Source organism: Psychrobacter sp. TB55-MNA-CIBAN-0194 (genome assembly GCF_040309505.1).
Taxonomy (GTDB): Bacteria; Pseudomonadota; Gammaproteobacteria; order Pseudomonadales; family Moraxellaceae; genus Psychrobacter; species Psychrobacter fozii.
The window spans coordinates 346,029-403,699 of record NZ_JBEOOW010000001.1; the positions used below are offsets into that span (position 1 = coordinate 346,029).

Below are 57,671 nucleotides of genomic sequence, written 5' to 3' on the forward strand. Positions count from 1 at the left end.
GCAATTCAGCCACATTTTCACCATGGTTTGGTAAGCGCTCGCTCAGCATGTCATAGTAAGCAGCGTTTGGTGCGGTCATGAGTGGAATGCCAGCCGCTTTTAGTTTATCAATACTGGCAAACAAGTCATCGCTGGCCAGAGCAATATGCTGAATACCTTCGCCATTGAAATGCATCAAGTATTCTTCGATTTGGCCACCGCCCTGCTTGGCTTCTTCATTGAGCGGAATACGGATTTTGCCATCAGGTGCCGTCATGGCTTTACTGGTCAATCCTGTGTACTCGCCTTTGATATCAAAATAGCGAATCTCACGGAAATTAAAGATGCGCTCATAGAAGTTGGCCCAATAGGCCATACGACCACGGTAAACGTTGTGGGTTAAATGATCGATGACTTTGAAACCATGTCCGACAGGACGCCTGTCAACCTCTGCAAAAAACTCAAAGTCGACGTCATAGATAGACTCACCATCTTTGTAACGGTCAATCAAATAGATCAGTGAGCCGCCGATGCCCTTAATTGCGGGCAGTCTCAGCTCCATCACGCCAGTTGGCACCTCTACTGGTTGCGCGCCCATCTCGATAGCACGCTCGTAGGCTTTTTTGGAATCTTGTACCCGAAAGCCCATGCTACAAGCACCAGCGCCATGTTCTTCAACGAAGTAACTGGCTTGGCTTTTTGGTTCACGGTTTAGGATAAGATTGATGTCACCTTGACGATATAGAGCAACATCTTTTGAACGGTGATTGGCCACATGTGTAAAGCCAAGCTGTTTAAATAATGCATCGACAGCGTCTGGTTTAGGCGAGGCGAATTCAACAAAATCAAACCCATTTAGTCCCATCGGGTTTTCAAATAAATCTGCCATTGTAATCATCCTTAATTTCAATTGGTGGTAAAAATACGATAAAACGATTGGTAATCAATCTTTATTGTTGACGTTGTATTTATATTAGATTAGGTTTATTTATAAGACTAATTGTTTTTTATGATTTATTTATCAGGTTTACTTATGAATATCAGCATTCGCCAACTCACCGCATTTATCCAAGTCGCTGACAACGGCAGTTTCACTCGGGCCAGCGATCAGATGCATTTGACCCAATCTGCCGTTAGTGGTTTGATCAAAGAATTAGAATCTAGCCTCGGTATCGTGTTATTCGACCGTACGACCCGCCAACTATCTCTGTCCGCAGTCGGACGGCATTTATTACCGCAAGCACGGCGTATCTTGAATGAGATGCAACTGTTTGAAAATGAAGCGAGTAGCTTGACCAGCCTAGCGCAAGGTCAAGTGCGACTGGCCGTTTCCCAGTTCGCAGCTTCCTCTATGCCCGCAGTTATCGCTCAGTTTGCCAAAAAACATCCAGAGATTAGTGTGTCGTTGGTAGATTGCTCTGCAGAGAACTTACTCAGACATATCCAAGATATCGAAGTAGATTTAGGAGTCGGTACTGAGCTTGATTTTGTGGAGACGGAGGATGACATCAGGGCTGATTTGTTATATCAGTTGCCATTTTGCGTGGTGATGCCAGATAGCCATGCATTGGCACAAAAGAGTGAAATTACATGGCAGGATTTATTAGATATTCCACTCATCACGCTGCAAGGGCCATTTATAGAGCAAGTGACTGCAGAACTGGATGAACGTATCACTACTCATATCCAGCAAGCGCGCTATAAAGTCAATTTTATGTCCACGGCGCTTGAGATGACCCGTCAAGGATTTGGCATTACGCTGTGCCTGCCCTACATGCCCGAAGTTATCGACTGGGTAAGTGCCAACGGGTTACAGATGCGGCCACTGGCACAGCCTGTTAGAATGCGTCAGTTCTTTATTTATCAACGGGCATCTCGTGCTTTGTCACCAGCGACCATCGCGTTTAAGATATTTTTGCAAACATATTTTTCGAGCCACTTTAACGATTTACAGCGTATTTGAGTATTATTGTTGGGCGACTCAGAAAATGAGCAAGGTAACGCAGATGATCAGACAGCGCAGATAATATCGAAACGCTGACTGGCTATTTGATGATGTTTGGCAAGATTTGGCCATGTTTAACCCATTTAGCTGGCCATCGATTGAACTAAGGGCTCTTCCTAGTTAATTATTTTATAAATTCATCAGAATAACTGAATCTGATATTGAGTTAACGGCCAATTTGCTCTATTCTTTTTAACGCCTCAATTTATATCTCTTGTAAGGAAAAAAAATGTTTGAACGTATCGATTATTATGCGGGTGATCCAATCCTAGGATTGATGGACAAGTTTGCAGCAGACAACAACCCAGATAAAGTAAATTTAGGCGTGGGCGTCTATTATGATGAGGATGGCAAATTGCCAGTACTCGAGTGTGTAAAAATCGCTGAGCAGCGTATTGCAGACCCAGTATCTCCTCGTCCCTACTTACCAATGGCTGGCTTACCAGGACACCGTAAAGGCTGTCAGGAATTGCTGTTTGGTAAAGACGCTCAAATCTTAAAAGACGATTTGGTTGCGACCATCGCGACTATCGGCGGTTCTGGTGCGTTGAAAGTAGGTGCAGAGTTTATGCATCAATGGTTCCCACAAGCCAAGTGCTACGTGAGTGATCCAACGTGGGGCAACCACATTGCCATCTTTGAAGGCTCTGATGTTGAAGTCGGTAAATATCCGTACTACGACAAAACAACCAGCAGCATCAAATTTGACGAGATGATTGCGTTTTTTGAAACGTTGAACAAGAACGACGTCATCTTGTTACACCCTTGCTGCCACAACCCAACCGGTATGGACTTGACCCGTGAGCAGTGGGATACCGTGCTAAACGTCATCCAAGCTCGTGAATTGATTCCATTCATGGACATTGCTTACCAAGGTTTTGGCGAAGACATGGACAGCGATGCTTACGCTATCCGTAAAGCCGTAGATATGGGGCTGCCACTGTTTGTGAGCAACTCATTCTCTAAAAACTTATCGCTATACGGTGAGCGTGTCGGCGGTCTATCTGTCGTCTGCCCAACAGCAGATGAAGCCAAACGCGTCTTCGGTCAGCTAAATGCGACTGTACGCCGCATCTACTCAAGCCCACCATCACATGGTGGCCGTGTCGTCGATATCGTGATGAACGACGAAGTGTTACATGAGCAATGGGTTGGTGAAGTTTACGCGATGCGTGACCGTATCAAATCTATGCGTACCAAGCTAAAATCAGTATTAGAAGCTAAAATCCCTGGTCGTAGCTTTGATTACTTGACCGATCAAAACGGTATGTTCAGCTTTACTGGCCTCACTCCTGAGCAAGTCGAACAGCTACAAACCAAGTTTGGTATCTACATGGTATCTAACTCGCGTATGTGTGTTGCGGGCTTGAACAGCAGCAATATCGATTATGTTGCCAATGCAATGGTTGAAGTCTTAAAAGACTGATTTAATCACGCATTAAAAACGTAACCTATTAAAGAACAGATATCAATAAAAAGGCTGAGCGATTGCTCAGCCTTTTTTTGTGTGCAGTATTTAGGGCATACCCTAGGGCATGTCTTCATTTCAAAAATGGTGATAAAAATGAGATAAATTGCCGTCAGACAAGAAAAATAGCGCAGATAATATCGGGATATTAGCCAGCTATTTGACGATGTTTGGCAAGATTTAGCCATTTTTAGCCCATTTAGATGACTATCGAGTGATATTGAAGATATGCCCTAGTCAAAACAACGGTAATAACTTTTCAAAGACGCTTTTTACGGAAGGCATTGCACAAAAAACTTGCAATCGATATATCAATAAATTACATTATACGTAAGTAGTTAATTATAACGTAATTCATTATGTACTTTAGCAAGGAGCAAATCATGTCAACGATTGACAGTACCCTCACCTCATTTATCAATATCGCCGCTGATTCTGACTTTTCAATCCACAACCTCCCTTACGGTATTTTTAGCGATACCAAAGACGCTGCTGATAATAACAAGCGCCGTGCAGGCGTTGCCATCGGTGAGCACGTATTGGATCTATCTGTGCTAGAGACAGAAGGCTTATTAAGCTTATTAGATGGTGGACCATACTTTGATCAATCCACTCTAAATGCTTTTATTGATTCAGGCCGAGATAACTGGACGAAGGCACGTCAAACCATTCAAACGCTACTCTCCAGCGACAATGATACCTTACGTGATAATGCCGACTTACAGCAAAAGGCGTTGTTTAAACAAGCAGATGTTACGATGCACCTGCCTGTTCGAGTGCCCGGCTTTACAGACTTTTACTCTTCTAAAGAGCATGCCACTAACGTCGGTACTATGTTCCGCGATCCAAATAACGCCCTACTACCTAACTGGACCGAAATGCCCGTCGGTTATAACGGACGCGCCAGCACTGTCATCGTCAGTGGAACTGATATCGTACGTCCATCCGGTCAGCTAAAACCCAATGCTGACGACCGCCCTATTTTTTCTGCCTGTAAGCGCTTGGATTTTGAGTTAGAGACCGCATTTGTCGTTGGTAAAGGCAATCATATCGGTCAACCAATCGCCGTAGATGAGGCCTCTGATCATATCTTCGGCATGGTGCTGCTCAACGACTGGTCGGCACGAGATATCCAAAAGTGGGAATACGTGCCTTTAGGTCCATTCAATGCCAAAACCTTTGCTTCTGAGGTTTCCCCTTGGATTATCACCATGGATGCACTGGCCCCATTTAAAACAGTTTGCCCAACACAAGAACCCAAGCCGCTTGCTTATCTGAACGAAAAAGCGAGCGATAACAGCTTTAATATCAATCTATCCGTTGAGCTACTGCCTGAAAATTCGGAGACTACTACTGTCATTTGCGAGACCAATTTTAAATATATGTATTGGTCCATGGCACAGCAGCTCACCCACCACACCATCACTGGCTGCAAGGTTGAAGTCGGTGACATGATGGGCTCAGGGACGATTTCAGGGCCAACGCCTGACTCTTATGGCTCGATGCTAGAGATTGCTTGGAACGCTACCAAACCAGTCACGCTAAAAGGCGGCGAGACGCGCAGCTTTATCGAAGATGGTGACACAGTCATTATGAAAGGCTATAGCGAAAAAGATGGTATTCGTGTTGGATTTGGTGAAGTGCGTGGCAAAGTATTACCAGCGCTTAGCTTTGATTTTGACAAATAGCAACCGTATATAAAAAAGGCGTAAAAGTAGATTCAAACTGTCAGAAAATAATGACATGCCGTCTATAAACACTGGCAGTTTGTCTACTGATATTAACGATACGCCCTATCAAAAGGAGTTTGATATGAGCTTTACCATTGAAAAAATTCATCATGTGGCTTATCGCTGCAAAGATGCCAAAGAAACCGTTGAATGGTATCAACAGCATTTGAATATGGATTTCATCTTAGCATTCGCAGAAGACCATGTGCCTTCAACCAAAGCCTTTGACCCTTATATGCATGTCTTCTTGAATGCTGGTAGTGGCAATGTATTGGCTTTCTTTGAAGTACCCAATCAACCTGAGATGGGCTTTGATCCAAACACCCCAAATTGGGTGCAGCATTTGGCGCTAAAGGTCAAAGACCGTAATGAGCTACTGATTGCCAAAGAGCACTTAGAACAAGGTGGCATTGACGTCATTGGCGTGACCAATCACGGTATTTTTCACTCTATTTACTTCTTTGATCCCAATGGGCATCGTCTTGAGTTGACCTATGATGACCCAACCTCAGAAGACAAAGTCTCGATGATTACAGACGCCATCAAGCAAGACATGCTAGATGAGTGGTCTCGTACCAAACGCGCGCCAGCACATACGCAGTTTTTGCACAGTGAAGAGTTGGCTGAAGCAAGAGAAATCGCGCCTGTCGGTGAGTAATTGCCCTATCATTCTGTTTGCTAGCTTTTTTCATATGACTGATTAATCATCGCTTTAAGCTTAAAAGTGATGATTAGTGACACACCCTACGTAGCAAAAGATAGCACACGATATCTAACCATCATGAAAGGATTCTATGATGAAAGTAAAAGCACCCTTAGGAATACTCTTAGCTGCCTCGATTGCGATGGCTGGCTGCTCCAATAACGACCAATCGGTCAGCACATCTACGGATACAGGTGAAGTGACGACATTGCGCTTCTCGCATTTTATGACTGCCACTGACAATATAAACACCGAAGCGTTAGAACCATGGGCAAAGAAAATTGAAGCGGATTCAAAAGGCCGATTAAAGGTTGAGATATACCCTTCTGCGACGCTCAGCAAACCAGGGTCTACTTATGATGCTACAGCGAAAGGTAGTGTGGATATTGGTATGCAAGCGCAAGGATATACAGCAGGACGATTCCCTTTGACTCAAATCGTAGAGTTGCCAGGCATCACAAATACTGCACAGCAGCAGAGCTGTATACTTCATAAGCTATATGATGAAGGTGTCATTAAAGATGAATACGAAGACACTCATTTGCTCGCTTTGATAGGGACTGGTCAAGGTGCGCTTCATACAGTTGATAAGCCGATTCGCACGCCAGCCGATATGAAAGGTCTACGTATTCGCCAGCCTTCTGCGGTTGCTAGCCACATCATCGAAGCGACTGGCGCCGCACCTGTCGGCATGCCTGCCAGTGATACTTACACCTCTCTTCAGCGCGGTGTCATTGATGGGCTCAGCTTTACTTGGCAACCTATTCAAGCATTTCGCCTTGACGAGTTAATCAATACGCACACCAACATCCCTTTTTATAATTCCACCTTTGTGATCAGTATGAATAAAGATAAATATAACAGCTTGCCTGATGACCTCAAACAAGTAATTGATGACAATTCTGGCGCAGAGCTGGCAGCGCATATCTCTAAGGTATTTGACGTCAGCAATGCCAAAGCGATGGCCGCCGCCAAAGCAAAAGGCGATATTATGATTGATATTCCTGATCCACTCAATGACCCAGATTGGAGAGGCCCATTAATGGAAGGCTCTCAACATTACCTTGATGAAGTCAATGCGACTGGCCTAGACGCTGACAATGTATACGAGAAGGCAAAAGCGGCCAGTAGCGTCTGTATGGTTTAGAGGACAAACATTATTAGATGATGTTCGAAAATAAATTTCTCGATGCGATAGCCGTTTAGCTTATAGCACAAAATACTGGCTACGCTAGTTGATAACGCTGTGCTATCGCTAATATTTTTTCGACCACATGATGTTGCTCGCTCATCGGTAACTGCTCTGTGGTTCCGATGACCGTAATGGCATACTCTAATGGCAAGCTCTGAGTAACTGACTCAGCAGTAACCGTAGACTGACTGGCGATATTACCTGTCAGCTGAGGTACGATAATAGGAATGGTAATGGCATTAATACCCATCACCATATCACCCGTGACAGTTGCATAGCCATGGGTACGAATTTTTGCTTGTAGTTGGGTAAAATTCCGCCACTGCTCTACTTTAATGGCTTCATCGCTTGCATGCCATTCAGCCATAACCAATGGTTGGATAATCTCTTCAGATTGATAACTGGCAAACAGCTGACCTGTCGCCGACGTCGTCAGTGGCATACGTGAACCAATGCGAGTAATGATACTGATTGGACTGTCTGGCTCAACAGACTGAATAATAATAGGCCCTTCGCTGAACCATTTGGCAATTTGCACCCCGCAGTTGAGGATATCTTTTATCTCATTGGCTGCATGAGTCAGTCGCTCCAAGATGTTATTTGAACTGACCCCGTTATGACTAAGTGCATTGACTCGAATACCTAGTCCATAGCGCCCATCGTTTAGCTGCCGAGCGTAATTTTTGCGGATGAGGCTAACCATATACCGGTGACACTTTGCTGGATGCATTTGCATGGCTTCAGCGATGTCTTTTAGCATCATAGGTTCATTGCGGTCGATAAGCACATCTAGTATCGACAGCCCAATCTCAAGTGACTGTACCCCACCTTGATTTTTATTGGTGGTAGCAGATTTGTCTATAAGGGTTTCAGCTGCTGGCATGGCTTGCTCGATTAATGATTTGTTGGGTTAGTTCAAATAAACATCATTGAAATAAAAAATTAATATCAAGATACTTATATTAATTGCATTAAATAAGAATGCTATAACGAATTATAACCGCTTATTTCACTCACAACATACCATAATAAAAGGGAATTCATAATGATGGCACTCTATGGCTACTTTCGTAGTAGCACCTCTTACCGTACTCGTATTGCGATGAACCTAAAGGGCTTGGATTATGACTACATCGCGGTCAACTTGGCTCAAGACGAACAATTAGAAAGCGCATTTAAATTACTCAATCCACAAGGGTTGGTACCTGTCTTACAAGCCGACGATTTATTGCTCTATCAAAGCCCCGCTATCTTGGAATGGTTAGAGGATATTTATCCTGAAAGCCCCCTATTGCCTAAAGATGCATCTGGACGCATGCAAGTACGTGCCATTAGCGCCATGGTTGGCTGTGATATTCATCCTCTCAATAACCGCCGTATCTTACAATATTTACGTAATGAGCTTTCGGTAGACGAGGAAGATGTCATTGCATGGTGCAATCGCTGGATAACTGAAGGTTTTACCGCTTTGGAAAAAATACTAGCAAAAGATAAAACTCGTGGAAAATTTTGCTACGGTGACAGCCCTACGTTTGCAGACTGTTATCTCATTCCGCAAGTTTCTTCTGCTCGCCGCTTCAAAGTAGACCTCAGCACTTATCCTAATATTATGGAAATTGATGCGCATTGCCGCACGCTAAAAGCCTTTGCAGAGGCGGATCCTATGGTGCAGTCTGATGCCCCAAAGTCCTAATAAGTCGCCAAAGAAGACTAACCAATATCGTTACATCCCTTCTAATCATTCATCTTTCAATACAATATGGCATATATGCAAATTATTGATTATATAGTGAGCAACTGTTGGATATTTTTGATAAAATACCTTATATATCAAATATAGAATTAATTAAAATTCATTGATTATAAATAATTACACTGTTTTATCAATTATAAAAGGTTGGGGATAATGGACGATAACACTTCGCTAAACAAGACAGACCTTCTACCTTCTGATGCAGCTACTGAGGTTTTCCCATTAGCTGTATCCGCTAGAGAGGACACAGAAGCCGCTAGAAAAATTGCACCGACCGTGGTCAAACAGCTTTCAGAATCTGCCTTGTTTAGAATGGGATTGCCAAAATCACTGGGAGGATGGGAAGGCAATCCTGTAGAAACCTTAAAAGTATATGAGACCTTAGCCAGTGCTGAAGCTTCAGTGGCTTGGATCGTTTGGAATAACCATTTAGCGTGTACGTTTGGCAGGTTTTTAGACGAGTCTAGTATGAAAGAGATATACAACGACCCCTCCCACGTTTATGCCAACTCAGCCCGCCCCGAGGGCGTTGCCACAGTGGTCGATAATGGCTATATGGTATCTGGTCGATGGACACTAGTATCTGGATGTGAATTGGCGGATTGGTTTGTGCTGCGCTGTTTGGTGGTCTCAGAAGGATCTCCAACCACTCTGGGGCCAGGAGCAAACCTAAAGCTGTTTTTTATTCCAAAAACAGAAGTAGAAGTCATTGATACGTGGAATGTTGGCGGATTGAATGGCACAGGCAGTCACGACATAGTCATTAAAGATGCTTTTGTAAAAGAAGCTTATGCTGTTGGGTTTGATAGCCCTGTCGCCATCGATAATGCTTATAGTCGCTTGCCTATTGGTTGTATCAATGCAGCAGGTTGCGCTGCCATGTCTCTAGGTGTATTAAAGGCCACAATGGACGACTTAATTGACATGTGTCTTGAGAGAGTCACGCCTGGTAAGAACCCAGATCTACGCGACCGCGCCACCGTACAAGCTACCATCGCGAAGAGTACAACCCTATTAGCATCTAGGCGCTTACAGTTAGATAATAGCGTCGAGGCATTGTGGAATGAAGCGCAGCAACAGAACACCTTTACCGATGTGCAACTTGCGGATGTCTGGGCAGCATCATGTGAGGCTGCCAGAGAAGCTCGAGCGATGGTATCTGAAATCTATGCGGTTGCTGGCACTGCTTCATTGTATAAACAACATAAAATAGAAAGAGCGCATAGAGACATTCATGCGATTTTACAACACGGTATCGTGCAGCCTCATTGGATGAATCAAGCTGGCATGGCTTATGTTGGATTAACACCGAACGCTGCGATGTTTAGAGTATAGTCAAACCCATACAAATCCGCTACATTGCTACCTTGCCAACCATACTCATGTATAGCTTGCACTCGGCTCCCTTGTATCAAAAGTATCGAAATTGTTTGAACTCAACTATATGAATGTGACTTCTATAATAAGTACTAGCGCTTGTACAACATAAGGTACAAGCGCTTTTTACTGCTTAGAATTTACTGCTTAATAATTGTATAAAACATCTATTATTTACCCGTAAAAAAGCAAGACATTCGTTGTCTTGCTTTTTTGTATTTGATTGACAATCATAATTGAGAGACCTCTTTAATCAAAATGGAAGCCTGCGCCAATCGCGCCGCCTGCGTTGCCCTGAGTATCTGCGGTACCATTTATCTTCATGACCCAACGGCCATCATTTGATAATTTGGAAAAACCAACAGCAACCGCGCTTTCTCCATTATACGTACCGACACCACCGCTAATCATTGACTTGCCTGCGATATAAGCTTGCGGTAATGAAGACATCGCCATTGCTGCTGAAATACCAGCATTCGCATTCTCTTCGACTTCACCAATTTTATAGCCTAGATCGCTCATATTGTTATTGAGTCTACTATCTAGCGCGCTCAATTGACTGTAGTTGACAGCATCTGTCGCTTCGACGCCATCAGCGACACCTGTTATGCGCTGATTACCAGCATATAGACCTTGAGCGGTCATGCTTGGGCCATCTTGCATGCTGATGCCACTACTATTGATAATAGTCGTACCCACTGTGACACTATCAACACTGATGTTACCGTTCAAGTCAAACTTGATACTACTGCCCTCTGCGGTAGTGGTTATGTTATTGCCACCTGTAAAACTCAGGACACTGCCATCTCCGACTGGCTTATTGATATTAGCGCCACTATCTGCACTAAAATTGAGCCCAGCATCAAGCTTGTCCGTGTTGGTTTTAATGTTCGTGGTATTGTTCATAATATTGCTAGTGTTGGTAGCGATATTAGTTGTATTGGTAGAAATATTGGTCGTGTTAGTGGCAATTTTTGTAGTGTTGAATTGCACATTTTCATTGATTTCAATGGTGCCTTGTCTGATAGAAGCAATCGCACCATCTATGTTGCCCTCACCTGTTCCACCGATGTTGCTATTGGTGAACGTACCACTCTCAGAATTATAGACAGTGTCACCACCGATAATGCTGCTGATACCACTCCCTTGTGCATAAAGCTGACTGCCATTGATAGCATCTTGGCTGCCGGCTGTTACCTCACCATTTTGGACGTTGGTGACTTTGTTATTAGCGGCATCAATGCCACTTTTCGTGACGCTTGGACCACCTGTAATGGTCAACCCATTGTCATTCATGATGGCATCACCAGTGGTTACACTATCTAAGATGATATCTGGATTTAGATCAAAGCTAATATCATTAGCATTGGTAGGTATTGCTGCATCTTGTAGTCCCGTACCAGCAGCAAAGGCAGTGGCATCATTCACTGATGTTCTAGATACTTTGATATTACCATCTCTACTGTTCAGATCGAGAGCATCTCCTTGTTTGACCATGGTAGCAATATCACCTTGAGCCGTGATTCCCCACCCTTGATCTAAGGCAATAGTCACTTCTTTTAATTGCCCAACATTTACAGCATCTGTATCTAGCACACCTTCCCCAACGTTGCGGATAGTGTTGCCTCCATTGTCTAAGCCACGGCTACTCAATGAGACCTGTGAGACCATTCTACCTAAGCCATTATTAACGAAGGTAAAGCCTGCATCACTCATGATGCTATTACCTACTTGCATACTGCCAGTATCCCCTAGGTCTAGCTGGTTATTTAGCTTGACCTGAACACCGGTCTCAGAAGCAATAGTAGTCAGGTTGCTATCACCTGTGACATTGATAGTATCACCCAATGCAAATTGCTGATCATTGTCGCTATTACCGTCACCTATTTTGATACCTTTGGCAATTTCATCATTGGTCGTTGTGAGCTGTGCAAAGTTGACGGCATCACTTGGTGCAATTCCTTCAGCGACTTTGATAATTCTATTATTACCATTATCAAGCCCTTCATTGCTAAGCGTAATGGTCTGATTAGGGCCATCAGTTATGGTGATACCTGCATTATTCAGTACCGTGTTTTCCATTCTCACGCTACCATTTTTACCAAGTACCACATCTTCAGCCAATCTAACATTTAGATTACCTTCATCATCAGCGATGACACCGATATTGTTCTCAGTTAATTCTGTTGCGCCGCCTTGAATCGTCAATGTCTGACCTAGTTTGCGATTGACGACAACTGCGGTATCGTCTCCGGTAAAGCTCAAACCCAAGTCAACGGTGCTATTGGTTGCATTTAACTGGCCAACATTGACAGCATCCGTATCTTCCTCACCATCATCTACGTTAGTGATTTTATTCCCGCCGTTATTGAGACCACTATTGCTTAGGCTAACTGTACTGCCACCAAGGAAGCTGACACCATCCGTGTTTAGCAACGTATCGCCTGTAGTGACGCTAGTGAAAACAACTTCATCTGCTGTCGCCACTTTAATACCACCGTTCTCAGCGGTTAAGACAATATTATCACCTGTTAGGAAATTGGCCGTGTTATCAGTTTGATTAAGTGTTTTCACTTCAGCGCCATCTATTTGAGTAATGACCGTTTGTATGGCACTGTCAGCTTTCACTAAACTGGCTTTGCTAGCTTCACTCAAGTCGACTGCATAGTCGGTCGTATTAGTCGCCATGTCTTTGTCACCTGCGGTCACTGTGACGGCTGAAGATCCTGCTGAAGTAGTCACGCCATTTGCATTGACTGTGTAGACGTCTTGACCGTTCTGACCCGTAGATTTCACAACATCAGCCACGTTAGTACCTGCGGCAACCTCTGTTTTAGCAGCGGCAGATGCACGGTTCACATCACCGATGTTTGCGGCATTGAAGTCACTACCCACACCACTTGCGACGTTTGTAATTTGATTGCCGCCATTATTAAGACCACTGCTGCTTAATCTAACAGTACTGCCACCCAAGAAGCTGACACCATCTGTGTTTAGCAATGTATTACCTGTAGTAACACTATCTAAACCTGTGACGTCTTTTGCCAGTTTAAGAGTCAAAGTATCAGATCCATCAGCAATCACACCAATATTATTGCTATTAGACAGCTTTGCACTATCCGTCTCCCCACCTTTTACAATGAGCTGTTCACCGAGTTTACGGTTGATAGGAGTACCAGTATCACCGCCGAAATCCATACCTTTATCAAGTGTGCTATTGATACCGTTTTGCAGCCCCTTTAGCTGCGCGACATTCACTGCATCACTATTACTAGTGCCCGCTGCAACGTTGACAATCTGACGGTTACCGCCTTCTGACCCAGTACCAACTGATACAGCGCCGAGTGTCACACTTTTTGTCGCAATAATGGCATTTTCATCGATGAACAAAGTCCCTATTGGCACAAATCCAGTGGCTCCGCCTGCGACATTAGCAATAGATTTTGATCCCAGTGCCACGCCATTTTGGGTAGCAGATTGAGCACCTGCACCAAGTGCTAACGCGCCTTTTTCGGTAGCAGAAGACGCCACACCGAATGCGGATGAGGCGGTTTCAGAAGCGCTAGCATGTGTACCTATCGCTGTCGCAAGATGACCTTCTGTACGGGCTTTAACACCGATTGCTATGGAAGCCGCACCACCCGATTCGGTATTTCCAGCATAGGGATCGCTTAGATCCAATAAATCTCGACCAGCATATTCGTTAAATGCGGTATTTACTGTCCCACTATTCAGAGTGGTGTCAGTGATAGTCCCGTCGAGATTGTATATCGATGCTAGGTTTAGATCGTCTCCACCAATGGCAATAGAAGAGCCACCTCGTGAGACGACATTTGCACCGATAGCAATAGATTGCTCTCCACTCGCCAGCGTTTGTTGCCCAGATTCCGAGCTACCAATCGCAATGGTTTGACTGCCAGTTGCTTTTGCGTTGCCACCCATCGCCATGGCGTTATAGCCTGTTGCCCCATCATTATTTGCGTTACCGCTAGCGGTTGAATCTACGCTGTAGTATTTAGTCTTATTGGCTGCAACTGTATTAGTTAAGCTGTTTAACTGCGAACCATTCACAGCATCTTTACTCGTTGCTGTAATGTCACCATCATCGACATTTATGATTTTATTATTACCATTATTTAGCCCACTATGACCAAGCGTGACAGTATTGACTAAATTGCTAGCTACTATCTTGACACCAGAATGATCAACCAGCGTATCACCTGTTTTAAGACTACCATCAGTACCCAAATCGACAGTTTTATCGAGCTTTATCGTGAGTGATTTATCATGCTTGTTAGCCGTGACACTGATATTTTTGGTGTTTGGGCTTCCTATAACTGTTTCACCACCTTGGATGGTCAAAGTCTGATGATAAAAAGGATTGGTATAAATCTCACGTGCTGGATCATCTCCGGCAAAATAGGTGCCTACTGCATTTGCATGCATACCAAAACCAGCCGCAAGCAGCCCAAGCCCTATCGCGCTCAAGCGCAAGGTATGAATAGAAGACAGGTTAGATGTTGTATTGATGGTAGCATTAGCGCTCACACTAGATTTGGAAGACTTACCACGCCCCTTCACATACTCACCGACTGCGGTAAAGCAACTTAAGGCTTCATTCCAGATGACTTTATAAATGCGGTTCATGACATGTACTCCCTTACAGAATGGTTAGAATTAAAAACCAAAGACAAGATCCATCTTGTAGAGAGTTGTTATGACGAAATAAAATGATTTATGAGCTTATAGCAGTGAGGCCTTTATGGGTTATTGTTTGTGTTAATCGTTGAAAAATAAGACATTTTATTTCTTGAAATCTTTATTACTCTCTGTATATATTAGTATTACCGAATATATACAGAGAGACAATGCCGTTTGTCTTGACTTTAATACCGACTGTCTTATATATGTCGAAAAATGAATATAAATAATGGTATGAAATCATAAAAAAATACAATTGTCCACTTATTTACCTAAAAATATGCTCTTATCGATATATCAAAGATATAAGATAAGAGCGTTTTTACTATGCTAATGATAGTCGGTTCAGTATGTTTACGGCTTTAGAATTTAACTATAGATAATACAAATGAGAGCATTATAGAAATTTAAAATAAGTAAGCATCACACTGTACTCAAGTTATATAGAATTGATTAAAATGACTTCTCAACCCTCTTTAGATCCTATCGGTAATACTATCTGTACCACCAACCCTTGTATCCCGTCTTTGCGATTATAAGTATGGATATAGCCCTTGTGAGCGGTTACTACTGCATGAACGATGGCCAGTCCTAATCCATAACCACCCGTTTCACGATGCCGAGCAGAGTCCAGTCGTACAAATGGTTGAAAAATACGCTCTAAATCCTTTTCTGCCACACCGCCGCCTTCGTCCGTTATGCTGATCTGAATCGCAGATGTCTTATCCTCTGTCTCTATTTCTTTAATTTCAGCAATGACTTTGGAACTAGGAGCAGTATGCATAAAGGCATTGCGAATAATATTCTCAAGGGCGCTATACAGCTGTTCTTGATTACCTAACACTGTCAAAGAGGTTGTTGACGCTGTTAATAGTGCAGAATCGGGCGATTGCCACTGCCATTGCACGTCTTTATTTTGAAACTCGAAACAGACGTCTTGCCCAATCTCACTGATAATTTCAGCAATATCGACCGTGTCGTTTTCTAAGTTGTCGATGGTATATTGCTGCATTTGCAGTGACTGGATATGAATGATTTGTTCAATTAACTCATTCATTCGTGCTGACTCTTTGTCTATGCGATCTAGATAGCGACTGGCATTAGGGGCAAAATCTCGAGTCAGCTCAGTCGCGACATCCAGACGTGCCAACGGCGAACGCAGCTCATGCGAGATGTCACTCAACATCTGCTTGCGTGCCAGCTCACTTTCAGCCAATCGTGTTGACAGCTTGACCACATCATTAGCAAGTAAACCCAATTCGTCATCTCCCATTTTCGATAAATTTGGATGGGCTTGATAGTCACCATCAATCATACGGTGCACGGTGTTCTGTACACGGCGAATACGCTGAGTCATCGTACGACTGAGCCAAATACAAACCAAGATACTAAAGATAATAATCAACAACAGACGTATGGGAAAATTACTATGCTGCAGCTCCACTACGTCAGAAAAACGCAAATGCGGACGCAACTGTATAATAACCGTTTGCTCATCTGGTAGAGCGACCGTCACATCGGCCAGTTCAGGACGATTCTCAGAATCAGCTATCGTCGCGCTACTCGGAATCATAGGCGGCAAAAGATAGCTTAATGCCGATGGTTGAGCATTCGGCATATCTTTATCACGTCTAGGCTGTATTGGCAGCTTTGGCTCTAGTGATGGTGGTTCTGTTGCCTGCTGACCCTCTGGTCTACTTTTTGGTCTTGGCTCCTCTCCCTCTCCATCACGATAATAGTCTGGCTCTATCGCCTGCTGACCATATGGCCTAAGTTCCGGCCTCAGCTCATCCCTATCGCGATAACGCGGAAATATAATGGCACCTTGCTCATCATAGACTCTAATTTGATTCATCAGCCATCGGTCTTGATGGTACATCTGCTTGACGGCTGTCAAGTCGCCAGCTTCTAGTGCCGTAACCATCTCTTGACGCTTAGTCAATAACGTATCGACCTGCACATCCATAAGAGCGGTGAGCGCTTTTTCACTCAACCAACGCTCTACCATGACCGATAAGATAGAAGTGACCAGAATGGTGACTAATAGGCTCAAAAACAGCCGCCAAAACAGGGTGATTCGCACCTTAAATTTAGGAGTATTCATCGATGATTCCATTATTAAAGTACTAGCTGATAACCTTTACCACGAACCGCTTTTATTGGCTCGTCATGAAAAGGTTGAAGTTTTTTACGCAGGCGTGACACATGCACATCTAAGCTACGGTCAAAAGGCTGAAGTTCACGTTGCAATACATGCTCTGATAGCCATTCTTTACTGACCACCTCGCCTTTTTGTTTGAGGAGCGCTACCAATAGATCAAACTCTGTACCCGTCACTTGCAGCTCAATACCATCTATTTGACAAATTCGCTGATTTTGATCGAGATGCAAGCGACCTTCTGGTAATGGTGTGTGATCTGACACCGCCGCATTGGTACGTTTAATCACTGCATTGATACGTGCCAGCAGCTCTCGAGGGTTACAGGGTTTGGTAATATAATCATCAGCGCCAAGCTCTAGACCGATGATACGATCAATCTCCTCGCCTTTTGCTGTCAACATAATGACAGGGATATCAATAATATTCGGTAATTGGCGCAGTACGCTGAGCCCATCCATTTTTGGCATCATAATATCAAGCACTAGCAAATCATAAATAGGCGCCTGAGTACTCGCCATTTTCAGTTTTTTTATGACTGCCTCACCATCATGAACGCAGTCACATTGGATGCCGTGATTGTGTAAGTACTCTTGTAATAATTGAGTCAACTCTTCGTCATCGTCGCCTAATAATATATTTGGCATATTTTTCTCCTTTAGCTTTGAATCGCTTTGTTATCTATATTATCAGGCAAGAGCTTATCGATTCGCTATAAACGTTACTTTTCTTAATACTTCATAAATGTTCGTAACCTTCAACTGTCGTAAGATAGCACCTATCAACAGCAGGTATTGTGTTTATCTACAGCACTTAAAAGTAATATTTGCTAGATGACCGTTTAATGTTTACTTAACCAAATCAATCAAATAAAAGGTATTGTTATGAAAAAATTACTATTGGGCTCAGTATTAGCATTGTCTAGCGTATTTACTGTCACAGCCTGTACCAGCGTCAATGCAAACACGGATACCACACCATCGGCCACTAAAATGCAAAAACAGCATAAAGCCGGTATGAAAAAGGGCGACATGAAAAAAGGTGGTATGAGAGGCCCATTGTCACAACTGGATCTGACCGAAGCACAACAAACACAAATTAAAGCCATCATGGAAGCGAAGCATGGCGATCGCAAAACAGAACGTGCACAACATCAGGCAGAACGTGCGCAAATGGATCAGCAGATTCAAGCATTGACCAATGCCCGCACATTGAATAATGCCGCAGTAAGCCGTCTGGCTGATCAACAAGCAGCAAAAGAGAAGCAACGCTTTATTGAACGTGTACAAACCCAGCATGCAATTGCTCAAGTATTAACTGCTGAGCAACGTGCCGAACTTGCACAAATGAAAGAAGAAAGAAAAAATGACAAAAAAGATGATCGTGGTTCAGACCATCGTGAGCCACGTGGCGAACGTCCTCAACCAGGCATGTAATAATCTACTCCGGAAAAGTATGATTTTTATCTAGCGATATAAGTTTTAAATAAAAAAGCGCCTCTATTTGATAGAGGCGCTTTTTTATTTGCTAATATAAATATTTAAATCAATCTGATATTTTAATTAATTTCAAAAACTCTTTCTCTGCCAAAACCTTAATATCTATACCGCTCTGTATAAGCTCTTCTACTTTTCGATGCTTACTACTTTTTTCGTGGCCTGCCAGCAATGTTAAATCTTGAACACCAACCACGAGGTAATCTAGCTTTTTTGAAGCACCTGCTTTCACATTAAACCCATTCTTGGCTGCTATCTCAGCAATCTCTGCTCTACCAATACTCAAGTCTCCCGTAAAACAAATATTAAGTCCTGCGTATTGACCTGCTTCATCTCCAGTTTTGGTAATATTACGTGGATAACTCTGATTGTTTACACGTCGCTGTTGATGATAAATACTATTATATTCACTAGCTTCTACCCAATCACGGATCGATAGACTATTCTCTCTGAGGATAGTTACGGTGATAAATCCACATGCTTTAGCATCCTCTAAGGCATCGTGATGAGTAAATCGATAATTCCATTCTTTACATATATTCGCTAGATTATAACCTTGAACCGCAAAGCGCTGACAAGTCCTACGCACTAATACAGTCGCATCTACCCACTGTAGCTCTGGTACCGGTAACTTATGGTTGTCAAGACTTTGCCTTAAAGCCCTTTGATCAAAATTCGTATAGCTAACAACAATATTTTCACCGATAAACTTCAGTATATTTCCATAGATGTCATGCATGTATGGGGCATCTTTCACCATACTGCTGGTAATACCATGCACTTCTATATTTTGACGACTGAAAGAGGTCAGAGGTGCGACTAAAGTGCAATAGGTATCAATCAACTTACCGTTTAAATATTTAGCCAACCCTATTTGGCAAATAGACCCTACATCACTATTTGCAGTTTCAACATCAATAGTCACAAAGTTCACTATATATTCCCTTATTTAATATAATTTTCCATACCATCCTCAATAGCAGCAAACTATCTTTCAGCCATCACTAACCTATCAAATACCATCTTGCCTATCATCGTACCATTGCCATCACGATAATATTGCATAAGCTCACGACCATACTGTCGCGCATCAATACTATTACTGGCATTCGGCACTTGCACATCACTTGGCAAATTTGGGAATGCCATGTCTTTAGAGCTGATAGAAGAATACTGCTGCAAAGCGTCCATTACGATGCCGCCTGACTTATTATCAGCAGACTGATATTTGCTTGGGAACGCACTACGCGAATGCTGCCATTTGAGCTGACCACGTTTGTCAAACCCATACAGTTCTTGTACGGTTGTATTGTCTAATAATTCTGACTCGTCCGTCTCAGCATCCTTATTCATACTGTCTTTCAGCATTGCCAATACTTGCTGTACCAATGCTTTACTGGTCAATTTATCAGTCTCAGTGGCGCTTGCCTCATAAGAAGCATCACTATCTTGGACCAGTTCAGGATATTGCTTACTGATACGATCGTAGAATATCTGCATATAATCTTGATAAAATTGCTCATAGCTATCAGCACTTTGCACACGGCGAATCACTTGAGCACTTGCTTGCATAACTGGTAACTGATGTTCCGGTAATTTAGGAGACAGTGATGCCAGTGTGTTGGGCGCGACATAATCAAACTGACTAACAGGTGCCGCTTCAAAGGTACGGTCTAGCGCCTCAAAATGGCTCTTTATCACCTCACTACCAAAACCTTTAGGCAGCGTGCCATCGTCAATCGCTATCTTTAACCACTTATTTCGCCATTTTGTACCGAGCTTGTCATCTAATAAATCTGAATTAAACATCGCAAAGTTATCTGCCCATAGATAGATATCACCGTTTTTGAAATCGATATAAATGGGCTGATTAATGCTACTGTGATGATTGCGCGCTTGATACTGCACACTGGCGAGCATGGTAGCCTTGCCAGCCATTGGCTGATAGACACCTTGAGAGTTGATAGACAGCGGCTTTAATAGATAAGCATCTAATAGCTTTGCTTTTTTCACGTCTACTGGTTTTGACTGCTCATCATAATTATCAAACAGCTGCTGGTACGATGCTGGCACGGTAATATCGCTATCATACTGACTGTCTACCCACGCTTCATAAGCATCTGAACATTCAAGGTAACTGTCTTTTAGTGTCGTTCTCTGAGCGTCATACTCCGTATCCAAAATATCTTTATTTTGCGTGTCGGCCTGAGAAATTAAGTCAGCATAAGCTTGATCGTGTGTGTCTTCGCAGTAATCATCTATATAACCTGACGCGACCGACTTTTCTTCTTTTGCATTGGCAATCTGCTGATCGTTATTAATCTCAATATTGCCGTGATAACTGAATGATTGGCGACGCTGTTTTTGTAACGCGGTTGCCAATGCTGTTTTGGCCGCGGTTGGTGTTTGCTGTGCCGTGATAGCCGTAGACTGGCCGAGACTAGTAGATTGACAACCTGTTAATAATAATGCGCCTGTTATGAATGCACTGGTGAATAAAGTGTGGCTTTTGAGCATTGACGGCAGACGACCTACGATGTCTTGTTGTACTGTTTTCATTTTTTGTCCTTAATAAATATGGGCTTGAACCGACGATAGTGCTAATGACGCTCTATCGGTTGTCCGTATCATCTTCAGCATCGTTGTAGTCTTCGCTATAGTCAGTGTCATAGTCATAGTCATAGTCATAGTCATCACTAGAGTCATACTCTGACGCATCACTGGCATAATCGTCACTGGCATCAGTATAATCACTATCGTAATCATAACGGGCATAACGGGCGGTATCTAGCCTATCTTCTGCTTGATGTTGTTCTGCCATCCACGCATTGCCATCGATAGCAGGTTTGGCGTTTTCACCGAAAGATTCTGCCAATAAAGGCGTTAATACATGATTTTTAAAACTGGTTTTATCGTAGCGCACCTGATTTAATACAGTGGTTGTAGAGCCCATCAAATCGCCACCGATATTCATGCGCTGTTGCTTGGCAAGCAGACGGTCTGAGCTGTCTAAGTAATAGTAGTTGATTTGATTGAACGAGATAGGACCGATGGCCTCAATCAATTGTAATAACGACCCCACATCTGCACTTTGATAGCCCTTATTGTATAGCTGCAATTTATCAATGGCTGTTTTTAGCATCGCACCATCAGGATACTTTTCTGGATTTGCATCGACATAATCTTGTAATGACTTGGACATGTACTTCAGCGTTTTACCGATCATCTCACCGCTTTGTTGACTACCGAAATATACTTTTACCGCTCGGCTAGCACCGACTTCTTTGGCAAACCGATCATTACGAATATCTACCGCACTAAAATGCTCAGGCGCCAGCTCTGCCATACTGTCCTGTATCGCAGAAATCGCCGCATCATAAAGTACTGCTGGCGGCAGTTGTTCCGTAATGCTCTCTGGCAACCCAAAACTAACGGTATGCGATGCCATCTCATTAGGTAGTGGCGTATGGTCAGGATTGGCAATTGCCATGATGGGCATAATGACTGAAGGATCGACTGTGATACGACTGTTGTCAAAATCAAGCGCGAGTGGTATTTGTACCGATGCGCTAATCGTTGGCGTCACATAATCATAGCTGTAGACGCTTTGTATTTGTCGCTGCTTAGGGTTGTATTGACTGACACTGCTGAACATGAGGTTTTTATATTGATATTCATTTGATGCAGCTATCTGCTCAGGCGTACGATGAATCATGCTAAGCATTTGACCAAGCACGCCTGACGCTGACTCAGGGGGAAACGCGCTTGCTGTACCAGCCATTTCTGCTTGTTGTTTTGCCATCTGCATGGCTTCATATTGCTCTGTCATGCTTTTGGGGTTTAATTCTGATAACTTTGAAAAAGCACTGTCCGATTCATAATCATCAGTTTCATAGGCTTCTGTAGCATAGTCACTGCGACTATAACCGTTTTCATCATAGCCGTCTTGGTCGTAACCTTCATCATCGTAGCCGTACTCGTTGTATCCGTCTTCATCGTAGCCATACCAGTCATAACCATTTTCGTCATAGCCATTTTCATCATATGCAATGTCATCTGACTCCTCAGCATATTCTTCGACGACGACTTCATCTGCAGCATCGACATAACCATCATAATCTGACTCAGATTCATAAAAGTCCCCGTTATCTGAGTCGTAGTCCGACTCATAGTCGCCTGAAGTTTCTTTTTTATAAACATAGGTCTCTAAAATAGTCTTAAGTAAACTGCTAGCGCCGGCATCAATACTGTCTGGACTGATAAAAGGCGCTGCTTGATAGTTGGCTTGTGAGACTGACACATGCTCCGTTGCTAAATGCTGACAAATAGCGGTCAATAAATGTAACTTGGCTTGATTCTCTGTACTGGGATATTTTTCTTGGTCAAACAGTTGGGCATAGCGTTCAGACTTGGCATGTAAACTGGCATTAAATGCACGGCCCTGTGCTTGGCTTTGTACGGTATCTGCCGTTTCAAAATCAATCATCTTTCCTGATACGGCAGCAGATGATGAGACGGTCGGGTTTGATTGACAGCCTGTCACCATAGTCGTCGCACCCACAGACAAAATGGCACAGCCAGCAATCATTATCGACTGACGCTTACTAGTGCTCGATGACTGATGAACGGATGATTGAGGTAAAGTTGGCTGGTCATTTTTACGAAAAATAGGCGGTGACATGAGACTTCCTTAATCTAAGCTGACAAACAATTGTAAGTATCGTATTGGTAGCGTTATTTATATCACAAAACATTACTAGCTAGCGATAATAGCGCAATTTTTCATTTAGTTTCCATAAATCATTGGGTTTCACCATCCTATTTATTCACTGAACACTTAAAACGCTCTCGTATTAGACAGCTATCTGTCTCTATGAAAATAAAAAGCAGTAGCACAATGAACAAAATATATTTTAAAACCACCATTTCTTCATATTTTTATAGACATATGTAGATAGCAACTCCCTATTCTCATGTTATTCTGTTATTTTGCGTGACATACCTCTCTATAATCTATCTATTGCTTGTCTATATACTTGTTGATTAACTTCTCTCATAAAAAGGAATTTACGATGTCACACCTGCCCTCACACTTACATCATGCTACTCAGCAACCCAAACTCAAGAAAAAATTATTACTTAACCCTAGTACGCTACTGATTACTGGGGCGTTATTATTGTCTGTATCTGCTCATGCGCTGGAACCAGTGGCATCGACCAACTCCATTAATAACACCTCAATTAATACCAGTGCAATAAACCTAGCCGTAATGGCTGATAACCCAACCGTACTGTCTGAAACCAAACGCATTACGACCGCCAAATCAAGCAAGCTCACCGCTACGACTAACACGACTAATAACACAAATAGCGATCAAGCCATCTACTCTGCGGATGCCATTCATCATCCAGTTTGGGCTAAAAATGGCATGGTTGCCACGCAAGAAGCGCTCGCTTCAGATATTGGGTTACAGATTCTTAAACAAGGCGGTAATGCCGTTGATGCCTCGGTTGCCGTTGGTTTCGCATTGGCTGTTACTTTGCCACGTGCCGGTAATATCGGTGGCGGCGGGTTTATGATGATTTATGATGCCAAACAGGGCAAAACAGTGGCGTTAGATTATCGTGAAAAAGCACCCAGTAGTGCCTCACGTGACATGTATCTTGATGCCGAAGGCAATGCCGTCAGCGACTTGTCTCGTTATCATGGTTTAGCCGTTGGTGTACCGGGCACAGTGGCAGGACTGCTCAAAGCATTAGACGAACACGGCACGATGAGCCGCGGGCAAGTCATGGCACCAGCGATTGCACTGGCAGAGGATGGTATCGAAGTCACAGCAGGATTGTCCGAGTCGCTCACCGCCTTAAGTGATCGCTTGCAAAAATGGCCCAGTACTAAAAAGGTGTTTTTTAAACCAGACGGCAGTGCTTATCAACCGGGCGAACGTTTAAAGCAACCAGAGCTTGCCCGCTCGCTAAAGCTGATAGCGGCACAAGGGGCTGATGGGTTTTATAAAGGAGAGACGGCCAGTAAAATTGTCAAAGCTGTCAATGAAGCAGGTGGCCGTATGAGCCTACAGGATTTGGCCAACTATAATGCCGTGGCCCGTACGCCTGTAAAAGGCAACTATCGTGGTTATGAGATTGTCTCTATGCCACCTCCTTCTTCTGGTGGTATTCATATCATTCAGATTTTGAACATATTAGAAGGCTATCCACTCAAAGACTACGGGCAAAACAGCGCCCAAACCATTCACTTAATGGCAGAGGCCATGCAATTGGCTTATGCCGATCGTGCCGAATATTTGGGTGATGCTGATTTTGTAGATGTCCCTGTGAGCGGTCTAACTGCCAGACCGTATGCCGATAAACTGCGCACACTGATTGATCCCAATAAAGCCACGCCAGCTGCTACCATCAAAGCCAATAACCCACTACCGTACGAGAGTGATCAAACCACGCATTTTTCTATCGTGGATAAAGACGGCAATGCAGTCGCCAACACCTATACGTTGAATTTTTCTTATGGCACTGGGCTGGTTGCTGATGGCACAGGTATCTTATTAAATAACGAGATGGATGATTTTTCTGCCAAACCTGGTGTGCCCAATGGTTATGGCCTATTAGGCGGTGAAGCAAACAGTGTCGAAGCTGACAAGCGACCGCTGTCTTCTATGAGTCCAACGCTCGTGTTCAAAGACAGTAAGCCTTATATTGTAACGGGCAGTCCCGGTGGTAGTCGTATTATTACGACCGTGACGCAGGTTATCTCTAACGTGATTGATCACGACATGAATATTGCAGAAGCCACGCATGCCCCGCGCATTCATGATCAATGGTTGCCTGATGAAATCCGTATCGAAAAAGCATTAAATATCGATACCATCAAAAAGCTCGAATCTATGGGGCACACGGTGAGCCCGCAATCAGCCATGGGCTCAACGCAATCTATTATGATTACGCCAAGTGGTGTTTACGGCTCGTCTGATCCACGTATCGTTGATGCAGCGGTAGTTGGGTATTAGTCATAATACACAAGGATACAATTATGAAATCAATACAACTACCTCTACTCCTAACCAGCATATTAGGCCTCACTGCCTGTATCGATTTGGGTGCGCGGTTTATGTATGAACAAGACGATTTAGAAACTGACTCTGGCAATGCAGTAGGAATGTGTACCACAGAGATCAATCCAGCAACAGACAGACTTCTTTTTTCGCCACTACCTAAAAGTTGGGCAAAAGGTTACTGGGATCGAAATAACCTACCTAAAGGTATGCTATATTTTACTTGTGATGGGAGCACACCTTTATTACCCAAAGGCTGTCAGGGCAACTCACTAACCACGCCACAGCTGCGTCGATACTGGAAGAAGCATGACTTAATGGTTGGTTCAGTAGAGTTTGATTGTCACAACGGTATCCCAAAATCATATAAGAATCACTAATTGAAAAGCAACAGTACTACCTATGAGCTGTAAGGAGACGTTAAATTATGAACGCACTCAGAGTTGGCTCAGCTGTGGTTGGTATCAATTTATTAATGCAAAATTAATGTTTCAGTGGCAAATGGTCGTGACGAAACTGAGTGGGTGACAATCCTGTAAATTGTTTGAACTGACGGCTAAACGCACTATGATCACCATAGCCGCAGTTCAGTGATATTTGCGTGATAGACATTTCAGGAATAGCCAATAATTTGATGGCATGTTCTAACCGCAGTTTTTGCACAAACTGTAATGGTGACATGTTTAATACTGCTTTAAACGTACGCTCTAGTTGCGATAAGCTCAAATTTGCCAACTCAGCCAATTGTGATATGTTGATTTTTTGGTCCAAATGTGCCCTAACAAACTGTGCAACTTTGGCCAAGCGGGCATGTTTACGTAAAATGCGTTCGTTGTCTTCATCAATATCAACAGAAATACCCACCATGGCCACAATTTGCTGTTGTTCATTGTAAATAGGCAGCTTATTGGTGATGCACAAACCTAATTGCCCCGAAGCATAACTATGCAATTCTAAATTATCGACAATGGATTTACCCTCTTGTAGTACTCGCATGTCTTGCAACATATAATCTTTACTTTGCCGATGAGAAAACACCTGCTCTGTCGTAAAACCGATGATATCTTGGCGCTTATCTATTTTGCAACGCTTTAATAGCGTCTTGTTTGCCAACTGATAACAAGCGTACTCGTCTTTGACGAAAAAAACTACATTGGGTAAAGTATCAAAAAGCGGTAATAATAATGACACACTACCAATAAAGGTCGCACTACTGTCAGGGTAGTAATGGCTTAAACTGTGCCGTAATGACGCGGCCGTTATTGTTGCGCTCTCTGCCGTCTCACTTATCATAAACTACTCCTTATCATGCTTGATGTGTTGTCTTCGTCATGCGTCAGCGCCTAGACACAGCTATTTTTTATACAAAATATCGTTCTAACTGCTGCTATCTATACTTCCAAAAGAGCTATACCTCGGTGCTTTTGAGTATGACATCGCATTTATTTTTGATACAAGCTTCTCTAGTGTACACCGATACATTGTGCAGAAATGCGCATTTTTTGCTAGAAAAACATCAAGACGACTTCATTCAAAACATTCATTCTATAAATAAGCCTTGATGACCCCTCACCTACTTTCCGCTTTTGAATGGTCATTTTTTAACTTGATAAATATCAAGGCAATGTGAATTTTTATGGATGAATGAGGATGGCAACCATGTCTGATACAGAGTACAGCTTTAAAATCATTGATTCGCATACAGGCGGTGAACCTACTCGTATGATATATGAAGGTTTTCCAGAAATTATTGGTAATACCATTCAAGACAAGCTGAGCTATCTCAAACAACATTTTGACCATTTGCGTCAAAGTATTATTTTAGAGCCACGTGGTAACGATGTATTGGTGGGTGCCCTACTTTGCCCCGTAACAAACCCTAAGGCCACTACTGGTGTCATATTTTTTAATAATACTGGCTATTTAGGCATGTGCGGTCATGGTGCTATGGGAGTCATCGCTTCGTTGGCATATCAGAATAAAATCACAGCAGGCACGCATTGGCTCGAAACCCCTGTTGGCTTGGTGAAAGCCATACTTCATGATGATGGCAGTTGCAGTGTCCAAAATGTGCCATCTTACCGATATAAAAAAAACGTCTTAATACAAGTGCCTCATCTTGGCCAAATTTGTGGTGACATCGCTTGGGGTGGCAATTGGTTTTTCCTAGTGAGTGACCACGGACAAGATATTCAAGCAAGCAACGTGAACACGCTGACACAGGTATGCATACAAATAAAAGATGCCTTGAATGCCGCTAACATCACAGGCGAAAACGGTAATGAGATTGATCATATTGAACTGTTCACTGCCAGCAATGACGACAATATAGATAGTAGAAACTTTGTGTTATGCCCGGGTGCGGCCTATGACCGATCACCTTGTGGCACTGGCACCAGCGCTAAACTGGCTTGTTTAGCAGCTGAACACCAGTTAGAGGCAGGGCAAAATTGGCACCAACAAAGCATTATTGGCAGCCTATTTACAGGTAGCTATCAACCCGTCACTGATCTTTTAACCGAATCACCGTACCAATACCCTGCGCAAACCATTGTCCCAACCATTTGTGGCAACGCTTATGTGTGTGCCGAAACCACACTCATCATACAGAATCAAGATCCTTTTAAATGGGGTATTGCTACTCAGTAATTATGACCATTTAGATTGGCACACATATATCAACGCTATCAAACGCCCAAGTTATCGAGATCCATCATGACCACTCAAACATTCGACTTGCATATTATTGGTGGCGGTATTATTGGCCTAACGACCGCAGTGATGCTGCAAGCAAAAGGGATCAGTGTTGTACTGATAGAGGCCAACCAGGTAGGACAAGGTGCATCATTAGGCAATGCCGGACATATCGCCACAGAGCAAGTATTCCCAATCGCCGATGCCAGTATGCTACGTCATATCCCCGCCATGTTATTTAACCCAACAGGCCCATTGAGATTGGATTGGCATTACCTGCCACAGTTGATGCCATGGGCCATAAAGCTGTTAATGAACATGCGCCCTGGACCATTTTCGCGCATTCACGAGGCCTTGTTAACCCTCAATCAACATAGTCTACCAGCATGGCAAAGCTTTGCAGCGCAGTGGCAACTTAATGATTGGGTACAAGTGAAAGGATCATTATTGACGGTCGAAAAACAAGGTAGCCTATCGCCTTTAATCACTCACGGCAATCGGCTGAATGACATTGGCGTGGTGAACACTTTGCTAGAAAAAGAGGTGCTTTTAGCACGTGAGCCTGCCTTACAAGACAATCAGTTGGCCGCGTTGTTTTTTCCAAACACAGGGCATATCACAAATTTGACGGCAGTGATTAAACAGCTCAGTACAACGTTTACTGCACTTGGCGGACATATTATTGAGCACTGCCGAGTACTTGATGCCACTCCTCAGGCACAAGGTACTCTCTTGACTACCACTCAAGGAGATATTACTGCCTCTACCGTTATGCTATCGGCAGGCGCGCATTCTAAAAAATTGGCAAAACAGCTCACAGGAGTATCAGTGCCATTAGATACAGAGCGCGGTTATCACCTGATGTTACCGCATGAACATACACGGCTACAAATACCTGTCTCAAGCATGGATCGGCGCTTTATCATGACTCCCATGGAAGGCGGCCTACGCTTGGCTGGCACCGTAGAATATGCAGGACTTGACGCACCTGCCAATATGCAACAGGCAAAAATACTGTTGAAGCAGGCACAGCCAATGTTAAGAACACCGTTAAATACGACAGACAGTACGCCATGGATGGGATTTCGTCCTTCAACATCAGACTCCCTGCCCGTTATCGACAAAATAGGCCACGTATTCTTAAATTTTGGCCATCAGCACTTAGGATTAACGCAAGCGGTGATCAGTGCGCAGATGATTACCGATTATTACTTTGATAATCAGCATGCCATCGACCCCAAACCTTATCAGATTAAGCGATTTCAAAAATCATCGGCTTGAACCACTAATCTCGAATTAAAACACTATTAATTTTTTATTTCATCATCCATCAAACCCTCACTAACAAGGATAATTTTATGAACATCACCGGTATTTTAGTGCCAATCGTTACCCCTTTTGACGCCCAAGGTAATGTTGATGCCAACAAACTTACTGCACTGGTCAAAGCCTTTATTGATAAAGGCGTAGCTGGTATTGTCGCATGCGGCACAACAGGCGAATACTATACTTTTTCACCTGAAGAACGCGCTTTAGTCCTAACCACCATTGCCGATGCTGCCAAAGGTAGTGATAACAAAAATGCCATCACGCTAATTGCTGGTATTAACAGCTTATCAACTGACCACTCTATCGTACTGGCTGAACAAGCAAAAACCTTAGGTTATGATGGTCTAATGTTATCTGTTACCCCTTATAGTTTGCCGGAACAAGACGGTATTATCGCCCACTTTAAAAAAGTAGCCGACGTGAGCGAGCTGCCCATTATCATGTATAACTTCCCTGCCCGCGTTGGGGTGAGTATTGAGTTTGATACCATCAAACATCTGGCCAAGCACCCAAATATTATTGGTGTCAAAGAAAGCAGCGGCGACTTTAGTCATGCATTAAGGATGCTACAAGCAAACTTTAATGATTTTGAAGTGGTTTGTGGTTGTGATGACCAACCCGTTGACTTCTTTTTTTGGGGTGCAAAAAGCTGGATTGCAGGGGCAGCAAATGTATTCCCAGCAGAACAAGTCGCGTTATTTAATGCCACACAACAAGGCGATTGGCAGACTGCCAAAAAAATAATGAGTGAGATTTACCCCGTTATCCATTCTATGGAATCTGGTAATTACAACCAAAAAGCCAAAGTGGGCTGCCTAAAAGGCACAGTTGATGTGGGCGCAGTTCGTGTGCCGCTCACACCCATGTCAGGCAGTGAAAAATCTGAGTTTTTAGCATTACTGTCTTAATTACCACTACTGGCTTTATAACCATAGTAGTGGCGGACATGATTGTTACCGACCGTAAATAGTAGATGATAGATCACAAATCAGAACCATTCACTTAAAGTCGCCGTCTCTACCATTAGTTGCAGTCACTTAGTATCAAAATCATCAGATAAGGATTACCTGCATGAACATCACCAAAGAACATGTGTTTGAACAAGCTAAACAGCAAAAGCTATGGGCAGGGCATTTAGTTGCTAGCAATGACCTATCAACCACCGTTATAGACAATACCACCCCAATTGACAACAGCCTAATTGGCAATATCGCATCTGGCAATGCCAATGATGTTGATATTGCCGTAAAAGTAGCAAGAGCTGCTTTTGATAATGGAGAATGGCGACGCTTGGCCCCTGCAGCACGTAAAACTATCATGCAACGTTGGTGCGCTTTGATGCACAAGCATTCTGAAGAACTGGCAGCTTTAGATTGTGTGGATGCAGGCAAACCCATCACAGAATGTCTGAACACAGACATTCCAGCCACGATAGAAACATTTGAGTGGTATGCAGAAGCTGCTGACAAAGTGTTCGGTAAAATTGCACCAACGGGTAATAGCGCATTGGGTTTGATTGTTCAAGAACCGATTGGTGTGGTTGGTGCGGTATTGCCATGGAATTTTCCAGCACAAATGTATGCATGGAAAGTAGCGCCAGCACTCATCATGGGCAACTCTGTCATTGTGAAGCCAGCCGAGCTTACCTCTTTATCAGCGTACCGTTTGACAGAGCTGGCATATGAAGCTGGCGTACCAAAAGAAGCCTTGCAAATGGTTTGTGGGCTTGGTGAACACGTTGGTGCAGCATTAGGTCAACACATGGATGTAGATATGGTGTCATTCACTGGATCAACTGAGGTCGGCCGATTGTTTTTACAGTATGCGGCGCAAAGCAACTTAAAAGAGATTGTCTTAGAGTGCGGTGGCAAAAGCCCGCAAATTGTCTTTGATGATGCCGTACTAGATGGCAATGCCATCAATGATATTTTATCTGCTGCTTTTTGGAACATGAGTGAAAATTGTAGCTGTGGTTCACGATTGTTGGTGCACAGCAGCCAAAAAGAACGTCTACTTGATCAGCTAAAAAAAGGCCTTGAAGGATGGAAAGTCGGCTCGCCATATGATCCTAGCACCGCCATTGGCCCTATGATTGAAGAAGCACATTTTGACAAAGTCACCCAGCATCTAAAAATAGCTCAACAAGAAGGTGCAACTCTCGTCACAGGCGGTACGATTCACGACAAGATGGGCAGTGGTTGGTATATAGAACCCACTATTTTTGATGGTGTCAGCCCAAGCATGACACTGTTCAAAGAAGAGGTCTTTGGCCCTTTACTTGCTGTGACTAGCTTTGAGACAGAAGAAGAAGCCATTCACTTAGCAAATGATACTAAATATGGTCTAGCAGCCTCTTTCTATACTCAAAATATTAAACGGGCTTACCGCGTGGCCTCTGCTATCAAAGCGGGTACGATTTCTATCAACGGGTTTTCAGAGGGTGATATTACCACACCCTTTGGTGGCTACAAACAGTCAGGATTTGGTGGCCGCGATAATGGCCTTGAAGCACTGGCCCAGTATGCACAAACCAAAACCATCTGGTTGATCAACTAATCTTATGATGTGCGGTTATAGCATGACAACAAATGGCTGCACAGCACCTAATGACTCGTTACGATTTTAATCTGAATAAAAATCCATTTATTCGCATTAAATCCCCCTTTAAAAGGACGTAGGCTATGGAAGCAATTATCAATACCATCGTTGGCTATATATGGAGCGATGCACTGGTTTATTTGGCACTAGGGGTTGGCATTTATTTTACGGTGATGACCCGTGGTGTACAGTTTCGCTATCTTAAAGAGATGGTCAGGTTGTTATTCGATAAACAAACCTCAAACCAAGGCATCAGCTCATTCCAGGCTTTTTGTATGGCATTATCTGGGCGCATTGGTGTTGGTAATATTGCGGGTGTTGCCACTGCTATTGCTGCGGGCGGCCCAGGGGCAGTATTCTGGATGATTATCATGGGTTTACTTGGCGGGGCTAGTGCTTTTGTTGAGTCAACCCTAGCACAGGTCTACAAACATAATGTTGATGACCAGTACCGAGGTGGTTCGCCTTTTTATATCGAACGCGGACTAAAAATGAAGCCGTTTGCGATATTAGTAGCCGCAGTTACTTGCTTGTCTTATGGTGTATTAGTGCCAGGGGTTCAAGCCAACACCATCGCAGATTCTTTTAATACTGCTTTTAATATCTCGCCCACCGTAACGGGCATTATCATTGTTGTTATGCTAGGTTTTATCATTTTTGGTGGTATCAAACGCATTGCCAATTTTGCTGGGAAGGTGGTGCCCTTTATGGCCATTGGCTATATTGTCATGATGATCATCGTACTGGCATTTAATGCCTCAAACTTACCAGCGATGTTTGCACTTATCTTCAAAAGTGCATTTGGGATGGATGCTGTATTTGGTGGTATTATTGGTTTGGCTATTTCTTGGGGTGTGCGCCGCGCTGTTTTTTCCAATGTGGCTGGTGCTGGTGAAGCAACTTTCAGTTCGGCAGCGGCCGAGGTATCACACCCTGCCAAGCAAGGGCTCGTACAAAGCTTTTCAATTTATATTGACACGGTGGTTGTCTGTACTGCGACTGCACTCATGATTTTATCAACAGGTATGTACAACGTAATTCCTACTGAAGGCTTGGTTTTGGTAGAGAACTTACCAGGCGTGGCAGCAGGAACAGCCTTTACCCAAGCCGCAGTGTCTACGGTATTTAGCGAGTATGGCAGCGGCTTTGTTGCTATTGCTATTTTCTTGTTCGCCTTTACCTGCCTCATTGCTTATTACTACATTGCTGAAACCACACTCGTTTATTTGGATAGCAAACTACGCTACCCTGTGTTAAAGCCATTATTAAAAATAGTATTTTTAGTCGTGTGTTTTGCTGGTAGCATACAATCTGTGGGCGTTATGTGGGCTCTAGGCGATATTGGGTTTGGCAGTATGTGCTATCTTAATTTCATTGCCATATTACTGCTAAGCAAAGTTGCCATTAAAGTACTCAAAGATTATGACGAACAGAAAAAGCTTGGACTAGATCCTATCTTTGACCCTAGAAAAGTAGGTATTGAAAACGCAGATTTTTGGATAGAATATAGTGATAAGTATGATAAACGCTAAATACTTATGAAATAACCCTTCTCTCTTATATATCAAAGCCCTTTCTATCACTATGATGCAGAGGGCTTTTCTTTCTAGTAAAACTCACTATTAAGTACATCCCATTTGATTTGATAACCCTGAATCAGTGGCTGTCTGCGGCAAATAATGCTATTATTAACGACCTGATTTGAAACAAGAAAATACGGTGAACAACGTATTTTCAGACTAAATTAAAATCTTAAGCCATTGATAATTAAAAATTTATTTCTTATCAGCCTATTTTCCGATCGTATCCGTAAGAGTCTTCTATGGCATTTGTACACCTTGGCATTCACAGCGAATATTCAATTACTGATTCTATCGTGCGTATTAAGCCGATGGTTAAAGCGGCGGCGGCTGACAATCAGCGCGCGCTGGCCTTGACCGATTTATCCAACCTTTATGCCACGGTAAAATTCTACCGTGCCTGCCTAGGCGCTGGTATCAAGCCTATTATCGGCAGCGAAGTCATCATGGAAAATGAAGACACACGACTGACCTTACTGGCGATGGACAATGAAGGTTATCAAAACATTACCCGTATTGTATCCCTTGGCTTTACCGAAGGGCGTGCCGATGATGCCAATCACGGTGTACCAGTGGTTAAGCGCAGTCATATTTTGGAACATGCGGCAGGCGTGATTGTATTATTTACCGAAAAATCTGATGTCGGCCAAGCATTGGTTAGCTCGATGCCAGAGAAGGCTGATGAACTGATTACCGAGTGGCAAGCACAGTTTGCTGATCGATTATATTTCGCCATCAAGCGCACCAGTCGCTCAGGCGAAGACGCCTTTATTCAGGCTGCTATTCATTCGGGTGCCAAACACCACATTTCTATCATCGCGCACAACGATGTGCGGTTTTTAGAGCAAGATGATTTTGATGCCCATGAGGCACGTGTCTGCATTGCAGGATCTTATGTATTGGCTGATCTCAATCGTCCGCAGACTTACTCTGATGAGCAGTACCTAAAGACTCAAGCTCAAATGGAGCAGCTATTTTCTGATATTCCACAGGTTATTGACAATACCTTACGCTTAGCCACCCGCTGTAATGTGACGTTGACACTAGGCATTAACGTCCTGCCCGACTTCCCTGTGCCTGAAGGTGAAACGATTGAATCGTTCTTTCGGGCAGAGTCTGTACGTGGTCTAAATAATCGCTTAGATAAGCTATTCCCTGTCGCCGAGCGTACTGAACATTGGAACGACTTTCGCCAGAGGTATGACGAACGCCTAGAATATGAGCTTGAGATTATCCTTTCAATGGGGTTTCCGGGTTATTTCTTAATCGTTATGGACTTTATCCGTTGGGCGAAAGCCAATGGCGTGCCTGTTGGACCGGGTCGTGGTTCTGGTGCTGGCTCGCTGGTCGCTTATGCGCTAAACATTACCGACCTTGACCCTATCCACTACGATCTATTATTCGAGCGCTTCTTGAACCCTGAACGCGTATCGATGCCCGATTTCGATATTGACTTTTGTATCGAAGGTCGTGACCGAGTCATTGATTATGTGGCACAAACTTATGGCCGTGACGCGGTCTCGCAGATTATTACCTTTGGTACGATGGCGGCAAAAGCCGTGGTACGTGATGTAGCGCGGGTACAAAGCAAGTCGTACTTTTTAGCCAATAAAATATCCAAACTTATCCCGAAAACACCCGGTATCACACTGAGTCAAGCACTCGAACAAGAGCCACAGCTTAAGGACTTAATCTCTAACCCTGATAATATGGATTATGAAGATGCCATTGAAGTTTGGGAAATGGCGATTAAGCTTGAAGGCGTCTGCCGAAATGTCGGTAAGCATGCGGGTGGTGTACTGATTGCCCCGAATAAGATCACTGACTTTAGTGCTATCTACTGTGATGATGAAGGACATCGCGTCAGTCAGTTTGATAAAGATGACGTCGAGGCCGTTGGTCTGGTGAAGTTTGACTTTTTGGGTCTGCGTAACTTAACCGTCATCAATGCTGCGGTTGAGAACATCAACTTGCGCCGTGTTAAAGAAGGCAAAGATGCATTGATCCTAGAAGATTTGCCGTTAGATGACAAAAAAGCTTATAAGCTATTGCAAGACGCCAAAACCACTGCTGTCTTTCAGTTAGAAAGCATGGGTATGAAAAAGTATCTGGCCAAATTGCAGCCGACCAACATCGAAGATGTCATCGCCATGTGTGCGCTATATCGTCCCGGTCCGCTCGATGCGGGCATGGTAGAGATGTATATCGACCGTAAGCATGGTCGCGAGGAAGTTATCTATGACCATCCCAATCTTGAACCGATATTAGAAAATACCAATGGCGTTATTGTCTATCAAGAACAGGTGATGCAGATATCACAGGTGATGGCAGGTTATAGCTTAGGCGGTGCTGATATGCTACGCCGTGCGATGGGTAAAAAGAAACCAGAAGAGATGGCCAAGCAGCGTGATATCTTCGTCACTGGTGCCACTGCGCAAGGCATCGATGAAGTCACTTCGGGTGGTGTCTTTGATTTGATGGAGAAGTTTGCCGGTTACGGTTTTAACCGATCGCATTCTGCCGCTTATGGTGTCTTGGCTTATCAGACGGCTTATCTAAAGCAGTACTACCCTGCTGAATTTATGGCAGCGGTCTTAACCTCTGATATGAATAACACGGACAACGTGGTGTTCTTTATCAATGACTGCCGCGAAAACTTTGAATTGACTGTGGTGAATCCATCCGTGAATCGCAGTGAATGGCATTTCGTTGCTGACACGCCAACCAATATTATTTATGGTTTGGGTGCGATTAAAGGCGTTGGTGAAGGTGCGGTTGAATCTATCGTGGATGCACGCCGCCGCGAAGGTCCGTTTAAAGACTTATATGATTTTTGCCGCCGTGTGGATATCAAAAAGGTCAATAAACGTACTCTTGAAGCATTAGTCAGTGCGGGCTGTTTTGACGATTTTGCCGCAACCTTGCGACCTGACTTGCCAGCCGATGAAGCTTACGAGATTCGCGGTGCCTTAATGAGTCAATTGCCAAGCGCCGTACAGGCCGCTGAACAAGACCGTCAAAACCGCGAAATTGGCATGATGGATTTGTTTGGTGAAATGGATGGTGTCGTCGCCGCGCCGCCACTCGTCATGACACCAGAGCTAATTTGGGGTGACAAACATCGCCTAAAAGCAGAAAAGAACACCTTGGGACTGTACTTAACAGGTCATCCAATCAATGAATACTTAGAAGAGCTCAAACGCTACACCTCAGGTGCTCGCCTCGATAAACTAACAGATACTGGCTACAACGGTAGCTGCTATTTTGCAGGCTTAATCATCGATATCGCAAACTTTGGTACTCGCAACGTCATCACCTTAGACGATGGTACCTCAAGGTTAGAAGTCAGCTGCTATGCAGAACGCTTTAACCGCGTAAAAGACCAGTTAAAAGTCGACGAAGTGGTCATTATTAAAGGCAGTATTCGTGAGCGTGACGGTCGCCTCTTTGCCCGTCTTGATAGCGCCATGAGTATGGTTGATGCACGCCTGCGTTGGCTCAAAAAAATAAGCATTAAAGTGCATGGTAGCGACATTAAGTTGCTCATGCATCTACAACCACTACTCAAATCAGCTCAAGCCGACATCATACCTGCGCCGCGCTTGGCTTATAATAGTGATCAGGATGAGCAAGACAGTAACAGTGGTAATGGCGCTTACGACCCTGCGATAGGCGGCAGTTTATACGATGAAAACGGCAATGATTTACTAGCATTAGACAATGGCAGCCCTACCGACCAGAATTATGCTAATAGCGCCTTAAGCAATACGGACACTTCTATTAATGATAATTGCCTACCGCTTGGGCTGAGCATTTATGAAGAATTTGGCATTGCTAATGTGGGACTATCAGAGCATTGGCGAATCTACCCTAACGATGATAATTTACAGCAGTTGAAAAACATGATTAGTGAAGACAATTTACACTTTCATTATAGTTAATGTCTTCCACAGCTTTAAAAACCTATTATCGTTAATTAAGGGCACGCTCAATACATCTTATAGTCTGTTCAATATAATTTAGATACAAGGAAGCTGAGCGAGGCTGACACCGTATCCACTTTATAGAGGATTTGACTATAACCTTATTGCTTTAACTTTTAACAATTGGACATAACATTATGGAAAATAACCCAAATAACAATATCACTCAGCAAACTGACGAAATTATTAATCACGAGCAGTTTGAAGACATGCGTGACCTGCTCGAAGAAGACTTTGCTGACTTAATACAAGTGTATCTTATAGACAGTAAAAAACGTGTCGCAACGCTGCGAACTGCTCAGCAAGAAAACGATCATGCCAATGGCTATGAGACCGCTCATGCTTTAAAAGGCGCTAGTGCTAACTTGGGAACGACACAACTGGTCAAGCTTAGCAGTCAATTACAGGAGTGCTGCCGTGAGCGCCGTATCGGTGAGCAGGCCGCACTGATTGAAGACATCGCAGCCGCATTAGAACGCGCTGAACAAGAAATAAATTTAAGATTGGAGCAATAAATGTGTATCGAGACTCCATCATCTGAAGCGTTAGCAACTCTCTCAGAACCGTCAGCTCATAGCGTGAGTGATTACCTAGACGCTGTGCAAGTTGTCATGGTCAATACGACTTTACCTGCCAATATTGGCTCAGCAGCACGCGCAATGCACACTATGGGGCTCTCGCACCTAACGGTCGTTGAGCCCAAACTGCCGATTGATGACACCAGTGTCTCTCATGCCGCAGGTGGCAGTGAGCTGCTTTCATCAGCGACTATCACGCCAAACCTTGAGTCTGCTATTGCAGACTGCCAGCTCGTGTTCGCAGCCAGTAGTCGCAGCCGTCACTTGCCTCGTCCTGTGGTCACACCCACGCAGGCAGCCAAAATCATGTTTGACTTTATTGATCAGCAAGACACCGCGGTTCACGGTAAACCAAATATCGCTATCTTATTTGGTCGTGAAGATCGTGGTTTGACCAATGAAGAGTTGGCTTATGCAGATTATCATATTCAAATCGATGCCAATCCTGCTTATCCAGTATTGAATGTCGCATCAGCCGTGCAAGTGATCGCCAGCTTTATCTTTGCTTACGCACAGACGCACACGAAGATAGCTGATAATCATTCAAATACCGATGTCAGTACAACTGCTCAGCCAATGTTAGATATTCATTTGCGTCAGCAATGGGACGAGCCAGCCATCACTCAGCAGCAACTACTACAGCTCACTCAGCGTATGACTGACCTCATGGTTCAGCGTGGTTTAGCAGATAACGAACATCTAAAGTCATTGCCATCACGACTGTCTCGACTGGGTTCGCGGGTGCAGCTTGATCAAAAAGAGTATCAACTACTAAGTGCATTGATTGCTAAACTGTCGAAAAACTAGATAACTTATCTAGGGCGTGTCATCATTTAGATTGTGTGGCTTAAAATGAGAAAAATTGCAGTCAAACAAGGAAGAACTCGCCGTAAATATGAACATATTGACAAGATTTCTGACGATGTTTTGACAAAATTTAGCCATTTTAAGGCCACTAAATGTATCAATGTGCTAATTGATGACATGCCCTAGGACTACTGCCAAATATAAAATCGACACTCACAAACTTATATTATGTGATGGGTTTGTGAGTATTTAATAGCTCATCACTATATTTTATCGTGTAAAACTGCTATAACTTGAAAGACCTTAGCGTAAGTAAAATCCAATATTTACGCAGACTTAATAACGATTAAAATCTAACAACTATAAATGAAAGAGATCGCTATTTCAGTAACGACACTCTACCGACAAATAGATAGGACGCTTTATGTCATTGCCAACCAAATTTTTGAAGACGCTTACCAGCATCAAAAAGGATTTAAAAGAAGATATCGATGCGGTATTCAAACGTGACCCTGCGGCGCGTAATAGTCTCGAAGTCATATTGACCTACCCTGGCATCCATGCGCTTATCTTACATCGCGGGGCACACTGTCTCTGGAATAACGAACAGAAACTGGCCGCACGTGTGGTCTCTTATGGCTCACGTATCATAACAGGCATCGAGATTCATCCTGCTGCCAAGATTGGCAAACGATTTTTTATTGATCATGGTGTCGGTGTGGTCATTGGTGAAACGGCTGAGATTGGCAACGATGTCACCTTATATCATGGTGTTACCCTTGGCGGCGTATCATGGAATAATGGCAAACGTCATCCCACGCTAGAAGATGGCGTGACCGTTGGCGCTGGTGCAAAAGTATTAGGCCCATTTACGGTGGGTAAAAATGCCAAAATCGGCTCAAATGCTGTAGTGGTAAAACCCGTACCAGCAGGTGCTACCATGGTTGGCAATGCGGCTCGCATGATATCGGATCATCATGATGAAAAAGGCAATCCAATTGCTGAAAAATCACCAGACGCTAAGTCACAAGAAAAAACAGCGACATCAAAACAAGCTACTGCACGCGATACGGCATTTCAGGCTTATGGTATCGATCCAACCTCACAAGATCCTGTTGCAGAAGCGTTTGCTAAAATGCTAGAGCACATTCAGCAATCAGAAAACCGCCTCGATCAACTACAAGCTGCCATGTGCAAAATCGACCCTAGTTTTTGTAAAAAAGAATATGACAAGTTGTGCTTAGAAGAGTTCGATGTGATTGGTAAAGATGAGACTGATGAGAGAAGTTCTAAGCAGAAGTAAGTTTTATTTAATATGCTGCATCATCAGCGGCGCCTTCGATGCTTGCTGATGCCTGCTGAACAATATCTTTTAGCTCTTGAAGCGTGAACTGCTTATCAGCATTGTTGATATAATCAATCAACTGCTGTCCTGACATCTCATTAATATTCATTAGTAGTATCTCCCGTAGTCGTTAGGTGCTGCCATTTTGTATGAGATAATAGGATCTTCCCAAAAATCTGGTTCAGGATCACCTGTTAAGTAGTATCCACCTTGCCTACCCAAATCAACAACTTGTTCACAAATCTGTTGAATATCATTTTCAAGGGCTTTGGAGCAATACAGCACCACAAACTGTTGCTCACGGTTATCATCTATTGAATATATTTCATAAGGTGGCGGCATAGGAAATCTCTCTTGCATGATTAATATAGAGCCGTCTTTATCCAAGTAAACAAACCAATCTGATATTTCATTTCCTCTTTCGTAATTCTCCATATAGCGAAATACCTTCCATGTTTTCGCTACACTAGGTTCTGCTAGAGTCGCACCTCGTCTATTATCATAATGTGGTATTAGCCACTTTTCAGCCTCTGGTGAGCTATAGAGTTCATCAAAGTCTTCATTTGTAGCCTTTCGATATATATATTTATTCATCTCATTAATATTCATTATTTAAATCTCCCGTAGTCGCTAGGTGCTGCTATTTTGTATGAAATAATAGGGTCTTCCCAAAAATCTGACTTAGGCTCACCTGTCAAGTATTTCCCATCTGATGACGTTGCGACATCAACGACTTGTTCACAAATCTGCTGAATATCACTTTCAAGGGCTTCTGAGCAATACAGCACCACAAACTGTTGCTCACGGTTATCATCTATTGAATATATTTCATAAGGTGGCGGCATAGGAAATCTCTCTTGCATAATTAACATAGAACCGTCTTTATCCAAGTAAACATACCAATCATTAATGTCATTTGGTTCTCCATAATCTGCTAAAAATACGAATAATTTCCACGTTTTTGTCACACTGGGTTCTGCTAAAGCCATATGTCGTTTAGCACTATCGTTGTATTTTCTTGATCTATAATGTGGTACTAGCCACTTTTCAGCTTCTAGTGAGGCGTAGAGTTCGTCTAAATCTTCTTCTGTAATGTCCCGATATATATATTTACTCATCTCGTTAATGTTCATTATAAATCTCTTCCTGTATCATTAGGCTCTGCCATTCTGTAAGTAACAATTGGATCAACCCAATAATCAGGTTCGGGTTTTCCTGTTAAGTAGACGCCCCCTTGGGTGGCAATATCAACCACCAACTCACAAATCTTTTGAATCGTATTTTCAAGCGATTTAGAATAAAAAAGAATAACGAACTCTTGCTCTCTATTGGGATACATAGGGTGTTTATCGTTTTCTAATGGCCATCTATCTTGCATAATTAACAAAGAACCATCCTTCTCTAAATACATAAACCACGCTGCTGTATCATAACGTTCGAAATTTTCCGAAAAACGAAACAACTTCCACTCTTCAGACGCTATAGGTTCTGCTATGCTTTCCTTTCCAACATCGTAGTAGGTCTTTGGACCCTGATAGTATGGAATTAGCCATTTTTCAGCATCTCTCGAAGCATATAATTGATCGATATCTCGTTTGGTGATTTCTCTATAGATATAATCACTCATCGTATTCTCTTTTAATAATTGATTTAAAAGTGGGTAGGATTAACGAAAGTGCCGCTGCTTGCTTTCAATAAATGTATAAGTTCTACTCATAGCGATACGTTTTGTTTTTTCAGGCAACCCCTTAAGATTGTTTGCCGTTAGCGTTTCTCCACCATAAATAAGCGCTTGCGTCATTACTTCTTTGATGTGAGGCAGATTTCCTCTCAGCGCAGAAGAACAATAGTATATGGATAACTCATAACCCTTTGCTGTTTCAATCATAGTGCAGATACCCCTCTCAAACAAATAAGCAAAGCGTGGTGACTCTCCTTCTAGACCCGAAAAACCACCTAAACTAAAAATCATCTCGCCTGTTGCTTCAATGACAGCTACTCTCCAACTAAAATCAATCATGCATCCAGCACCTTGTCTGCTAAAAAACATGCCATATAGCGCTTCTTTAACATCTGGTGAAGCGAAAAGTAAATCTAAGTCGTCGTCCGTAATTTCTCTAAATATAAAAGTCATTGTTTATCTCATGTGTTTTATAGGTATAAATAAAAGTGGGTAGGATTAACGAAAGTACAGCTGTTTGCTTTCAATAAATGTATAAGTTCTACTCATAGCGATACGTTTTATCTCTTCAGGCAACCCCTTAAGATTGTTTCCCGTTAGCATATCTCCACCATAAATAAGCGCTTGCGTCATTACTTCTTTGATGTGAGGTAGACTTTCTCGCAATATAGAAGAACAATAGTATATGGACAGCTCATAACCCTCTGCTGTTTCAATAATAGTGCAGATACCCTTATTAAACAGATAAGCGTAACGTGGCGTATCTCCTTTCATAGACGAATAATTGCCTATATTGAAAATCATCTCGCCTGTTGCTTCAATGACAGCTACTCTCCAACTACAATCAATCAGCCAGCCAGCATGTTGTCTGTCAAAAAACATACTATATAGCGCTTCTTTAACATCTGGTGAAGCGAAAAGTAAATCTAAGTCGTCGTCCGTAATTTCTCTAAATATAAAAGTCATTCAACCTTACCCTTCTGAAAAATATAATATAGAGATGAAAGATTCATAAAGAACTTAGCCCAAAACATCGATCCTACACCCTCGAAATTCAATCATTTAACTGTCAGTATTTTGACGCTATAGATTTCGATCATAATGCAGATACAATAATATCAGTCAGTGCTAACGATAGCACTTGTGAAACTGAAATCATTGAGTAGGAAGCTATTGAAAGTATATCTAAGATAAGAAAAAGAAAGGAGATAAGCTTAATAATTAATTTCGGTAAGTATTTGGAAGGATTTTTAGCTTAGGCGGGTAATATTGATGTCAGTGTTATGAATATTAAATTCTTGATACCAGAACTTTCAAGCAAGAAGAATCTGGCAGGCACAAAGCCAGTAGTGCGGGTCTAAGGAAAGATTTTATGGTCATGTGATGTTTTCTCTAATAGTGAGAGTGATTTATTATTCTTGTTTACACCGCTTGTATAGAACAATCTGACGCTAATGAGTCAAATTGACTCTATACCGTCCAACCCTCAGGCACGGGTGTCCAGTTGGAGCTGGTGAAGTCTTTATCTGTAGGATTCGTATCGTCATAGCCATATCTGACATCCCAATATACGTTGTCAGCTAATAACGCGTAAACTGCTTTCTCTGAATTGGTTAAGTTACTCATATTCTTTCCTCTATTTAGATGCCTTAGTAATTCGTTTGAATCTTTCAGATTGCTGACTTTCTAACTCAATTTTTTCAGACCATGTTATTTTTTTACCGTCTAATGGTCTCGGTACTGAACCCCAGTCTTTTATGCCAATTGGATATAAGATATTCCAGCCCTTAAAAACTAATTTTTCACTATTTGAGTCAGGTTTGAAAAAGCCCTGCGAATTTATAGCTACAGTACAGCCGTTACCATAAGAAACACCTACTTCAGTACAATTCAAACTTTCATTAATTATTTTACTGTTTGTCATGCCTTTAGAACCTGTGACGTACCATTCTCCATCATATTTAGAGACAGACATAACATTATCAAAAAACACCGACTTTCGCCCCACCCCCTCAAAACCCGTATCCCAGCTAATCTCTACATAAGTAGGAATGACATTCTTGCCACCTCCACGAAACATCTCGGAAATCTCTTTACCGCCTCCTTCTATGTAATGCCGTGTGATATGTACCCATATCATCTCACCATCATGCAGCTTAACCTCTTCATCGTACTCAATAGTTAAATCTTTGGGTCCAACAAGAGCGCTACACGCAGAGAGTGGTAGCAGGGTTATGGCTAGCAATAACGGTCTAAATAAGGATTTTAATGTCATGTCATATCTTCTCTAATAATGAGAGTGATTTATTATTCTTGTTTACACCGCTTGCATAGAACAATCTGACGCTAATGAGTTAAATTGGCCCTATACCGTCCAATCCTCAGGCACAGGTGTCCAGTTGGAGTTGCTAAAGTCTTTAGTGTTTTTGTCAAAACCATATCTGACATCCCAGTAGACGTTATCTGCTAAAAGGGCATAGGTTGCTTTCTGTTGATTAGTTAAGCTACTCATAATTAGTTCTCTTCTAATAATGGTTTATTAAGGTCACTGAACCGTTTAGATTGTTGTGATTGCAATACCAACTTATCTTTCCATGTAATTTTTGTATTATTTAGCGGTCTAGGTATTGAACCCCAATCCTTAATGCCCATAGGATAGATTATATTTTTGCTATTAATGTTGTATAAATCTTCAGGCTGCGCCTTGACAAACTCACCTTGCTGATTGAGAGCAACGACACAACGCAATTGTTCTATGAAAACGCCTATGGAGTTACAGTTAATCGAATCTTTATATAGATTTTTGCCAGTCGTATTCTTGTTACCTGCGACATACCACTTGCCATCGTATTTATCGATAATGCCAACATAACTGTCAAAATAAACCGACTTCCGCCCCACCCCCTCAAAGCCCGTATCCCAGCTAATCTCAACAGCACTAGGCATATAGCTTTTACCATGGCCTGATGGCACACCGCCCACTAAGCCGTAATGCCGTGTGATATGCGCCCATATCATCTCACCATCATGTAGCTTGACCTCTTCATCGTATTCAATGGTCATGGTTTTGGGCTTAAATAATGAGCTGCAAGATGATAACGGTAGTAAGCACAAAGCCAGTAGTACGGGTTTGAGGAAGGATTTTATGGTCATGTGATGTTTTCTCTGATAGTGAGAGTGATTTATTATTCTTGTTTACACCGCTTGTATAGAACAATCTGACGCTAATGAGTTAAATTGGTCCTATACCGTCCAACCCTCAGGCACGGGTGTGCAGTTGGAGTTTTTGAAGTCTTCTCCTGATTCAGTATTTTCAAAACCACTTCTAATATCCCAGTAAACATTATCAGCGAGCAAGGCATAAGTTGCTTTTTGTTGATTCGTTAAATTGCTCATAATTATTTACCCTTATTTAGAAATAGTTGTTTACTTACTAGTTGATATTTTTTTGGTTTTCCACTTTGTATTGATAGCTTTTGTTGCCACGAGAGTTTTTTATTTTCTAAATTTTTAGTTTCATCAAAACTATAGGAATATAGAATATTCCCTCTAACTAACTTACTAATTTCAGCTTCACTAGGTTTCAAAAACTTGCCTGATGAATCAATCTTGACTAAACAGTTTGCTCCATTGAAATATGATGTTCCTACATCGTTACAACTGGTTGATTGTCCATATGAGCTTGTTATATGCTTATCTGATGCTCCATAAACATACCATTCATTGTTTATTTTATTCATAACAAAAATTTGTCTTTTAAAATAAACCGACTTTCGCCCCACCCCCTCAAAACCCGTATCCCAGCTAATCTCGACTTCAGTTGGATGATAACTAGAGGTCATACCGCCCGTATCACCTAATGCGCCTGAATATCGGTAATAATGTCTTGTGACATGTACCCATACCATCTCACCATCATGTAGCTTCACCTCTTCATCATATTCAATGGTCATGGTTTTGGGCTTAAATAATGAGCTACACGCACAGAATGGTAGCAGGGTCAACGCTAGCAATAACGGTCTAAATAAAGATTTTATGGTCATGTGAGGTTTTCTCTAATAGTGAGCCTTCTTAATTTTAAAGTTAGTTACTTGTTAGCGTGAATATTAAATAGTGATTTTTCAGGAACGAGTAATTTTTCTTTGGTTATATACTCGTCAGTTTGCACTTCTCCAGTCCCCTTTTCTCCGTGTCTATTGTTACCAACAAACCATGCGTAACCATTATCATCAATATATGCAGTGCTTGAAAAACTATCGGCGAATTGATTTATTTTTATATCGTTACTTATCAAAACTGGTTGATAGAAGTAAGAGGAATTTCCCCCATTCGAACATTTTTCACATTTAGTTGTAGATAGCCCCCACAGGTATAAATCTCCATCGTTGGTATTAACTGAAAACGCATTAACCTTGTTAACTTTTGACAAACCTAGGATTCTAGTAGGGGTAAAAATAAAACTGTCTTTAGATTTTCCAGATCCTGTATAGTTAGTATCTCGCCAGCTCCATACCTCTCCATTTTCTAATGGAGCTAAATTAGCATAGCTATAGTCAAAGTCTACGATCCGTTTCTTTAGTTCAATTCTGGTGACAGGGTAGTATTTCTTACCAGTTTCTGTGACTAATGCTTTGACGTTTTCTTTGCCAAGACTATGACTTGAAATTGCTGAAGAGTACAAATCACCTTCAACATTTAACGCCAGAAATGAGTCGGCTCCTCCTAGGATTTTTACGATATTCCTCAGACCTTTAATCCTAGTCGGCTTATTTAGAATTTTATCTTTATCAGTAGAAAGAACTCCATACTCATTATTTCCAAGTACAAAAACATCTTTTTCATTATTAATAAAAAAAGAAACTTGTGTGCCAGCAGAAATACCTATCACGTTTTCGATACCTTTAATCTCTCGTAACTCTTCTATAAAAGTATCGTCATCACTAGGGTCTATCTCTCCATGACTATTGCTTCCCCAACCCCACACCGTACCGTCTTGTCGCAACAACAGCATATGTCCGCCACCACCTGACACTGCTACCGCATCATTCACGCCCTCGACTTGCCTAGGCGTTGGATCTTGTCCTGTCTTGGTATCACGTAGTAAACCATCTGTACCCCATGTCCAAAGCGTCCCATCGTCTTTTACCCCTGCGCTCCATGAGCTGGTCATGGCTAAGCGCTTGGGTTCAATATTGATCTCAAGCGGGGTTTCTAATGGCTCCTCTGGCATATTTGCCACAGGGTATTTACCTGCGGTGAGGGCTTGAAGGTGCTCGGAAGGGGATTTATCGCAGGCAGATAAAGTAGACATCATGAGTATGATTGCTAGACTCGTGATTGGTTTAATCTTCAGAAAATTAATTAGTTTTTGCATAAACGGAAAAATTTCAGAGATAATTAGTAACTAATACTAACAATTGTTTACATACGTGTATAGTTTTTTAGTTTGCGATTACTACACAGATGAAATTGGTATTGTTTTAAAAAACGAGGATTTTCAAGCAAGAAGAATCTAGCAGGCACTAGGCAAGAGAGATAAACCAGTAAACTAAAGACGATTTAAAACTAACTCCTCAACTCCTGCGTGTTCATGCGCTTTAAATGGATAGCGATCTGCCATGATTAGCCATTCGAATTTTTGGTTAGGTGATGAATTTTTGCTTAGGCTATTTTTATTGATAAGGGTTTCTATCAACAGAATATCGATATCCATGGTGACTTTTTTGACTGACGTTTTTGCTACTGCCAAACGCTCTCTACCACACTCACCTTCCATCTGCTTAAACAACGCTTGCAACTGTTGCAATGTCACAGGTTTTGCCAAACGTAAATAGACACACTGATTGGTATAGTCAGGTTTTGGTAGCTCGATAGTCGCTGTAAAGTCAGGGTTTTGAAACGGCGTTGATAACTGTATCTCGCCTAGGGCTGCTAAATCCTTACGAACACGTGGCAAGTGCTTATCGGCTTGATAATTACTGCCCAATGCCAACATCACCGCCGTCACAGACTGCGCTTGCAGCTGTTCAGGCAGGCATTGTTTTAGCGTTTCTAAATTCAACTCAACTGACATTTTATGCATCATTAGATTGGCTATTATCAGCTTCTTTGGCAGCTTCTTTAGTAGCTAGCTCGTCTATTGACGCTGACGCATAGCGCGTGATTTGCACCCCAACGGCATCCGCTTGTGCAATAGCAGTCGGCTTCGCAACACTTAACGTGATTTTATGGCAAGCATATTTCGTGAGTAGCTTGTCAGCGATTTGACCTGCCAGATGCTCCAGCAATTTCGCCTTAATCTCTTTACACCATTCACTCACATCGTCGCAGACTGCTTTATAGTTCAGTGCATCATCGACGTCATCTGACACAGCAGCAGCGCTAATATCCGTTTCCAGCGCGATATCAATCAGCAGCGGTTGCGTAATCGCCCGCTCCCACTCGTAGACACCGATGACGGCCTCTACTTTTAAACCTTTTACAAATACCACATCAGATTCAGTATGAAACATGCTCTCATCCTTGCTTGCTAAGTGTTTAATTAGAGTTTCGAACTCAGTTTTTTTAATTGGTTTGCTGCAGTGCTTCTTCACGCAAGCGCGCCGCTTTTAAGGCCTTGCTTGGGCGATGGCGCCATAAGTCAATGCTGAATAGTAGCAGACCTAGCCAAATCAAGCCAAAGACCGCTAAACGATGTAAGTCAAATGGCTCTTTATAATAGAACACAGCCAAAAAGAAAATAAAGGTTGGGGTCAAATAATTCATAAAGCTTAAAATACTAAAAGCGACCATCTTAGTCGATTTATTAAATAGCAATAATGGTATCAGTGTAATAGGCCCCGCAATCATTAATAGCCATATGTTTGAGGTGAACCAAAAGCTCAGTTGGCTACTGACCACATCCGATTGCCAAAACCACCAAACAAAAATAGGGACGAGCATCGAGGTTTCGACAAACATTGCATCCACAGGCGTTAGCGGTGTTTGACGCTGAATCGTACCGTAGGTACTGAAACTAAAGGCTAGCACAAGCGATAGCCACGGCAGACTACCGATCATGACCACTTGAATGACCACAGATAACAGTGCAAATCCGATAGCGACCCACTGCAAGGGTCGCAGGCGCTCTTTGAACAAAATCATCGATAGCGCGACACCAACGAGCGGGCCAATAAAGTAGCCCAAACTCGCCTCAAGGATACGGTCATGGTTGACCGCCCATACGTAAGTGAGCCAGTTGGTCGCAATAATAATACCTGATATAAAAGTTAATGCGATCCATTTTGGATTTTGCTTCAGGGTATCTATCCATTGCCAGCGCTTGGTCACGACCACTACGATAAGTAAACACGCAAACGTCCAAACAATGCGATGACCGATAATTTCTGTGGCGTTATAAGCAGACAACTGCTTGAAATATAGAGGAAAGGCGCCCCAAATGCAGAAAGCGATAAGCGCGGTGATGATACCGCTTCTCGTCGTTTTGATAGGGACTACGGGTTTTTTGACAACATTTTGGATGGTCATAATACAATACAACGTGTTAGAGCAAAGCGCGATCTCACCTACTTCTATCAGTCATATAAACCTAGAAGCAGGTGCGCAGGGTTACTACAGATAAGGTAAAAAGTAAAAAAGCAATGCGTTAATACCTGTTTGGGCATCAACACATTGCTAACGATAAACGCTATTTTAAAAAACTATTTTACGTAAAGTTCAAACAATAAGTGTACTAGCACTAGCCTAGCCATTAGTGCTATCAACTTGGATAGACATACCAATATTATTGGCCAATTCTGCAAATCCTGGGAAGCTGGTATTAACGGTCTCGACTCCTTCGATAGTGATCTGCTCAGACGCGCGCAGACTAGCAACGGCGAAACTCATGGCAATACGGTGGTCATGGTGCGAGATAATGTGACCACCACCGAATACAGGCTGGCTGTTATTGACTTCGCCGTTCTCACTTTCTGTACTTTGACCTTCAATGATTAGCCCATCATCCGTCACGGTACAATCAATACCAAGAGTGTGCAACCCTTCAGCCATGACAGCAATACGATCAGACTCTTTAACACGCAACTCTTTGGCACCGGTCAATACCGTACGGCCTTTTGCACAGCTAGCAGCGATAAACAATACTGGGAACTCATCAATCGCTAGTGGTACGAGATGCTCTGGTATTTCAATACCCTGCAAGTTTGAACCACGAATCGTAATATCAGCGACTGGCTCACCACCAACATGCGTTTCATTGCTTAGGCTAATATCGGCTTGCATCAGCTTTAGGATATCGATGATGCCCGTGCGTGTTGGGTTAATACCCACTTGCGTCAAGGTCAACTCGCTACCTTGGCTAATCGCAGCAGCGACCATAAAGAATGCTGCAGATGAAATATCAGCAGGCACGGCGATATCGCCGCCTGTTAGCTGACCACCACCTGTGACACTGATACGATTGCCTTCTACCGTCACAGGATAACCAAAGGCTGACAGCATACGTTCGGTATGGTCGCGGCTGACTTCAGGTTGAATGACAGTCGTTGTGCCCTCGCTCCACAGTCCTGCCAGCAATAAGCAAGACTTTACCTGTGCAGATGCTACTGGCATATCATATTCAGCACCTTGCAGTGGCTTACCGACCGTCTCACGACCAGTAATACTAAGCGGTGCGGTGCCACTATGCCCTGTGCTTTGAATCACAGCACCCATAGCGCGAAGCGGTGCTGCCACACGTTCCATCGGACGTTTGTTTAAACTGGTATCACCTGTCAACACACTATCAAATGATTGTGCCGCCAAAATACCTGATAGCAGACGCATACTCGTGCCTGAGTTACCCATATATAACGGCGTCTTGCTTGGTTTAAGGCCATTCATACCGACACCATGAATGGTCAATTTGCCGTTATCGGGTCCTTCAATCGTCACACCCATATCACGAAATGCTTGCAAGGTCGCAAGCGCATCTTCCCCTTCCAAAAACCCAGTAACATGTGTGACACCTGTTGCAAGGCTGCCAAGCATGATACTGCGATGAGAGATAGACTTGTCACCAGGAATGGTGATGGTGCCTGAAACGGTATTGCTAGGAGTAATATTATAAGATGCTGACATGGCAGAAGTATCCGTATAAGGGGTGCTGGCTAACATATGGCCAAAATGTCGCCGTGCGGCTTGCGCTCGGCCTAAAAGTCCCATCAGGGCGGTTGAATCTTTGTCAATGATAAGCTGACGCATGGTCTGTAGATAGACGCCATACTCATCAAGGGCGCTAACAATCGCGCTTTCGTTGGCAAAAAATATATCGTGCCACATTTTAGGATCGCTGGCAGCAATGCGGCTAAAATCACGAAAGCCGCCCGCTGCGTAGCGAAACATATCTAAATTATCATCATGACTGGCTAACTGCTCAACCAGATTGAAGGCGAGCAAATGCGGCAAATGACTGGTATGCGCTAAGATCGAATCATGATGCTCAGCATCCATTGCCATCACGCTAGCACCCACTGCTTCCCATAACCGTCGTAGCTTATCTATCGCGACGATACTGGTCGTCGGTAGCTCACAGATAATGACACTATGATTGGCAAACAAGGTGGCGCGTCTGGCCTGATATCCTGAATTCTCAGCACCAGCAATCGGATGCGCTGGCACTAGTCCTGTCGGTAGCGAACCAAACACCGATTTGGCGGCATCAATGATATTGACCTTGGTACTACAAACATCACTAATAATGCACTCAGTCGCCAGTTGACCGTTATCCATCGCAGTTTTGATATCGACGAGCACTGCTTGTACAGCTTGTACTGGCACAGCGATGACGATCAGATCACTACCAGCGACCACATCACTCAATGCTGAGCTACCTGCGTCTAACAAGCCATGTTGAATGGCCTCCTCGATGCTTGGCGCGTGCCTATCAACAGCGACCAAACGCTCACTGAGACCATTGTCTTTGATGGCTTGAGCAAGACTGGCACCAATGAGTCCAAGTCCAATGACACAAACTTGCTTGAATCGTGGCATCTGGGTATTGGTAAGCGATTTTTTATTATTTTGTTGACTGTATTTTTGGCTATTCACGGCTTTTCTCATTGAACAAATTAACGTCCGTTTAGATATATCAGTGTCGAAAAAACTCACGTTCTTGTTATAAATTTAAGGATAGTTTGACTTACTTTAAAAAATACATGGATAGTATTTATTATTTAATCGTCAGTTAAAATAGAGCGCAACGTATCGATCAAACGTAGATTGTCTTCTGCTAAACCAACAGTGATACGTAGCCAGTTATGTAGACCATAAGCAGCTAATGGACGGATGATAACACCCTGCTCTAGTAACGCTTCATGGATAGAAGCAGCAGTTATATCTTCCATCTCAACCTCTATTTTTACCATAATAAAGTTAGCATGTGACTTGATAAACCCTAACCCTAGCGCATCAAACTGCTTTTCCAACCAACGCATTTGCTCATCATTCATCAGACGCGTTCTTTCAATAAAGTCCTGATCCGCAAGTGCGGCGGCTGCGGCTGCCAAACCGATACGACTGACATTAAATGGCTGACGAATACGGTTCAGTAGATCAGCAACGGCGACTGAGCTTAGTGCGTAACCCACGCGCAAGCCAGCCAGCCCATACGCTTTGGAGAAAGTACGTACGATGACGACATTATCAAACTCGTCGAGCAGCGCCCGATTGTTACTTTCAGGGCTGTACTCGATATAGGCTTCATCTAGCACCACCAAGACTGAGCTTGGCACACTCGCCACAAACGCATGCAACTCTTTATGCGCAAGCTGAGTACCCGTTGGGTTATTAGGATTAGCAATGAACACGAGCTTAGTATTAGGATTGTCTTGAACTGCTTGGCTCATCGCTTTTAGATCATGACCAAAGCGCTGTGCAGGTACTTCAACATCCATAGCACCCTGCATCTTCGCTAGCATCGAATACACCACAAAGGCATATTGACTATAAACGATGGCATCACCAGCACCAACAAAGCTACGCGCCAAGATATCAAGCAAATCATCAGAGCCATTACCCAAGGTGATTTGGTCGACATTCACATCATTAAAATCAGCCAATGCTTGCTTGAGATAGTAACCATTACCATCAGGATAGCGTGCCAACTGACCTAGTTGCTCAGTAATCGCTAGCGTGACCTTCGGCGAGCACCCTACTGGATTCTCATTACTCGCAAGCTTCACCACATCTGAGATGCCATATTCACGCGTGAGTTCTTCTACTGGCTTGCCTGTCTGATAAGGTGCCAATGATAAAATACTGGCATAGGCAGGTACAAGCGGTGACAAGCTTGACTCTATCGACTGAGATGATTGCATGATTTATCCTTAGATGTGAAAACGCACCTATTATAGGTTAAGCCTGTGGATTTTAGCGGTGGTGGCCAGTTGTTATACGCTACGACTTAAAGGCAATAGCTTAAAGACAATAGCGTATAACGATAGCGCTTAAGAAATTTATAATACTGCTTTTGGATATGAGCCCAACACGCGTAAATCCTTCACTAATGGACGGATATCGTTGATGGCAGCGCTGACATTTGGATTGTCAATATGACCGTCCATATCAATAAAGAAAACGTATGCCCACTTATTAGGACGTTCAGGACGTGTTTCGATACTGGTCATAGACACGCCATGATAAGACAATGGCTTGAGTATCTCGATTAGCGCACCTGCTTTATCATGGGCAGAGACGACGATAGAGGTTTTGTCTTGTCCTGATGGCGCAATCGCTTCATGACCAATGATGAGGAAACGTGTGGTATTACTTGGATTGTCTTCGATGTTTGAGTAGAGCTTATGTAGGTCATACTCTGCCGCCGCTACATCGCCGGCAATCGCAGCTGAGTGCCATTCGTTTTTCAGACGACGCGCCGCTTCACCATTACTCGATACAGCAACACGCTCAACATTAGGGAAATTTACATCGAGCCAATGACGGCATTGTGCCAATGATTGCTGATGAGAATAGATACGACTTAACGCCTCTACCTTAGTGTGTTCAGCGACCAAGAAGTTCTGATGAATAGGCAGCTCAACTTCACCAATAATCTTTAAGGTAGACGATAAGAAGCCATCTAAAGTATGGTTGACCACACCCTCTGAAGAGTTTTCAACAGGTACCACACCATACATCGCTGTGCCCGCTTCCACTTCACGGAACACATCGGTAATGGTCGTCATCGGTACCGTATCAGCAGCCTTGCCAAAATGTTTGAGCGCGGCAGCATGTGTAAAGGTGCCGACAGGCCCCAAGAACGCAATGCGTTGCGGCGCTTCTAAATCCAAGCAAACTGACATGATTTCGCGGAATAAACGTGCCATCTTTTCATCAGCGATTGGGCCAGCGTTACGTTCCATGACAGCTTTTAGCACTTGCGCTTCACGCTCAGGACGATAAAAAATAGGATTGCTACTTTCGGTCGCCGAGCTATTAGCAATATGGTTTTTCTTAACTGCGGCCACTTGCTGAGCCAGCTTGGCACGGTTATTAATCAACGTCTGAATTTCGCAGTCTACTGCATCGATGTTTTGACGGATATTATTTAAAAACTCTTTTTCAGTCGCGGTATCGCTAGTGCCTGCAATGCCCTGATTTAGGTTATCTATGTTTTGCTCTGGTGACTGCTCACTCATTACCGCCCATCCTTTTTCTAATATTATTACTGAGTTTTATAACTGTTAGGTACTACTAATATAGATACTACTAATAAATACTAATATATTGGTTTTAAATGCTTGGCGTATCGTCAAACTTCATAAACGTTTAGGTAGCAGCTATGAAGATATCGCTATTGAGATAAAGCATTCTAGCAATCATGCTTAGGATAAATGACATTCTATCGAATAATCTATCAAAAACACGTTAACTGCCTAAACCTGTCTAGCACTGTTACGACAGGCCAACGACACGTCAGCTAGCAAATGTAGCGGCCAAACCACTGACCCGCTCTACTATAACAAAAACTATGGTCAGTGCCCATGCGTAAATACGTGTAAACCCGCGAATATTAGCAAAGTTATAGGATATAACAGAAATGCACGGTCAAACTATGGGTCAATATTGGCTCAAAACTGTGTTACAGTTTAAAACTAACAACAGATAGCCCTATAAATAAGAAAACAACCAATTAATAAATGGCATTATAAATTGAAAAATAAAGGATATTAGATGAACGCATTACAACAGCTTCGTACCATGACCACCATTGTCGCTGATACCGGAGACCTTACCGCCATTGCGCGTCTAAAACCTATCGATGCAACCACCAATCCAAGCTTAATCACCAAGGCACTCATCCACCCTGACAACCAAGGCATGCTATCAGAGACCATGAGCCGCCATAATGGCGATATAGATGCTGTGATTGACGCACTTACCATTCAGATTGGCTGTGATATTCTAGAACTCATCGAAGGCCGAGTGTCCACCGAAGTCGATGCACGCTTGTCTTATGACACTCAAGCGACAATTGATAAAGCCTTAGCGTTTATGGACGCTTACCAAAAGGCAGGTGTCAACTCAGACCGTGTGTTGATTAAAATGGCCGCAACTTGGCAAGGCATTGAAGCTGCACGCTATCTTGAGACCCAAAATATCCACTGTAATCTGACACTATTGTTCGGACAGCATCAAGCGATTGCTTGTGCTGATGCTGGCGTGACACTGATATCACCGTTCGTGGGTCGTATTCTAGACTGGCAAAAACGCCAACAAAACCGCCAAAACGTGCCAGCCTCTGACGACATGGGCGTACAATCAGTGAAGCGTATTTACCAATATTACAAACAGCACGACTATTATACCCAAGTCATGGGCGCGAGTTTCCGCTCAACAGAGCAGATACTGGCGCTAGCAGGTTGTGACCTATTAACCATTGCACCTAATCTCATTGATGAGCTTGCAGCGATGGACACTGAAGTCGTGCAGCAGCTGTCATCGAGCATGTCATTGGATATGGCAGATATGACCCGCGTGAGTTTGACGCACGAAGAGTTCAGTGCGGCCTATCAAAAAGATACGGTCACACAAGACTTACTACCAAAAGGTATCGATGGTTTTATCAATGCGCGTGATGAGCTTGCTAAGATGCTAGCGACTATACGTAGTTAAGACACGAAGTTAAGATGCATAGTCACCAGATCAGTCACTGGCGCAGCCACTAATAGCGATAATACTCTGCAAACTGTAACAACAGGCAATAAAAGAAAGTTGCCTGCTAATAGCAAGTTGGCTATTATGGCCCACTTCCAACAACCAGAAGCAAGGCTTGATTATGAAGCGGCTATCAATGTTATTAGTAAGCGGTGCTCTCGCAGTCAGTGCGCATGCAGTGGACTGGTCAAAAGTATCAGAGAGTCAAACTGGATCAATTTTTAGCTTAGACTTGGAATCTATCGAAGGCTCCGACATCAATATCATAGACGAAAAAGACGTCGAAAATATTACCGTGTCTATTCGTCGAACATATCCTACACAAACGAGTGAGCCGAAAGCAGATAACGCAAAAAAAGACAACGTCAAGAAAGACAAAGCAAAAAAAGACAATATTCATCATAGCGACCAGCAACTACTAATCTCTTGCAAAGATGCCAGTTACTACAGACGTGCCTATGTGAACTACGGGGCTAAGGATAAAGTATTGGCCTCTTGGCAATCAGAAAAGCCAATACTAACCACCAAAGACTTTAAAACCACGACGCCAAATACAGTCGGACGGACATTGGTAGAGCAAGCTTGTGAAAACTACGAGCAAACCAAAGAGACCGCTTAAAATAAAAAAGCGCGCTGATATTATTCAGCGCGCTTTTTTATTTTAAATACTTAGCGTTTATTTTAGCCTGTAAATACTACTGCTAAGCTTTCAACACCGTATAAGTCGGTACTGGAAACTCACCATGCAAATCAACCAAATCTAGCAATACCAAAGCACCAACGACTGTATGTTCTGCTGAGCGGCACAGCTCATAGGCCGTGGTTAACGTACCACCAGTCGCTCAGATATCATCAACCAGTAATACACGCTCAGGCGGCAAATTATTTTGCATTTCCAGCGTATCTTTACCATACTCTAGAGCATAGGCTTTATTTGCAACAGGTGGTGGCAGCTTACCGGGTTTACGCAGCAAAATCATACCTTTGCCCAATCGGCCTGCCAGCAAACTTGCAAAAACAAACCCACGTGCTTCTACAGCCCCAAAACAATCTACCTCGTCCATCAACCCTTCTGGCAGTGCGGCAAGTAATGCATCAATGACCTCGTTGATATGACTGCGCAGTAACGGTGTAATATCATAAAAATCAATGCCAACTTTTGGGAAGTTTGGTACTGTGCGAATAACTTGCCAAAATGGATGATCGGTATTGAGCATATTAGACGGCTCGTTTTCGGTGTTTGTAGATGTA

49 protein-coding genes and 1 pseudogene (1 of these 50 only partly in view) are annotated in these 57,671 nt (G+C 43.0%); 21 read left to right on the top strand and 29 right to left on the bottom strand.

Going from position 1 to position 57,671, the window contains the following annotated elements; genetic code table 11:
• Positions 1-868 carry the 5' portion of a 4-hydroxyphenylpyruvate dioxygenase gene (gene hppD, locus AAEY75_RS01345; protein ID WP_352257939.1) on the bottom strand. Its footprint begins 233 nt before the window's first position, so 868 of the gene's 1,101 nt are visible here — the first part of the coding sequence; it begins with the start codon at positions 866-868; the stop codon falls past the left edge of the window.
• A gap of 144 nt (positions 869-1,012) precedes the next feature.
• Between hppD and AAEY75_RS01350 the strand changes: the two genes are divergently transcribed.
• The 5 genes from AAEY75_RS01350 (at position 1,013) to AAEY75_RS01370 (ending at position 7,032) form a co-directional block, all read left to right on the top strand.
• Positions 1,013-1,942 carry a LysR family transcriptional regulator gene (locus AAEY75_RS01350; protein ID WP_352257941.1) on the top strand — a complete coding sequence of 310 codons (930 nt, stop codon included), beginning with the start codon at positions 1,013-1,015 and terminating at the stop codon, positions 1,940-1,942.
• Positions 1,943-2,213: 271 nt separating this feature from the next.
• Positions 2,214-3,410 carry an amino acid aminotransferase gene (locus AAEY75_RS01355; protein WP_110922861.1) on the top strand — a complete coding sequence of 399 codons (1,197 nt, stop codon included), beginning with the start codon at positions 2,214-2,216 and terminating at the stop codon, positions 3,408-3,410.
• Positions 3,411-3,835: 425 nt separating this feature from the next.
• Positions 3,836-5,140, top strand: coding sequence for a fumarylacetoacetase (fahA, locus tag AAEY75_RS01360; RefSeq protein ID WP_197216006.1), 1,305 nt, complete (start codon positions 3,836-3,838; stop codon positions 5,138-5,140).
• A gap of 124 nt (positions 5,141-5,264) precedes the next feature.
• Positions 5,265-5,840, top strand: coding sequence for a VOC family protein (locus AAEY75_RS01365; RefSeq protein ID WP_197216008.1), 576 nt, complete (start codon positions 5,265-5,267; stop codon positions 5,838-5,840).
• Between the two features lie 139 nt (positions 5,841-5,979).
• Positions 5,980-7,032, top strand: coding sequence for a TRAP transporter substrate-binding protein (locus AAEY75_RS01370; RefSeq protein ID WP_197216469.1), 1,053 nt, complete (start codon positions 5,980-5,982; stop codon positions 7,030-7,032).
• Positions 7,033-7,111: 79 nt separating this feature from the next.
• On the opposite strand, the gene AAEY75_RS01375 is transcribed toward AAEY75_RS01370, so the two are convergent.
• On the bottom strand, positions 7,112-7,960 hold the full coding sequence (locus AAEY75_RS01375; protein ID WP_197216010.1) for an IclR family transcriptional regulator: 849 nt from the start codon (positions 7,958-7,960) through the stop codon (positions 7,112-7,114).
• Positions 7,961-8,125: 165 nt separating this feature from the next.
• Here AAEY75_RS01375 and maiA point away from each other — a divergent pair, with 165 nt between their 5' ends.
• Together maiA and AAEY75_RS01385 are read left to right on the top strand one after the other, a co-directional pair.
• Positions 8,126-8,770, top strand: a complete 645-nt coding sequence (maiA, locus tag AAEY75_RS01380; RefSeq protein WP_197216472.1) for a maleylacetoacetate isomerase — start codon at positions 8,126-8,128, stop codon at positions 8,768-8,770.
• Positions 8,771-8,983: 213 nt separating this feature from the next.
• Positions 8,984-10,165, top strand: coding sequence for an acyl-CoA dehydrogenase family protein (locus tag AAEY75_RS01385; protein WP_352257944.1), 1,182 nt, complete (start codon positions 8,984-8,986; stop codon positions 10,163-10,165).
• A gap of 291 nt (positions 10,166-10,456) precedes the next feature.
• On the opposite strand, the gene AAEY75_RS01390 is transcribed toward AAEY75_RS01385, so the two are convergent.
• From AAEY75_RS01390 to AAEY75_RS01400, 3 genes are all read right to left on the bottom strand, one after another.
• The gene (locus tag AAEY75_RS01390; protein WP_352257946.1) at positions 10,457-14,854 is read right to left on the bottom strand and encodes a YadA-like family protein; all 4,398 of its coding nucleotides are present in this window, start codon (positions 14,852-14,854) and stop codon (positions 10,457-10,459) included.
• 520 nt (positions 14,855-15,374) lie between these two features.
• Positions 15,375-17,012, bottom strand: a complete 1,638-nt coding sequence (locus AAEY75_RS01395; protein ID WP_352257948.1) for a sensor histidine kinase — start codon at positions 17,010-17,012, stop codon at positions 15,375-15,377.
• Positions 17,013-17,026: 14 nt separating this feature from the next.
• Complete coding sequence (locus AAEY75_RS01400) at positions 17,027-17,713, bottom strand: response regulator transcription factor (protein ID WP_352257950.1); 687 nt, start codon at positions 17,711-17,713, stop codon at positions 17,027-17,029.
• A gap of 237 nt (positions 17,714-17,950) precedes the next feature.
• On the opposite strand from AAEY75_RS01400, the gene AAEY75_RS01405 reads away from it, so the two are divergent.
• Positions 17,951-18,502, top strand: coding sequence for a Spy/CpxP family protein refolding chaperone (locus AAEY75_RS01405; RefSeq protein ID WP_352257952.1), 552 nt, complete (start codon positions 17,951-17,953; stop codon positions 18,500-18,502).
• A 109-nt stretch (positions 18,503-18,611) separates the two neighbouring features.
• On the opposite strand, the gene AAEY75_RS01410 is transcribed toward AAEY75_RS01405, so the two are convergent.
• From AAEY75_RS01410 to AAEY75_RS01420, 3 genes are read right to left on the bottom strand one after another with little or no spacing between them, the layout of a single operon-like run.
• Positions 18,612-19,496, bottom strand: a complete 885-nt coding sequence (locus AAEY75_RS01410; protein WP_197216022.1) for an exonuclease domain-containing protein — start codon at positions 19,494-19,496, stop codon at positions 18,612-18,614.
• A 53-nt stretch (positions 19,497-19,549) separates the two neighbouring features.
• Positions 19,550-21,121 (bottom strand): hypothetical protein, encoded by a 1,572-nt coding sequence (locus tag AAEY75_RS01415; RefSeq protein ID WP_197216024.1) that lies wholly within the window; start codon positions 21,119-21,121, stop codon positions 19,550-19,552.
• A 52-nt stretch (positions 21,122-21,173) separates the two neighbouring features.
• Complete coding sequence (locus AAEY75_RS01420) at positions 21,174-23,243, bottom strand: hypothetical protein (RefSeq protein ID WP_352257954.1); 2,070 nt, start codon at positions 23,241-23,243, stop codon at positions 21,174-21,176.
• 391 nt (positions 23,244-23,634) lie between these two features.
• Between AAEY75_RS01420 and ggt the strand changes: the two genes are divergently transcribed.
• The gene (ggt, locus tag AAEY75_RS01425; RefSeq protein ID WP_352257956.1) at positions 23,635-25,587 is read left to right on the top strand and encodes a gamma-glutamyltransferase; all 1,953 of its coding nucleotides are present in this window, start codon (positions 23,635-23,637) and stop codon (positions 25,585-25,587) included.
• Between the two features lie 23 nt (positions 25,588-25,610).
• Positions 25,611-26,012, top strand: a complete 402-nt coding sequence (locus AAEY75_RS01430) for a hypothetical protein (RefSeq protein WP_352257958.1) — start codon at positions 25,611-25,613, stop codon at positions 26,010-26,012.
• Positions 26,013-26,115: 103 nt separating this feature from the next.
• Here the strand turns inward: AAEY75_RS01430 and AAEY75_RS01435 are convergent, their stop codons facing one another.
• Positions 26,116-26,925 carry a helix-turn-helix domain-containing protein gene (locus AAEY75_RS01435; RefSeq protein WP_352257960.1) on the bottom strand — a complete coding sequence of 270 codons (810 nt, stop codon included), beginning with the start codon at positions 26,923-26,925 and terminating at the stop codon, positions 26,116-26,118.
• 366 nt (positions 26,926-27,291) lie between these two features.
• Here AAEY75_RS01435 and AAEY75_RS01440 point away from each other — a divergent pair, with 366 nt between their 5' ends.
• From AAEY75_RS01440 to cysE, 9 genes are all read left to right on the top strand, one after another.
• Positions 27,292-28,281 (top strand): proline racemase family protein, encoded by a 990-nt coding sequence (locus AAEY75_RS01440; protein WP_197216474.1) that lies wholly within the window; start codon positions 27,292-27,294, stop codon positions 28,279-28,281.
• Between the two features lie 66 nt (positions 28,282-28,347).
• Entirely contained in the window at positions 28,348-29,607 is a 1,260-nt protein-coding gene (locus AAEY75_RS01445) for an NAD(P)/FAD-dependent oxidoreductase (protein ID WP_197216035.1), read from the top strand.
• A 77-nt stretch (positions 29,608-29,684) separates the two neighbouring features.
• Positions 29,685-30,563, top strand: a complete 879-nt coding sequence (dapA, locus tag AAEY75_RS01450; RefSeq protein ID WP_352257963.1) for a 4-hydroxy-tetrahydrodipicolinate synthase — start codon at positions 29,685-29,687, stop codon at positions 30,561-30,563.
• Positions 30,564-30,726: 163 nt separating this feature from the next.
• Positions 30,727-32,211: an aldehyde dehydrogenase gene (locus tag AAEY75_RS01455; protein WP_197216037.1), complete on the top strand. Its 1,485-nt coding sequence runs from the start codon at positions 30,727-30,729 to the stop codon at positions 32,209-32,211.
• Between the two features lie 125 nt (positions 32,212-32,336).
• Positions 32,337-33,785: an alanine/glycine:cation symporter family protein gene (locus tag AAEY75_RS01460; protein ID WP_197216038.1), complete on the top strand. Its 1,449-nt coding sequence runs from the start codon at positions 32,337-32,339 to the stop codon at positions 33,783-33,785.
• A 290-nt stretch (positions 33,786-34,075) separates the two neighbouring features.
• On the top strand, positions 34,076-37,774 hold the full coding sequence (gene dnaE / locus AAEY75_RS01465; RefSeq protein ID WP_352257965.1) for a DNA polymerase III subunit alpha: 3,699 nt from the start codon (positions 34,076-34,078) through the stop codon (positions 37,772-37,774).
• A gap of 179 nt (positions 37,775-37,953) precedes the next feature.
• Positions 37,954-38,331: an Hpt domain-containing protein gene (locus AAEY75_RS01470; protein WP_352257967.1), complete on the top strand. Its 378-nt coding sequence runs from the start codon at positions 37,954-37,956 to the stop codon at positions 38,329-38,331.
• Positions 38,332-39,201: an RNA methyltransferase gene (locus tag AAEY75_RS01475; RefSeq protein ID WP_352257969.1), complete on the top strand. Its 870-nt coding sequence runs from the start codon at positions 38,332-38,334 to the stop codon at positions 39,199-39,201.
• A gap of 463 nt (positions 39,202-39,664) precedes the next feature.
• Complete coding sequence (cysE, locus tag AAEY75_RS01480; RefSeq protein WP_502944360.1) at positions 39,665-40,504, top strand: serine O-acetyltransferase; 840 nt, start codon at positions 39,665-39,667, stop codon at positions 40,502-40,504.
• Between the two features lie 7 nt (positions 40,505-40,511).
• On the opposite strand, the gene AAEY75_RS01485 is transcribed toward cysE, so the two are convergent.
• From AAEY75_RS01485 to pheA, 19 genes are all read right to left on the bottom strand, one after another.
• Positions 40,512-40,655, bottom strand: coding sequence for a hypothetical protein (locus AAEY75_RS01485; protein WP_352257973.1), 144 nt, complete (start codon positions 40,653-40,655; stop codon positions 40,512-40,514).
• On the bottom strand, positions 40,655-41,155 hold the full coding sequence (locus AAEY75_RS01490) for a hypothetical protein (RefSeq protein ID WP_352257975.1): 501 nt from the start codon (positions 41,153-41,155) through the stop codon (positions 40,655-40,657). Before AAEY75_RS01490 ends, AAEY75_RS01485 begins: the two co-directional genes overlap by 1 nt.
• A complete protein-coding gene (locus tag AAEY75_RS01495; protein ID WP_352257977.1) occupies positions 41,155-41,679 on the bottom strand; it encodes a hypothetical protein in 525 nt (174 codons plus the stop codon). The genes AAEY75_RS01490 and AAEY75_RS01495 overlap by 1 nt, the downstream gene beginning before the upstream one ends.
• On the bottom strand, positions 41,679-42,173 hold the full coding sequence (locus tag AAEY75_RS01500) for a hypothetical protein (protein ID WP_352257979.1): 495 nt from the start codon (positions 42,171-42,173) through the stop codon (positions 41,679-41,681). The genes AAEY75_RS01495 and AAEY75_RS01500 overlap by 1 nt, the downstream gene beginning before the upstream one ends.
• A gap of 39 nt (positions 42,174-42,212) precedes the next feature.
• Entirely contained in the window at positions 42,213-42,680 is a 468-nt protein-coding gene (locus tag AAEY75_RS01505) for a hypothetical protein (RefSeq protein ID WP_352257981.1), read from the bottom strand.
• A gap of 45 nt (positions 42,681-42,725) precedes the next feature.
• Positions 42,726-43,193, bottom strand: a complete 468-nt coding sequence (locus AAEY75_RS01510) for a hypothetical protein (RefSeq protein ID WP_352257983.1) — start codon at positions 43,191-43,193, stop codon at positions 42,726-42,728.
• Positions 43,194-43,697: 504 nt separating this feature from the next.
• Complete coding sequence (locus AAEY75_RS01515; RefSeq protein ID WP_352257985.1) at positions 43,698-43,853, bottom strand: hypothetical protein; 156 nt, start codon at positions 43,851-43,853, stop codon at positions 43,698-43,700.
• A gap of 10 nt (positions 43,854-43,863) precedes the next feature.
• A complete protein-coding gene (locus tag AAEY75_RS01520; RefSeq protein WP_352257987.1) occupies positions 43,864-44,502 on the bottom strand; it encodes a hypothetical protein in 639 nt (212 codons plus the stop codon).
• A 90-nt stretch (positions 44,503-44,592) separates the two neighbouring features.
• Positions 44,593-44,739, bottom strand: coding sequence for a hypothetical protein (locus AAEY75_RS01525; protein ID WP_352257989.1), 147 nt, complete (start codon positions 44,737-44,739; stop codon positions 44,593-44,595).
• A 2-nt stretch (positions 44,740-44,741) separates the two neighbouring features.
• The gene (locus tag AAEY75_RS01530; protein WP_352257991.1) at positions 44,742-45,380 is read right to left on the bottom strand and encodes a hypothetical protein; all 639 of its coding nucleotides are present in this window, start codon (positions 45,378-45,380) and stop codon (positions 44,742-44,744) included.
• Between the two features lie 90 nt (positions 45,381-45,470).
• Positions 45,471-45,623 carry a hypothetical protein gene (locus tag AAEY75_RS01535; RefSeq protein WP_352257993.1) on the bottom strand — a complete coding sequence of 51 codons (153 nt, stop codon included), beginning with the start codon at positions 45,621-45,623 and terminating at the stop codon, positions 45,471-45,473.
• Between the two features lie 2 nt (positions 45,624-45,625).
• The gene (locus AAEY75_RS01540) at positions 45,626-46,270 is read right to left on the bottom strand and encodes a hypothetical protein (protein WP_352257995.1); all 645 of its coding nucleotides are present in this window, start codon (positions 46,268-46,270) and stop codon (positions 45,626-45,628) included.
• A 44-nt stretch (positions 46,271-46,314) separates the two neighbouring features.
• Positions 46,315-47,541, bottom strand: a complete 1,227-nt coding sequence (locus tag AAEY75_RS01545; RefSeq protein ID WP_352257997.1) for an RCC1 domain-containing protein — start codon at positions 47,539-47,541, stop codon at positions 46,315-46,317.
• Positions 47,542-47,775: 234 nt separating this feature from the next.
• Positions 47,776-48,300, bottom strand: a complete 525-nt coding sequence (locus tag AAEY75_RS01550) for a 2-amino-4-hydroxy-6-hydroxymethyldihydropteridine diphosphokinase (RefSeq protein ID WP_352257999.1) — start codon at positions 48,298-48,300, stop codon at positions 47,776-47,778.
• A 1-nt stretch (position 48,301) separates the two neighbouring features.
• Entirely contained in the window at positions 48,302-48,739 is a 438-nt protein-coding gene (folB, locus tag AAEY75_RS01555) for a dihydroneopterin aldolase (RefSeq protein ID WP_352258001.1), read from the bottom strand.
• Positions 48,740-48,791: 52 nt separating this feature from the next.
• Positions 48,792-49,754, bottom strand: coding sequence for an EamA family transporter RarD (rarD, locus tag AAEY75_RS01560; protein WP_352258003.1), 963 nt, complete (start codon positions 49,752-49,754; stop codon positions 48,792-48,794).
• 216 nt (positions 49,755-49,970) lie between these two features.
• On the bottom strand, positions 49,971-52,325 hold the full coding sequence (locus AAEY75_RS01565; RefSeq protein ID WP_352258005.1) for a bifunctional prephenate dehydrogenase/3-phosphoshikimate 1-carboxyvinyltransferase: 2,355 nt from the start codon (positions 52,323-52,325) through the stop codon (positions 49,971-49,973).
• 113 nt (positions 52,326-52,438) lie between these two features.
• Positions 52,439-53,581, bottom strand: coding sequence for a histidinol-phosphate transaminase (hisC, locus tag AAEY75_RS01570; protein WP_110922885.1), 1,143 nt, complete (start codon positions 53,579-53,581; stop codon positions 52,439-52,441).
• 138 nt (positions 53,582-53,719) lie between these two features.
• A complete protein-coding gene (gene pheA / locus AAEY75_RS01575; RefSeq protein ID WP_110922886.1) occupies positions 53,720-54,901 on the bottom strand; it encodes a prephenate dehydratase in 1,182 nt (393 codons plus the stop codon).
• 535 nt (positions 54,902-55,436) lie between these two features.
• Between pheA and AAEY75_RS01580 the strand changes: the two genes are divergently transcribed.
• A complete protein-coding gene (locus tag AAEY75_RS01580) occupies positions 55,437-56,378 on the top strand; it encodes a transaldolase (RefSeq protein ID WP_352258008.1) in 942 nt (313 codons plus the stop codon).
• Between the two features lie 163 nt (positions 56,379-56,541).
• Positions 56,542-57,039 (top strand): hypothetical protein, encoded by a 498-nt coding sequence (locus tag AAEY75_RS01585; RefSeq protein ID WP_352258010.1) that lies wholly within the window; start codon positions 56,542-56,544, stop codon positions 57,037-57,039.
• Between the two features lie 82 nt (positions 57,040-57,121).
• On the opposite strand, the pseudogene AAEY75_RS01590 reads toward AAEY75_RS01585, so the two are convergent.
• Positions 57,122-57,637 (bottom strand): annotated as a pseudogene (locus AAEY75_RS01590) (adenine phosphoribosyltransferase).
• Positions 57,638-57,671: the final 34 nt, after the last annotated feature.

What these genes read in the sequence shown, in the direction of transcription:
- AAEY75_RS01350 (WP_352257941.1), top strand. Translation starts at nt 1,013, where the DNA reads ATGAATATCAGCATTCGCCAACTCACCGCATTTATCCAAGTCGCTGAC.
- AAEY75_RS01355 (WP_110922861.1), top strand. Translation starts at nt 2,214, where the DNA reads ATGTTTGAACGTATCGATTATTATGCGGGTGATCCAATCCTAGGATTG.
- fahA (WP_197216006.1), top strand. Translation starts at nt 3,836, where the DNA reads ATGTCAACGATTGACAGTACCCTCACCTCATTTATCAATATCGCCGCT.
- AAEY75_RS01365 (WP_197216008.1), top strand. Translation starts at nt 5,265, where the DNA reads ATGAGCTTTACCATTGAAAAAATTCATCATGTGGCTTATCGCTGCAAA.
- AAEY75_RS01370 (WP_197216469.1), top strand. Translation starts at nt 5,980, where the DNA reads ATGAAAGTAAAAGCACCCTTAGGAATACTCTTAGCTGCCTCGATTGCG.
- AAEY75_RS01375 (WP_197216010.1), bottom strand. Translation starts at nt 7,960, where the DNA reads ATGCCAGCAGCTGAAACCCTTATAGACAAATCTGCTACCACCAATAAA.
- maiA (WP_197216472.1), top strand. Translation starts at nt 8,126, where the DNA reads ATGGCACTCTATGGCTACTTTCGTAGTAGCACCTCTTACCGTACTCGT.
- AAEY75_RS01385 (WP_352257944.1), top strand. Translation starts at nt 8,984, where the DNA reads ATGGACGATAACACTTCGCTAAACAAGACAGACCTTCTACCTTCTGAT.
- AAEY75_RS01390 (WP_352257946.1), bottom strand. Translation starts at nt 14,854, where the DNA reads ATGAACCGCATTTATAAAGTCATCTGGAATGAAGCCTTAAGTTGCTTT.
- AAEY75_RS01395 (WP_352257948.1), bottom strand. Translation starts at nt 17,012, where the DNA reads ATGAATACTCCTAAATTTAAGGTGCGAATCACCCTGTTTTGGCGGCTG.
- AAEY75_RS01400 (WP_352257950.1), bottom strand. Translation starts at nt 17,713, where the DNA reads ATGCCAAATATATTATTAGGCGACGATGACGAAGAGTTGACTCAATTA.
- AAEY75_RS01405 (WP_352257952.1), top strand. Translation starts at nt 17,951, where the DNA reads ATGAAAAAATTACTATTGGGCTCAGTATTAGCATTGTCTAGCGTATTT.
- AAEY75_RS01415 (WP_197216024.1), bottom strand. Translation starts at nt 21,121, where the DNA reads ATGAAAACAGTACAACAAGACATCGTAGGTCGTCTGCCGTCAATGCTC.
- AAEY75_RS01420 (WP_352257954.1), bottom strand. Translation starts at nt 23,243, where the DNA reads ATGTCACCGCCTATTTTTCGTAAAAATGACCAGCCAACTTTACCTCAA.
- ggt (WP_352257956.1), top strand. Translation starts at nt 23,635, where the DNA reads ATGTCACACCTGCCCTCACACTTACATCATGCTACTCAGCAACCCAAA.
- AAEY75_RS01430 (WP_352257958.1), top strand. Translation starts at nt 25,611, where the DNA reads ATGAAATCAATACAACTACCTCTACTCCTAACCAGCATATTAGGCCTC.
- AAEY75_RS01435 (WP_352257960.1), bottom strand. Translation starts at nt 26,925, where the DNA reads ATGATAAGTGAGACGGCAGAGAGCGCAACAATAACGGCCGCGTCATTA.
- AAEY75_RS01440 (WP_197216474.1), top strand. Translation starts at nt 27,292, where the DNA reads ATGTCTGATACAGAGTACAGCTTTAAAATCATTGATTCGCATACAGGC.
- AAEY75_RS01445 (WP_197216035.1), top strand. Translation starts at nt 28,348, where the DNA reads ATGACCACTCAAACATTCGACTTGCATATTATTGGTGGCGGTATTATT.
- dapA (WP_352257963.1), top strand. Translation starts at nt 29,685, where the DNA reads ATGAACATCACCGGTATTTTAGTGCCAATCGTTACCCCTTTTGACGCC.
- AAEY75_RS01455 (WP_197216037.1), top strand. Translation starts at nt 30,727, where the DNA reads ATGAACATCACCAAAGAACATGTGTTTGAACAAGCTAAACAGCAAAAG.
- AAEY75_RS01460 (WP_197216038.1), top strand. Translation starts at nt 32,337, where the DNA reads ATGGAAGCAATTATCAATACCATCGTTGGCTATATATGGAGCGATGCA.
- dnaE (WP_352257965.1), top strand. Translation starts at nt 34,076, where the DNA reads ATGGCATTTGTACACCTTGGCATTCACAGCGAATATTCAATTACTGAT.
- AAEY75_RS01470 (WP_352257967.1), top strand. Translation starts at nt 37,954, where the DNA reads ATGGAAAATAACCCAAATAACAATATCACTCAGCAAACTGACGAAATT.
- AAEY75_RS01475 (WP_352257969.1), top strand. Translation starts at nt 38,332, where the DNA reads ATGTGTATCGAGACTCCATCATCTGAAGCGTTAGCAACTCTCTCAGAA.
- AAEY75_RS01485 (WP_352257973.1), bottom strand. Translation starts at nt 40,655, where the DNA reads ATGAATATTAATGAGATGTCAGGACAGCAGTTGATTGATTATATCAAC.
- AAEY75_RS01490 (WP_352257975.1), bottom strand. Translation starts at nt 41,155, where the DNA reads ATGAATATTAATGAGATGAATAAATATATATATCGAAAGGCTACAAAT.
- AAEY75_RS01495 (WP_352257977.1), bottom strand. Translation starts at nt 41,679, where the DNA reads ATGAACATTAACGAGATGAGTAAATATATATATCGGGACATTACAGAA.
- AAEY75_RS01500 (WP_352257979.1), bottom strand. Translation starts at nt 42,173, where the DNA reads ATGAGTGATTATATCTATAGAGAAATCACCAAACGAGATATCGATCAA.
- AAEY75_RS01505 (WP_352257981.1), bottom strand. Translation starts at nt 42,680, where the DNA reads ATGACTTTTATATTTAGAGAAATTACGGACGACGACTTAGATTTACTT.
- AAEY75_RS01510 (WP_352257983.1), bottom strand. Translation starts at nt 43,193, where the DNA reads ATGACTTTTATATTTAGAGAAATTACGGACGACGACTTAGATTTACTT.
- AAEY75_RS01515 (WP_352257985.1), bottom strand. Translation starts at nt 43,853, where the DNA reads ATGAGTAACTTAACCAATTCAGAGAAAGCAGTTTACGCGTTATTAGCT.
- AAEY75_RS01520 (WP_352257987.1), bottom strand. Translation starts at nt 44,502, where the DNA reads ATGACATTAAAATCCTTATTTAGACCGTTATTGCTAGCCATAACCCTG.
- AAEY75_RS01525 (WP_352257989.1), bottom strand. Translation starts at nt 44,739, where the DNA reads ATGAGTAGCTTAACTAATCAACAGAAAGCAACCTATGCCCTTTTAGCA.
- AAEY75_RS01530 (WP_352257991.1), bottom strand. Translation starts at nt 45,380, where the DNA reads ATGACCATAAAATCCTTCCTCAAACCCGTACTACTGGCTTTGTGCTTA.
- AAEY75_RS01535 (WP_352257993.1), bottom strand. Translation starts at nt 45,623, where the DNA reads ATGAGCAATTTAACGAATCAACAAAAAGCAACTTATGCCTTGCTCGCT.
- AAEY75_RS01540 (WP_352257995.1), bottom strand. Translation starts at nt 46,270, where the DNA reads ATGACCATAAAATCTTTATTTAGACCGTTATTGCTAGCGTTGACCCTG.
- AAEY75_RS01545 (WP_352257997.1), bottom strand. Translation starts at nt 47,541, where the DNA reads ATGATGTCTACTTTATCTGCCTGCGATAAATCCCCTTCCGAGCACCTT.
- AAEY75_RS01550 (WP_352257999.1), bottom strand. Translation starts at nt 48,300, where the DNA reads ATGTCAGTTGAGTTGAATTTAGAAACGCTAAAACAATGCCTGCCTGAA.
- folB (WP_352258001.1), bottom strand. Translation starts at nt 48,739, where the DNA reads ATGTTTCATACTGAATCTGATGTGGTATTTGTAAAAGGTTTAAAAGTA.
- rarD (WP_352258003.1), bottom strand. Translation starts at nt 49,754, where the DNA reads ATGACCATCCAAAATGTTGTCAAAAAACCCGTAGTCCCTATCAAAACG.
- AAEY75_RS01565 (WP_352258005.1), bottom strand. Translation starts at nt 52,325, where the DNA reads ATGAGAAAAGCCGTGAATAGCCAAAAATACAGTCAACAAAATAATAAA.
- hisC (WP_110922885.1), bottom strand. Translation starts at nt 53,581, where the DNA reads ATGCAATCATCTCAGTCGATAGAGTCAAGCTTGTCACCGCTTGTACCT.
- pheA (WP_110922886.1), bottom strand. Translation starts at nt 54,901, where the DNA reads ATGAGTGAGCAGTCACCAGAGCAAAACATAGATAACCTAAATCAGGGC.
- AAEY75_RS01580 (WP_352258008.1), top strand. Translation starts at nt 55,437, where the DNA reads ATGAACGCATTACAACAGCTTCGTACCATGACCACCATTGTCGCTGAT.
- AAEY75_RS01585 (WP_352258010.1), top strand. Translation starts at nt 56,542, where the DNA reads ATGAAGCGGCTATCAATGTTATTAGTAAGCGGTGCTCTCGCAGTCAGT.